51 protein-coding genes (2 of these 51 only partly in view) are annotated in these 57,671 nt (G+C 42.2%); 21 read left to right on the plus strand and 30 right to left on the minus strand.

Annotated features, from left to right (window positions below; translation table 11 throughout):
• The 3 genes from N480_RS03695 to N480_RS03705 form a co-directional block, all read right to left on the minus strand.
• Nucleotides 1-85 carry the beginning of a DUF1570 domain-containing protein gene (locus tag N480_RS03695; RefSeq protein WP_063371168.1) on the minus strand. 1,064 nt of this gene lie to the left of the window's left edge, so the window shows 85 of its 1,149 coding nt (coding positions 1-85); its start codon is at nucleotides 83-85; the stop codon falls past the left edge of the window.
• Between the two features lie 134 nt (nucleotides 86-219).
• Nucleotides 220-585 (minus strand): hypothetical protein, encoded by a 366-nt coding sequence (locus N480_RS03700; RefSeq protein WP_063371169.1) that lies wholly within the window; start codon nucleotides 583-585, stop codon nucleotides 220-222.
• A 73-nt stretch (nucleotides 586-658) separates the two neighbouring features.
• Nucleotides 659-1,438 (minus strand): hypothetical protein, encoded by a 780-nt coding sequence (locus N480_RS03705; protein ID WP_063371170.1) that lies wholly within the window; start codon nucleotides 1,436-1,438, stop codon nucleotides 659-661.
• A 228-nt stretch (nucleotides 1,439-1,666) separates the two neighbouring features.
• Between N480_RS03705 and N480_RS03710 the strand changes: the two genes are divergently transcribed.
• Nucleotides 1,667-4,831, plus strand: coding sequence for a DUF3427 domain-containing protein (locus N480_RS03710; RefSeq protein WP_063371171.1), 3,165 nt, complete (start codon nucleotides 1,667-1,669; stop codon nucleotides 4,829-4,831).
• 195 nt (nucleotides 4,832-5,026) lie between these two features.
• Here the strand turns inward: N480_RS03710 and N480_RS03715 are convergent, their stop codons facing one another.
• Nucleotides 5,027-6,529 carry a calcium-binding protein gene (locus N480_RS03715; RefSeq protein WP_063371172.1) on the minus strand — a complete coding sequence of 501 codons (1,503 nt, stop codon included), beginning with the start codon at nucleotides 6,527-6,529 and terminating at the stop codon, nucleotides 5,027-5,029.
• Between the two features lie 413 nt (nucleotides 6,530-6,942).
• On the opposite strand from N480_RS03715, the gene N480_RS03720 reads away from it, so the two are divergent.
• Together N480_RS03720 and N480_RS03725 are read left to right on the plus strand one after the other, a co-directional pair.
• Nucleotides 6,943-7,881 (plus strand): sensor histidine kinase, encoded by a 939-nt coding sequence (locus N480_RS03720; protein WP_081231726.1) that lies wholly within the window; start codon nucleotides 6,943-6,945, stop codon nucleotides 7,879-7,881.
• 5 nt (nucleotides 7,882-7,886) lie between these two features.
• Entirely contained in the window at nucleotides 7,887-8,444 is a 558-nt protein-coding gene (locus N480_RS03725) for a heme NO-binding domain-containing protein (protein WP_063371173.1), read from the plus strand.
• Between the two features lie 23 nt (nucleotides 8,445-8,467).
• Here the strand turns inward: N480_RS03725 and N480_RS03730 are convergent, their stop codons facing one another.
• Both N480_RS03730 and tmpT read right to left on the minus strand, forming a co-directional pair.
• A complete protein-coding gene (locus tag N480_RS03730; RefSeq protein ID WP_063371174.1) occupies nucleotides 8,468-9,031 on the minus strand; it encodes a hypothetical protein in 564 nt (187 codons plus the stop codon).
• A gap of 175 nt (nucleotides 9,032-9,206) precedes the next feature.
• Entirely contained in the window at nucleotides 9,207-9,851 is a 645-nt protein-coding gene (gene tmpT, locus N480_RS03735) for a thiopurine S-methyltransferase (RefSeq protein ID WP_063371175.1), read from the minus strand.
• A 152-nt stretch (nucleotides 9,852-10,003) separates the two neighbouring features.
• Between tmpT and N480_RS03740 the strand changes: the two genes are divergently transcribed.
• Nucleotides 10,004-10,393 carry a helix-turn-helix domain-containing protein gene (locus N480_RS03740; protein ID WP_063371176.1) on the plus strand — a complete coding sequence of 130 codons (390 nt, stop codon included), beginning with the start codon at nucleotides 10,004-10,006 and terminating at the stop codon, nucleotides 10,391-10,393.
• A gap of 71 nt (nucleotides 10,394-10,464) precedes the next feature.
• Nucleotides 10,465-10,644 carry a hypothetical protein gene (locus N480_RS03745; protein WP_063371177.1) on the plus strand — a complete coding sequence of 60 codons (180 nt, stop codon included), beginning with the start codon at nucleotides 10,465-10,467 and terminating at the stop codon, nucleotides 10,642-10,644.
• Nucleotides 10,645-10,962: 318 nt separating this feature from the next.
• Here the strand turns inward: N480_RS03745 and N480_RS03750 are convergent, their stop codons facing one another.
• From N480_RS03750 to N480_RS03780, 7 genes are all read right to left on the minus strand, one after another.
• Nucleotides 10,963-14,055, minus strand: a complete 3,093-nt coding sequence (locus tag N480_RS03750; RefSeq protein WP_063371178.1) for an efflux RND transporter permease subunit — start codon at nucleotides 14,053-14,055, stop codon at nucleotides 10,963-10,965.
• Complete coding sequence (locus N480_RS03755; protein ID WP_063371179.1) at nucleotides 14,052-15,125, minus strand: efflux RND transporter periplasmic adaptor subunit; 1,074 nt, start codon at nucleotides 15,123-15,125, stop codon at nucleotides 14,052-14,054. Before N480_RS03755 ends, N480_RS03750 begins: the two co-directional genes overlap by 4 nt.
• A gap of 243 nt (nucleotides 15,126-15,368) precedes the next feature.
• On the minus strand, nucleotides 15,369-16,220 hold the full coding sequence (locus N480_RS03760; protein WP_063371180.1) for a formyltransferase family protein: 852 nt from the start codon (nucleotides 16,218-16,220) through the stop codon (nucleotides 15,369-15,371).
• The gene (locus N480_RS03765; RefSeq protein WP_063371181.1) at nucleotides 16,220-17,335 is read right to left on the minus strand and encodes an acyl-CoA dehydrogenase family protein; all 1,116 of its coding nucleotides are present in this window, start codon (nucleotides 17,333-17,335) and stop codon (nucleotides 16,220-16,222) included. The genes N480_RS03760 and N480_RS03765 overlap by 1 nt, the downstream gene beginning before the upstream one ends.
• Nucleotides 17,332-17,778, minus strand: coding sequence for a type II toxin-antitoxin system RatA family toxin (locus N480_RS03770; RefSeq protein WP_063371182.1), 447 nt, complete (start codon nucleotides 17,776-17,778; stop codon nucleotides 17,332-17,334). Before N480_RS03770 ends, N480_RS03765 begins: the two co-directional genes overlap by 4 nt.
• 9 nt (nucleotides 17,779-17,787) lie before the next feature.
• Entirely contained in the window at nucleotides 17,788-19,011 is a 1,224-nt protein-coding gene (locus tag N480_RS03775) for an aspartate aminotransferase family protein (RefSeq protein WP_196761442.1), read from the minus strand.
• Between the two features lies 1 nt (nucleotide 19,012).
• The gene (locus N480_RS03780; protein ID WP_063371184.1) at nucleotides 19,013-20,026 is read right to left on the minus strand and encodes an SDR family oxidoreductase; all 1,014 of its coding nucleotides are present in this window, start codon (nucleotides 20,024-20,026) and stop codon (nucleotides 19,013-19,015) included.
• A gap of 225 nt (nucleotides 20,027-20,251) precedes the next feature.
• Here N480_RS03780 and N480_RS25880 point away from each other — a divergent pair, with 225 nt between their 5' ends.
• A complete protein-coding gene (locus N480_RS25880; protein ID WP_269200924.1) occupies nucleotides 20,252-20,380 on the plus strand; it encodes a hypothetical protein in 129 nt (42 codons plus the stop codon).
• On the opposite strand, the gene N480_RS03785 is transcribed toward N480_RS25880, so the two are convergent.
• Together N480_RS03785 and N480_RS03790 are read right to left on the minus strand one after the other, a co-directional pair.
• A complete protein-coding gene (locus tag N480_RS03785) occupies nucleotides 20,363-22,249 on the minus strand; it encodes a M6 family metalloprotease domain-containing protein (RefSeq protein WP_063371185.1) in 1,887 nt (628 codons plus the stop codon). The two genes, N480_RS25880 and N480_RS03785, sit on opposite strands and share 18 nt — an antisense overlap.
• 74 nt (nucleotides 22,250-22,323) lie before the next feature.
• Nucleotides 22,324-23,370 carry a tetratricopeptide repeat protein gene (locus N480_RS03790; RefSeq protein WP_063371186.1) on the minus strand — a complete coding sequence of 349 codons (1,047 nt, stop codon included), beginning with the start codon at nucleotides 23,368-23,370 and terminating at the stop codon, nucleotides 22,324-22,326.
• 716 nt (nucleotides 23,371-24,086) lie between these two features.
• Here N480_RS03790 and nudB point away from each other — a divergent pair.
• Nucleotides 24,087-24,515, plus strand: a complete 429-nt coding sequence (gene nudB, locus N480_RS03795; RefSeq protein WP_063371187.1) for a dihydroneopterin triphosphate diphosphatase — start codon at nucleotides 24,087-24,089, stop codon at nucleotides 24,513-24,515.
• Nucleotides 24,516-24,549: 34 nt separating this feature from the next.
• On the opposite strand, the gene N480_RS03800 is transcribed toward nudB, so the two are convergent.
• Nucleotides 24,550-25,170, minus strand: coding sequence for a class I SAM-dependent methyltransferase (locus N480_RS03800; RefSeq protein ID WP_063371188.1), 621 nt, complete (start codon nucleotides 25,168-25,170; stop codon nucleotides 24,550-24,552).
• A gap of 231 nt (nucleotides 25,171-25,401) precedes the next feature.
• Here N480_RS03800 and N480_RS03805 point away from each other — a divergent pair, with 231 nt between their 5' ends.
• The 4 genes from N480_RS03805 to N480_RS03820 all read left to right on the plus strand — a co-directional run bounded on the left by N480_RS03805 (nucleotide 25,402) and on the right by N480_RS03820 (nucleotide 28,174).
• Nucleotides 25,402-26,355 carry a slipin family protein gene (locus tag N480_RS03805; protein ID WP_063371189.1) on the plus strand — a complete coding sequence of 318 codons (954 nt, stop codon included), beginning with the start codon at nucleotides 25,402-25,404 and terminating at the stop codon, nucleotides 26,353-26,355.
• Between the two features lie 2 nt (nucleotides 26,356-26,357).
• Nucleotides 26,358-26,813 (plus strand): NfeD family protein, encoded by a 456-nt coding sequence (locus N480_RS03810; RefSeq protein ID WP_063371190.1) that lies wholly within the window; start codon nucleotides 26,358-26,360, stop codon nucleotides 26,811-26,813.
• Nucleotides 26,814-27,246: 433 nt separating this feature from the next.
• On the plus strand, nucleotides 27,247-27,621 hold the full coding sequence (locus tag N480_RS03815) for a hypothetical protein (RefSeq protein ID WP_063371191.1): 375 nt from the start codon (nucleotides 27,247-27,249) through the stop codon (nucleotides 27,619-27,621).
• A 7-nt stretch (nucleotides 27,622-27,628) separates the two neighbouring features.
• Nucleotides 27,629-28,174 carry a hypothetical protein gene (locus N480_RS03820; RefSeq protein WP_155732752.1) on the plus strand — a complete coding sequence of 182 codons (546 nt, stop codon included), beginning with the start codon at nucleotides 27,629-27,631 and terminating at the stop codon, nucleotides 28,172-28,174.
• Between the two features lie 111 nt (nucleotides 28,175-28,285).
• On the opposite strand, the gene N480_RS03825 is transcribed toward N480_RS03820, so the two are convergent.
• Nucleotides 28,286-29,392, minus strand: coding sequence for an SGNH/GDSL hydrolase family protein (locus N480_RS03825; protein WP_081231728.1), 1,107 nt, complete (start codon nucleotides 29,390-29,392; stop codon nucleotides 28,286-28,288).
• A gap of 186 nt (nucleotides 29,393-29,578) precedes the next feature.
• On the opposite strand from N480_RS03825, the gene N480_RS03830 reads away from it, so the two are divergent.
• The 6 genes from N480_RS03830 to N480_RS03855 all read left to right on the plus strand — a co-directional run bounded on the left by N480_RS03830 (nucleotide 29,579) and on the right by N480_RS03855 (nucleotide 36,243).
• Complete coding sequence (locus N480_RS03830; protein WP_231102219.1) at nucleotides 29,579-30,319, plus strand: response regulator transcription factor; 741 nt, start codon at nucleotides 29,579-29,581, stop codon at nucleotides 30,317-30,319.
• Nucleotides 30,285-31,643, plus strand: coding sequence for a sensor histidine kinase (locus tag N480_RS03835; RefSeq protein WP_081231729.1), 1,359 nt, complete (start codon nucleotides 30,285-30,287; stop codon nucleotides 31,641-31,643). The genes N480_RS03830 and N480_RS03835 overlap by 35 nt, the downstream gene beginning before the upstream one ends.
• A 156-nt stretch (nucleotides 31,644-31,799) precedes the next feature.
• Complete coding sequence (locus N480_RS03840) at nucleotides 31,800-33,815, plus strand: TonB-dependent receptor domain-containing protein (protein WP_063371195.1); 2,016 nt, start codon at nucleotides 31,800-31,802, stop codon at nucleotides 33,813-33,815.
• A gap of 180 nt (nucleotides 33,816-33,995) precedes the next feature.
• Nucleotides 33,996-34,631, plus strand: a complete 636-nt coding sequence (locus N480_RS03845; protein ID WP_081231730.1) for a hypothetical protein — start codon at nucleotides 33,996-33,998, stop codon at nucleotides 34,629-34,631.
• Between the two features lie 270 nt (nucleotides 34,632-34,901).
• On the plus strand, nucleotides 34,902-35,909 hold the full coding sequence (locus N480_RS03850; RefSeq protein ID WP_196761443.1) for a GGDEF domain-containing protein: 1,008 nt from the start codon (nucleotides 34,902-34,904) through the stop codon (nucleotides 35,907-35,909).
• 151 nt (nucleotides 35,910-36,060) lie between these two features.
• Nucleotides 36,061-36,243, plus strand: coding sequence for a hypothetical protein (locus N480_RS03855; protein ID WP_063371197.1), 183 nt, complete (start codon nucleotides 36,061-36,063; stop codon nucleotides 36,241-36,243).
• A gap of 59 nt (nucleotides 36,244-36,302) precedes the next feature.
• Here N480_RS03855 and N480_RS03860 read toward each other — a convergent pair whose 3' ends face one another.
• Nucleotides 36,303-36,941, minus strand: coding sequence for an ABC transporter substrate-binding protein (locus N480_RS03860; protein ID WP_063371198.1), 639 nt, complete (start codon nucleotides 36,939-36,941; stop codon nucleotides 36,303-36,305).
• 234 nt (nucleotides 36,942-37,175) lie between these two features.
• Between N480_RS03860 and N480_RS03865 the strand changes: the two genes are divergently transcribed.
• Together N480_RS03865 and N480_RS03870 are read left to right on the plus strand one after the other, a co-directional pair.
• Nucleotides 37,176-37,697 (plus strand): acyloxyacyl hydrolase, encoded by a 522-nt coding sequence (locus N480_RS03865; protein WP_063371199.1) that lies wholly within the window; start codon nucleotides 37,176-37,178, stop codon nucleotides 37,695-37,697.
• 227 nt (nucleotides 37,698-37,924) lie between these two features.
• A complete protein-coding gene (locus N480_RS03870) occupies nucleotides 37,925-38,416 on the plus strand; it encodes a hypothetical protein (protein WP_063371200.1) in 492 nt (163 codons plus the stop codon).
• A 571-nt stretch (nucleotides 38,417-38,987) separates the two neighbouring features.
• Here N480_RS03870 and N480_RS03875 read toward each other — a convergent pair.
• Genes N480_RS03875 through N480_RS03890 form a run of 4 tightly spaced genes read right to left on the minus strand, consistent with a single transcriptional unit; the run spans nucleotide 38,988 to nucleotide 45,765 of the window.
• Nucleotides 38,988-39,995 carry a zinc-binding dehydrogenase gene (locus N480_RS03875; RefSeq protein WP_063371201.1) on the minus strand — a complete coding sequence of 336 codons (1,008 nt, stop codon included), beginning with the start codon at nucleotides 39,993-39,995 and terminating at the stop codon, nucleotides 38,988-38,990.
• A 39-nt stretch (nucleotides 39,996-40,034) separates the two neighbouring features.
• Nucleotides 40,035-41,453 (minus strand): TolC family protein, encoded by a 1,419-nt coding sequence (locus N480_RS03880; protein ID WP_063371202.1) that lies wholly within the window; start codon nucleotides 41,451-41,453, stop codon nucleotides 40,035-40,037.
• Nucleotide 41,454: 1 nt separating this feature from the next.
• Nucleotides 41,455-44,583 carry an efflux RND transporter permease subunit gene (locus N480_RS03885; protein WP_063371203.1) on the minus strand — a complete coding sequence of 1,043 codons (3,129 nt, stop codon included), beginning with the start codon at nucleotides 44,581-44,583 and terminating at the stop codon, nucleotides 41,455-41,457.
• A gap of 9 nt (nucleotides 44,584-44,592) precedes the next feature.
• Complete coding sequence (locus N480_RS03890; protein ID WP_063371245.1) at nucleotides 44,593-45,765, minus strand: efflux RND transporter periplasmic adaptor subunit; 1,173 nt, start codon at nucleotides 45,763-45,765, stop codon at nucleotides 44,593-44,595.
• Between the two features lie 125 nt (nucleotides 45,766-45,890).
• Here N480_RS03890 and N480_RS03895 point away from each other — a divergent pair, with 125 nt between their 5' ends.
• Nucleotides 45,891-46,841 (plus strand): LysR family transcriptional regulator, encoded by a 951-nt coding sequence (locus N480_RS03895; protein WP_063371204.1) that lies wholly within the window; start codon nucleotides 45,891-45,893, stop codon nucleotides 46,839-46,841.
• A gap of 32 nt (nucleotides 46,842-46,873) precedes the next feature.
• Here N480_RS03895 and N480_RS03900 read toward each other — a convergent pair whose 3' ends face one another.
• Nucleotides 46,874-47,407 (minus strand): dihydrofolate reductase family protein, encoded by a 534-nt coding sequence (locus N480_RS03900; protein WP_063371205.1) that lies wholly within the window; start codon nucleotides 47,405-47,407, stop codon nucleotides 46,874-46,876.
• A gap of 80 nt (nucleotides 47,408-47,487) precedes the next feature.
• On the opposite strand from N480_RS03900, the gene N480_RS03905 reads away from it, so the two are divergent.
• The gene (locus N480_RS03905) at nucleotides 47,488-48,051 is read left to right on the plus strand and encodes a TetR/AcrR family transcriptional regulator (protein WP_063371206.1); all 564 of its coding nucleotides are present in this window, start codon (nucleotides 47,488-47,490) and stop codon (nucleotides 48,049-48,051) included.
• A gap of 122 nt (nucleotides 48,052-48,173) precedes the next feature.
• Here the strand turns inward: N480_RS03905 and N480_RS03910 are convergent, their stop codons facing one another.
• The 7 genes from N480_RS03910 to N480_RS03935 all read right to left on the minus strand — a co-directional run.
• A complete protein-coding gene (locus tag N480_RS03910; RefSeq protein ID WP_063371207.1) occupies nucleotides 48,174-48,461 on the minus strand; it encodes a hypothetical protein in 288 nt (95 codons plus the stop codon).
• The gene (locus N480_RS03915; RefSeq protein ID WP_063371208.1) at nucleotides 48,461-48,856 is read right to left on the minus strand and encodes a hypothetical protein; all 396 of its coding nucleotides are present in this window, start codon (nucleotides 48,854-48,856) and stop codon (nucleotides 48,461-48,463) included. The genes N480_RS03910 and N480_RS03915 overlap by 1 nt, the downstream gene beginning before the upstream one ends.
• A 227-nt stretch (nucleotides 48,857-49,083) precedes the next feature.
• Complete coding sequence (locus N480_RS25215) at nucleotides 49,084-49,254, minus strand: hypothetical protein (RefSeq protein WP_155732753.1); 171 nt, start codon at nucleotides 49,252-49,254, stop codon at nucleotides 49,084-49,086.
• Between the two features lie 339 nt (nucleotides 49,255-49,593).
• On the minus strand, nucleotides 49,594-52,362 hold the full coding sequence (locus tag N480_RS03920) for an Ig-like domain-containing protein (RefSeq protein ID WP_063371209.1): 2,769 nt from the start codon (nucleotides 52,360-52,362) through the stop codon (nucleotides 49,594-49,596).
• An 84-nt stretch (nucleotides 52,363-52,446) separates the two neighbouring features.
• Complete coding sequence (locus N480_RS03925; RefSeq protein ID WP_063371210.1) at nucleotides 52,447-55,089, minus strand: glycosyl hydrolase family 18 protein; 2,643 nt, start codon at nucleotides 55,087-55,089, stop codon at nucleotides 52,447-52,449.
• 24 nt (nucleotides 55,090-55,113) lie between these two features.
• A complete protein-coding gene (locus tag N480_RS03930; RefSeq protein WP_063371211.1) occupies nucleotides 55,114-56,715 on the minus strand; it encodes a lytic polysaccharide monooxygenase in 1,602 nt (533 codons plus the stop codon).
• Nucleotides 56,716-56,781: 66 nt separating this feature from the next.
• Nucleotides 56,782-57,671, minus strand: partial view of a glycosyl hydrolase family 18 protein gene (locus N480_RS03935; RefSeq protein ID WP_063371212.1) — the 3' end only. 2,281 nt of this gene lie beyond the right edge of the window; 890 of the gene's 3,171 nt are visible here — the last part of the coding sequence; the start codon falls outside the window, past its right edge; it ends in the stop codon at nucleotides 56,782-56,784.

The raw sequence follows: 57,671 nt of genomic DNA on the forward strand, positions 1-57,671 counted from the left end.
CAAAAAAGAGATATAACAACGCCGAAAATACAACCAAACACGCCTTAAAGATAGGCCCTGTCCATGTGTTCCCACTGTTTTTCATTCCTTTACTTTTATTCCTTTATTTATTTTTGTGTAGTCCCTAACACCCAATTAAGTCTTGTTAAAAGTTATTTCTGCATGCAGCGACACTTTAAGCTGCGAACTCTATCACCGTTAGCACGATTAAAACACGACCTAGCGCAATATTTCTCCAATATGCTTTTTATGCCAAATGGTGCAAGCCATTAAGGTAAGCAGCCCGCTTGTATAGGTAATATACAACGGCAGTGAAGTTGCAGCATCCTCTGCATACATAAATACACTCGACAATACCCACGCCGTAATCGCCCCAACAATCAGCCAAATAGCAGCTGATAACAGCTTAAACCTAGGCGCACTCACATACGCAGTGAATACCACACATGCCGCAGCCACAGCACCAATTATGGGCTTTTTCCAAAGGCCAAGTGTCTCGGCAAATAGCCCCGCAGCGGTCGCAGACACCACAAACACAAATACCACAATCAAAATTGAAATTAAAAAGCCAAGTGCCTGATTCATATAAAGTCCCACGATAAAATACTGATTTTAATCATTTAAATTCGACACTCGCCCAATCAAAAGCGGATATCCATTAGTTAATATAGTCAACAACCGATACTGATCTGAAATTAAGATGTTTTTCTTGATGCTGCCTAGACTCCATTACTACTGACAAATACGGCGCTAACAGCATTTTTTCATCAGAGGACAACACGAATTCCAGCTTAAACTTGCGTTTACTGCCAACAGGTACAGTGAAAAAATCATAGTTTCTGAAGTTATTGATTCGATATCGCTTTTCACCTATATAAAACGCAACGGCCACCGCATGACTGTCTTTGTGATCAATTGCATAGCTGTCTGAGTCAATTCTAAATTCATTGTCTTTGGGCAGTAGGTTAATCGCATAAAATGAGCAGGTGAGACTCTTACCGCGCTTTTCACACGTCTCCTGCTTTACTTCAAACCCCGCATAATTTTGAAATGTGCGCACCGGGCCACTGTATTCATCACTTAACATCGAAAGCGAAAACCAAGGATCTTTTAGAAACATACCAGCGGTAAAAAACGCAATGCACACACTTACTGTGAAGATTGATTTAAACACCCGCTTGAAAGTGCTTTCTGCTGATTTTTCATAACGGTAATATAAATAACCCACCAGAGTTGTGCTAAGTAAAACGATCGGTAAAAACCTGATCACACTACTACCAGAATAAAGCACATACGCTTTGAGTGTTTCGACAATATCTGTCGCATACGCGCCAATAATGATACTGATTGTAAAAACGCTCAGTGCCATGAGCTTTTTAAATGAAAATAAGGCCGCTTTTTTAATTTGACTATGTTGTTGCGGTGCTGACTCTTCCATAGGTTTCCTTCCTAAGTGTAACGCCCTATTTAGACCTGCTAAGTTGAATTGGGACAGTAAATTTACATTTCAATTACATTTAGTGCAAGTAGGTTGATGGATTTATACCATAGCCATTCTTTAAAGAATGGTAAAAATCAGTGGACAAGAACCTGGTTCACAATAGCCAAAAGCGCTAAGATACAATAGCTTTCATAGACATAAGAATAAAAACAACAGGACTTGGCCATGCAGCAAATTGGCATTTATGAACAACTTATAACGCAAGTTGTTGAGCAAAATTTAAATCGAGAACAGTTTTATATTGGTGAGCGCCCGCTTGAGGCGGCTGAGGCTTCAATTTGGCTTTCTCGATTTTTGTCCAAACTCATTTCTCATGCTATTGATGCCGTACCAAGCTCAGACGACAATCGCATTGCCAAGCAAATTGAGCTGGCTAACAAACTTGTTTTTTGGTTAAAAGATCACATCAAAGACGATCAACTTATTGATGAAAACCTTATCGATTCCCAAGGTCGTATTCTGACTGCGCTCTTTGATAAGCAAAATCCTATTTCTAGCGATCTGCCAACATATAGCAAAGACATCTTTCCTCAAACTGGTCTGAGTCAAAGTGAGCTGTTCTCCGGAGCTAATGCAGGCATTTCGCTCGAAAGCGAATTGAAACGAGAGATTCTCTCTAGCGATACAATATATTGGCTGGTGTCTTTTGTACGTTGGACTGGCTTACGTATATTCAAAGACGAGCTCAAAAAATTTGTGCAGAGTGGAAAAAAGCTTAAAGTCATAACGACGTCATACATGGGAGCGACTGAGCAACGAGCCGTCGACTTCTTAGCCAGCTTGCCAAACACCCAAGTAAAAGTAAGTTACAACAATGATAGTCAACGCCTACATGCCAAATCCTATTTGTTTTTGCGAGATAACGGTTTTCACACCGGCTATATTGGCTCGTCCAACCTGTCAAAAGCCGCATTATCTAACGGCTTAGAATGGAACTTAAAGGTCACTAATCAAGAAATCCCACACATTATTCAAAAAGCACTAAGCACCTTTGAAACCTACTGGGAGTCTGACGACTTTGAGTTATATACAGGTGATCTGGAGTGTCAAAATAGATTGGGGCAAGCGCTTGATACGGCAAAAGATAAGTCGACGGATAGCAATCACTTTTATCTCGATATTCAACCAAAATCACATCAAAAAGCCATGCTTGAAAAGCTCAATGCAGAGCGAAGCGTGCACGGTCGATATAAAAATTTAGTCGTTGCAGCCACTGGCACTGGTAAAACCTTGATCTCCGCGTTCGACTTTACGCAATTTTCAAAACAAAACCCACAAGCCAAATTACTCTTTGTAGCCCATCGACAAGAGATACTAAAACAAGCGCGCTCTGCATATCGCGCTGTACTCAAAAACAACCAATTTGGTGAGCTATGGGTTGGACAGCATAAGCCAAGTAACTTCAATCATCTGTTTGCATCCATTCAAACGCTTAATAATCAATTAGAAACGCTTAACCTCACTGCCGACTTTTATGATTACATTGTCATTGATGAAGTACATCATATCGCAGCCAACAGCTACCGAGGCGTGATTAATCATTTTGCCCCCAGCATCTTACTCGGTTTAACTGCAACACCCGAAAGGCAAGACGGCGGAAATATTCTAAGTGATTTTGATAATGTCATCGCCGCAGAACTACGATTACCTGAAGCAATCAATAATCGCTATTTGATCCCATTTCAATACTTTGCCATTGATGATGATACAGATCTCAGCCGTGTTTCTTGGCAACGTGGCCGCTACGATATTGGTGCGCTTACACACGTATTCACACAAAACGATCATCGCGCCTTAAAAATCATGCAAGCATTGGCAGAAATCGTCGCGAACGTACACACCATCAAGGCGTTGGCATTTTGTGTTAGTAAGCAACATGCCATATTTATGGCCGAGCAATTTAACTTAAAAGGTATTAGCAGTGATGTACTAACCAGTGACAATGCCAATGACAGACACAATAAACAGCAAGCCCTCAGACAAGGCGATATTCAAATATTGTGTGTAGTAGATATTTTTAACGAAGGTGTCGATATTCCAGAAGTCGACACCCTACTATTTTTACGCCCAACAGAAAGCTTAACTTTGTTTTTGCAACAGCTTGGTCGTGGCTTGCGCCTAACTCAAGACAAAGAATGCTGCACCGTCTTAGACTTTGTGGGCAATGCACGACCAGAATATGACTTTGCCAGTAAGTTTCGAGCCCTTGTCGGTAAAACAAATACTTCAATCAACCAAGAGATTGAAAGCGGGTTTGCACATCTGCCTTTAGGGTGTCGCATTGAGTTACAAAAACAAAGTAAAGAGGTTATTCTTAAAAATATTAAATGTGCTATTAACAACAAACGTCGACTACAAGCGCTGCTCAACCGCTATCATCAAGACACCAACCTACCGCTCACTCTTACAAACTTCTTACAGGTTAACCCAAGCGTGACCTTGGAGGATGTTTATAAGCTCTCTCAGGGTAAATTAGGGGGGTGGCATTGGCTAACCAATCAAAACACCGCAATAACAGAGTTTGACCAAGTTCAAATACAAGCTTATTATCGCGCCATCAATACCCAGTTAATAACATGCAACTCGCTCAGTTACTTGCAGTTTTTACAGTCTTTATGTAACCATGATTTTGATTTAACTGAGCTTAAAAACATCCCAAACAGCGCCGTATTTGCTTTAATGACGCACTACAACTTTTGGGAAAAATCCGCAAAACAAACAGGACATAAAGACATTACCACCAGCTTAAAAGCGCTTGCCAATAAGCAACTACAAACTGAGCTCAGCGACGTGCTCAACATCTTAATTAATCGTATTCATCACCAAGAGCAATCACTGTCGGGCTTACCAAATACAGCCTTACAGCTACATAGCCGCTATTCTCGTGAGCAAATACTCGCAGCAATTGGCGCAAGCACCTTTGAGAAAAAATCACCAGCACGTGAAGGCGTGTTAGAGCTTAAAAGCCACAATATCGAGCTGTTGTTTGTAACCCTCACTAAATGCGAGAAAACCTATTCCCCAACCACACTATACAAAGACTTTGCCATCAGCCCCACCCGCTTTCATTGGCAGTCACAAAACAGCGCAAGACCAGAACGAGGAAAAGGACTAAGCTACCTCACTCATCACAAAACAGGCAAACGTATATTCTTATTTGTACGAGAACAAAACAAAGACGAAAACGGCCGTACTATGGGCTTCGTTAATTTTGGCGAGGTGCAATATGTAACGCATATAGGCAGTCAGCCAATGGATATTACGTGGGACTTGCTTCACCCCATGCCAAGTGAGTTATGGCATGAGGCTGGGAAGTTAGCGGTTGGTTAAGTTAACATAGAAAAGTTACCTAAGGTTCTAGTTGTCTGTTTCATCGCGTGCAAACGCAAAGCAGTACCGTAGAATTCAGTGAAGTAAATTCAAAGTAGCGCTTATAGGCAGACCGAAAGGAGCTATAAGTAGGCAACTGGCAAAAAAGCCCACATACGTGGGCTTTGCGACATAACATCTAATTGCCAGATTAGATTAGTTACATGAAATGGTGTTACCGTCTTTGTTGTAACATTGCTGGCTTTGGCCGATTTGCCAAACGCAATTATAGGCCACGTTGTCTTCCATACAGTGGGTGTATGTACCGTACATGCCGTTGCCTGGATTAAACGACACTTTCCACTCGTAATATGACCAAGGCGTGGTTGAGCGGTTGTCCAACCAGCGGTAAAACACCGATGATGAAACTATATCGTACAAGGCATGGGGCTTTTGATTTTCTTTATAACTACGCCAGCCATTTTTAAAGCCGGTGTGCGAACCGTCCATTTCTACTACGGCATCAGCGGCATCAAAATATGGATTATCAAAGTTACTGCGCTTATCCACTTTTGACAGCAAGCCTTGGTAGTCATCTACCCAAGTTGTGCCTTCGCATTTATCTAGTAAGAACATGCCCTTGTCATTGCCTTGACCGCACGAACCTTGTGGTGCACTGTCGCCAGTCCAAATGTAGTCGCCGTTTTTGCCGCCTTCAATTTTGGCATCATACCCCGTTGAAAGCGCGATGATCACATCGTTTCCTTTACCCCCTTCTTGATCGGAGAACTCGCCGTTGGTCACGAGAATGTCGTCACCGTCATTACCCCATGCTTTGTGCCAACGCTTGTTGTTTGAATTGCCGTCGCCATCTTCAAACAACGCATCATCGCCGTCGCCACCATGCAAGCGGTCTTCACGGCCTTCGTTACCCGCTAGGTAGTCGTCGCCGTCATCGCCATATAAAGTATCACTCCCTCTACCACCGCTTAGCACGTCATGACCATGGCCGCCGTAGAGTTTATCTGCGCCATCTTTGCTGTGGTCACAGTGCGGTGCATCGTAAATGTCGCCGCCATTGGCATTCTCAAGTACACACCCGCCGCCAATGTAGTCGTTGTCATTGCCACCATAGAGTCTGTCTTCACCTTGACCACCCATGATGAGGTCACCGCCGTTGTCACCTAAAATCGTGTCATTGTTATACGAACCCAGTAATTTGTCATGACCACTGCCACCACGAATGGAGTCGTTGCCGTAGCCGCCATCGACTTCGTCATTACCATTATCACCTAAAATGGTGTCGTTGCCGCTGTTACCAAAAATCGTATCGTTATTATTTCCACCGCGAATATAATCGTTTTGACGACCTGTGGTAATGTGATCGTTACCATCGCCGCCATAAACTTTTTGAATGACGTTCACATCTTTGCCGTTGTAAGTATCGTTACCACTGTTAAGTACGGCATAAATATCATCAATTTGGCTCAAATAAAAACTATCGCAGCTGCTGCTGTTGCCAACTCTTCTGGTTACTTTTAGGTTGTCACCAGACACGCTCAACGTAAATTTCTCGCTGCTGTTTGTACCATTGATTTTAAGGGTGTCGCCATCAATGTAAGCCGATGCACCATCGCTTAGGCCACCGCACCCCGCCATTGCATAATTAGACAGCCCAAGAGCTAAAGCCGCGCAGAGTGCACTTTTATTAAATATCATTTTTATATCCTCAAAGTGATTGATAAAAAGGCACTTTTACTCCTTCATATGCCCGTCTTTGAGGAGACTAGAAAGCAAATAAGTAAGAAAAGTGGAGAGGCTTTGCGCGCAAGAGAGGTTGGCACCATCGGTATGCATTTTGGCGTCATAGGCCTATTTCCAACCCTAAAATACGCAATTTAATAATTCTGATTTTGCGAAAACAGCTTTGCATTTTGCAAATTGCGAACTAAATCTTCATTTCTAGACCTTTGCAAAATGCAAATGTCGTGACAAAAAGATTATCAAACTATCTAAAATGTGATTGTTAGCGTCTGTTTTTATTAGCGAATAAATATCAAGCTGCCAAAAAGAGATGATTTGGAGTCAATCTTGCACTAACTAGTAAAATCAATTCAAACGCGTGGTTATCTATGACGGAACAAGTTACAGACAAAACAGTTTCTCTACTTGAAAAAAAGCTCAAGCGAGCATTGGCAGGTAAAGCGCTCGCAGAGAACTTACTCGAATCAAAATCACGTAGCTTGTACAAGTCTAACGACGAGCTGTCTAGTGCAATCGAGTCGTTAAAAAGCCAGGAGGCACAGTTGATACAACAGGAAAAGATGGCGTCGCTTGGTCAGCTATCTGCAGGCATTGCCCATGAGCTCAATACCCCCGCAGGATACGCACGGTCCAACATTGAAACGTTAAAAATGTACCTAGTCACGCTACTGGCTTATCAAAAAGATTTGGAAAGTATGGTGTCTGATGAACAGGCAATGCTTGATTTAAAATCCAGCTATGACGTAGCGATAATACAAGAAGACATTCCAGCTTTGATGGATGAGTCTATCTGTGGTTTAAACAAAATTGCATCTATAGTCTCAGAACTCAGAAATTACACCCATGTCGATAACGAAGAAATGGAGCTTGAAGATTTAAACCTAGTATTAGACCAAGCTATCAATCTGGCACACAGTAGCTTTAAACATCATGCCATTTTAGACACAAACCTGAGCCAGCTACCAAAGCTCATGTGCAACCCTAATAGGCTCTGCCAAGTTTTTGTGAACTTACTGGTCAATGCAGGTCAGGCAACCGACAAAAACGGAAAAATCGTCATAACAAGCACATACGATGACAGTTATATTTACTGCACTGTTGAAGACAATGGTAGCGGTATTTCTACAGCCAATATGCGTAATATTTTTGATCCCTTCTTTACAACGAAACCCGTCGGTAAAGGAACGGGGCTCGGGCTCTCTATCTCGTATAAAATCATAGAACAACACAACGGCCATATTACAGTAGAAAGCGAGGAAGGGTGCGGTACGACCTTCACTATTACATTACCTAGAACACAGGAGTAATTGAGATGAAGGGACATATCTTTATGCTGTTAGAAGAATTCGTCTCTGAAGTAGCTGGAGATGAGCTTTTATATGATGCTTTAGAGCAATGTTCGTTTGACTCTAGTCAGGGTTTTGTTCGAACAGAAAACTACCCAGACGAGCAGCTAGTTGAACTCGTGGGCATTGTTGTAGGTAAAATGGGCATACCGCTTTCACAGGCACATTTTGGTTTTGGTAGGTGGCTTTACCCCAAACTTTCTACTTTATTGCCAGCGCAGTTTACCCAATATCCACACCCAGCATATGTACTAAAACAACTGGACACGTTGCATAATGTCGAGTTAAAAAAGCTCTATCCTGATGCACAGCCACCCGCCTTTGAGTATTGTTCGACATCCGCCTATACCGCGCAGCTGATTTATACCTCACCAAGAAAGCTATTTGATCTAGTAAAAGGTGTGCTTGCAGGCATGAGTCATTTTTACCAAGTAGGTATTGAAGTCAATATGCAGACTGGCTGGCGAGGTAACGACAATTGCGCTTGCTTTACCCTAATATACACTCAAAGCTGTGAAGTATAGTTAGGTAGGTATGCACTAAATAATTAATTCTCTTTTTGATATCTCTGATACAACGATTTTACAGGGTAAGATATAAATAAAACACAGCTAATCGTTGCATAGAGGCTTATCAAAAACCTAAAGTTCACAGAGGTTATGACGTTGACATCATAATAACCTCGTGAAATCAATTGAACCATGTACAACGTAATAGGGATTAACCCAAGGTAATAGGCACCTCGTGTTACGGCTGAAAACGAACACCCTCTCATCATATGTAATGCATACAGCGACATATACAACAGAATGAAAAAGAAAATCTTACTCAAGTAAAACAACTTTCTGCGAAGCAGATAGTCTGTCTCAAGTGATATAACGAGCCCCGTAATTATCGTATCGATATAGTTAAACAGTGTGTATACAAGCAGTGTGAAACACCAAGATATAAAATCATGCTCGCGTTTACCCTTTAGTTTATATCCGCGATTAAAAAACACACGAACACCGGTTTCTTTGACTCTGAATACGATATAAACAGCGGACAAGATTAAAACAACATCAACGGCTATGTAGGCAACATTTGCATAAAACTCAACTACGGACTGCACTAAATACCTACCAAGAAGCAATACTTACCTTAAGATGTATCTCTTAGGGTTCATTTTTAATTATTGCCCAATTTTAACTAAAAAAGGTAATTAACACACCATCAACTAAAAATAATTTTAATTTCAAATTACAATAAACTCACGCCTGCATGAATTCCATTTCATGCGCAGTCGTCTATTTTTTATTAGGACGCAGCAACCAGCAGCCCTCTAACGCCGGGGCAACACCTTTAATTTTTTCTCCTGAATCAATAGAATCAAGGTGCTCGATACTGTAAGTCGACTTGTAGTACTCAGCGATTGTATCGTTGTCTATCGAAAATGGGGGGCCTGATATCAATTTCTGATCGTAGCTATACCCCACAAGTAACTGCGGTGCACTTTGAGAAAGCGCTATCAATTTGCTGCTGTATTGACCTAGCATAGATGCTGGCATCGCAATAAATGCAGCTCTGTCATATACCGCATCAATATTGTGAATGTGCGCGTCGGTTAAGTTAAAATAGTCGCCAACGTAAACTGTTAAATTGGTACTTTTATAAACATCATATCCATCAAGGCTTTCCACCAAAGGCTCTATTTGTAACTCTTCAAAAAGCTCAATGACTGCTTCTGGGCTCAGTTCCGCTCCAGTCACTTTATACCCTTTATGCAGTAGCCAAGCGATGTCTTTCGTTTTGCCACACAGCGGAACAAAAACATGAGAACCCACCTCTAAATTCAGTGCATCAATATGTTTTTCAAGTAATTTATTAACTTTCCCTTCATGAAACGCTATTTCACGAGTTTGCCACTTTTCGAACCAAAAAGACGCTTTCATAATTTCACCTTTGACTAAAAATACACGGGCAGCTTACTACTTAAAGCTGACTTTAAGTCAAGCTTAAATCACATTATTTATACGCTTAACAATGCTGAGTTTATGTGCCAAGGTAAATAGCATATGACACACATTTAGAGCAGGTATGCAATATGCTAGACATTGGGCAAGTTACAAAAATGACTGGAATTAACGCTTCAGCTTTGCGCTACTATGAATCTAAAGGGTTAATTCAACCAGCAGGCAGAAATGGCATTCGCCGTTACTACTCAAACGATATTATCGAACAATTATCAATTATAGCGCTCGGACAACTAGCGGGGTTTTCACTGGATGAAATAGCCTCAATCTTCACCGACGAAGGCGTAAACATTAGTAGAGAACGGTTATTAACAAAGTCTCAAGAAATAGAAACTAAAATCAAGCAACTTCAAGCAGTACAGAGTGGCTTGCAAAAGGCGGCGAATTGCCCGCACTCAAATCATTTAGATTGTAAAAACTTTAGAAGATTAATGAAATTAGCGATTAGTAGTAACAGTTAATAAAAAGATTTCATTGATAAAATTAAAATTTGTGTTAAGTTTATTACGTAAGTTTAAATAAGGATATGAATATGAAATTAAAGATAAATAAAAAGTCAATTAAGTCTCTTTCTGTTCAGAGTAAACAACTGCCTATTTTTCAGACTCCAAACGTCGGCGGCGGTGTTCCAGCATTTCCAGCTACACGCATCGATCAAGGTTGCCCTTGGTTTACACATGTTCAAGCGCGAACTTGCCCAAATCCTTATTAACTTCAAATATATATGATTTAACTCCCTGGAATGAGTGCCCCAAATCGCTGGTGGTATGGGGCACTTGTTTTCACTCTAATTTATCACAATCAAAGTCTATAACTATTCTCTAGGATATTTTATAAATCACTAGTTAATTTTGCTTAGTTAAATAAGCCACATCCTTGTGGCTCAGCTTGCTTGGAAGAATATAAAAGCTTTAGTCGCTTTATTTTTGAGCAAGCTTAGTTTTTAAATATGCAAAGAAAATGAATTTATCAATTATTTTATTAACTCTAATATAAAATAAGTCTGTGTTTATTATCGTATTTATTCTGGTTAATTTGTACTCGTCAATTTATTAAAAGCTGCACAACTTTTGTGCTTTTTCATCATCCAATAGCAACTCGGTACAAAGAAAAAAGACAGCACAGTTGTCAATACCGTTCCTCCTGCAATTGCAATTGCAAAGGGTGGCCAAAAGCTTCCACCAGCCAAGATTAAAGGTAAGAATCCGCCAACGGTCGTAATGGTTGTTGAAGTAATATGTCTTGCACAAGTCATTACAGCTGTCACAATCTCATCAGTCGTGGTGGCGTTATTAGCGCGTAATTCAGATAAAATCACGATAGCAGCGTTTATCGCAAGCCCCATAAGTCCAAGCAAACCAATGATTACGGTAAAACCAAAAGGGTGCCCTGCAATATAAACGCTTAATATACCAAGCATTGCTGATTGAAAAGCGGTAATCAAAATCAAGCCAGTCGTTGTAAATGAATTGAATGTTAGAACTAATACAGTAATAAGCAGCACAAAAATGACCCCAACCTTGCCGAGCAAACTCCCTACCGCTTGATCTCGTTGTTGTGACTCCCCTCCTATTTCCAAACGATAACCTACTGGTAATGAGAGTTTTGACTGTTCGAGTTGCTGTTGGATGTCTTTGAGTACTTTAGCTGGCAAAACATCTGTACGTAGAAAAGCCTCAACAACGTTCAGGCGTTCGCCGTTTCGACGGTGTATCGTGCTCTGTTCTGGTACTATCCTGCTGGTTGCAAAAGCAGACAGTAACAACGGCTGACTTCCCATCACCTCTACATCTGCTAAGCCATCTAAATCAGCACGATAATGATCACCAAATCTGACTCTAACAGGAACCGTCTCTGTCCCTTCTAGGATACTTGCTACGCCAACGCCCTGAGATTGCGCTTGTAGTTGGGCAGCTACTCTTTGCGCCTGAGCCCCTGCATGAGTTAACTGGGATTCTAATGCAAGCACTTCTACTTTCGCAGCGCCTGATTGCAACGTCGTTCGGGTGTGTGTTACATCTTGATGCGCGATCACAGTTTGTTTTACCTGCTGCCCTATCTCCGCCAATTTATCAAGTTCAGGGCCAAAAATTCGAATTTCAATAGGTGCATTGAATGGCGGCCCCTGTTCCAATTTCCTGACTAATGTTTGTGCCTCAGGAAACGCTCTGTCCAGCTCGTATTGCAAGGTTTTAATCAGCTCATTGGCGCGCTCAAAGTTCGTTACCTTAACCATTGCTTGCGCGTAGTTTCGAGCACCTTTGTCGCGTTGTAATAAGTTGTAGTAAAAAATAGGAATGTTGCGCCCCACCATCCAATCAAGCCTTTCAATACCCTCGTGCTTGAGAATGTGTTTGTCCATTTTCTCAACTAAAGTTTTGGTCGCTTGAATACTAACGTTATCTGACAGACGAACCTCAATATGGAACATATCTCTGTCAGCCGGTGGGAAAAACTGTTCGGTTAGCTGACCTGCTGAAATAAAGCCTAATACAGGTAAAATCATCACCAAAGTTATCGTCATTAGCGGCTTTTTTAAAGAGCGCTTTAAAACTCTTTCAAACCATAAACTCAATTTTGCAATAGAAAGCCCTTGGGCTACTAATCCGTTGTCTTTTCTTCCCTCGACCAAAACATACTTTCCCGCAAACACCGCTATCAAAGTATGTGAAATCAAATAAGAGCCTATTAATGCAAAAATAACACTCAGGGCAATTCCTCCCACAAACTCACCAGACGGGCCGGGCATTAATACTATTGGCATGAATGCTAAAATAGTGGTTAAGGTCGAGCTAAGTAACGGCATCCAAAAGTGATTAACGGCTTTTGTGACTGCCTGTAACGCACTCATACCTTGCTGACGAAACCTTTGCACCGCATCGGTAATCACAATGGCGTTATCGACCATAATTCCCAGCGCAACCACAAGCCCTGTAACAGATATTTGATGGATTGGTAATCCATAAATATTCATACACGCCAACGTAAACATGACGGTAAGCGGCAGCGCCAAGCCGACAATCAGTGCCGCACGCAGCCCCAAGGTCAAAAATAAAACGGCCAGTATGAGTCCAAAACCAACTAGTATATTGTTGAGTAGCCCACCCAACCGCTCCTCTGTATATCCTTTTTGGTCAAACAAGCTATGCAGTTGAATGTTATTAGGCAAGGTTTGTTTAAACTGCGTGAGCACCTTGTCAATGTCATTCGAAAACTTATCTATACGCACATCTGGCAGCATTCTGATACCTAAATATGCGCCAGGCATACCATCTATCCATGCTATCTCAGGTTGAGGGTCCGCTAAAGTGCGCTCTATCGTCGCAATATCGTGTAGCAGGACTTGACCAAAGTTCGCGTCACTTTGAATTGGAATCGCTGAAATCCGCTGAATTGATGTAAACTCACCACTCAGTTCAACTTGCATTTGAATTTGTTGGTTGCTCAACATGCCAGCTGCGACTTTCGCATCAGCATTTTTTACGGCTTGTGCGACTTGCTCAAAAGAAAGCCCCGCCAGTTTTAGCTTTGCGGGGTCAAGTGTTATTCTGATTTCCTCGTCCGCGACACCAAATAAATGGACGACTTCAACGCCACTGTGGTTTCGCAGGCGGTTACGTAGCTCTTTAGTATAGCGATTCACAGCCACTTGTTTGGCCTGCTGCAGTGAAAGCGCGCTGCTATTGTCTGGCTCGATAGTTAAGGCCACTATTTTGGTGTACGCATAACCTCTGTCATCTTCTAAAAGTGGTGCAGAAGCTTCCTGCGGTAACTCAATCTGCACATCATCTAATAAATCTCGTAGCCTTGACCACACAGGCAAGCTATTGGTGACATCATCACCTAGCTCAATACTGAGTACTGAAATTCCAGAGCGGGACATTGCTACAAGGGTTTTAATTTCTGACTGTTGCTTTAATTTTTGCTCTATCTTTTCTGTAACTTGTGCCTCAACACGCGCAGCAGATGCGCCGGGTAAATATGTGGTCACAAAAGCAAAGCGATTATTAATGCGTGGATCTTCAGTTCTCGGCAGGCTGTTCAATGCAGCAAACCCAGATACCAACAACAACGCCACAAGCAGCGCTTGAAATCTAGCATTGTTAAGCAAATATGAGATCATCTTTGCTCACCTCGGGTTGCCACCGATTGTACAATATCGACTTTTATATTTGCTGCTACTTTATGGGTACCATTTGCTAAAATAGACACGCCACTTTGCAAATCACCATCAATATACGCATATTGGCCATCACTATGTAACAGCTCGACTGCGGTTGGCTTGAGATGCCCAGATACAATTTGATAAACCTGCCAAGTTCCGCGAGTACCATTGGTTAACGCACTCATTGGGATCCAATAACCCGCTTTGTCTTGCCTTTTAGAAATGGTCATTAATGCCATTTGACCTGAGTAAACTTGTGCTTCATGTGGTAGTGAAAATCGCAATTGCAGTGTTCTCGAAACAGGATCTAAATTAGTCCCGCCGGAACGTTTAATGGCGTTATAAACACGGCCTCCTATGTTTACTGGCATAATTTCTTGAATATTGGCTAGTAAGCCCTGTGGTACGCCGATTCTGACTTCGGAGTTTCCTTGCTCCAAAACTCGAATAGCGATTTGACTCGGCCCCACTATTTCTCCTACCGAGATCTCCCTTGAAGCCACCACGCCGTCAAATGGCGCCTTTAATTGGGCTTTATCCAAACGTACATCCATCCCTTTAAGTTTGACCTTTAAAACTTGCTGCTCAGCCTTTAAAACCGCGATTTGAGATCTATTTTGATCTAGCTGCTGCTGTGCCGAATAGTTAGATTTACTCAATTTAAGTAACCTTTCACTATCTTGCTCCGCCAAGGTCAGCTGTGCTCTAACTTTGTCTAAATTAGCCAGCAACTCCAGCTTTTCTATTTCAAGTAACTGAGTGTCTTGTTTTGCCAACACTTGACCACGTTTGATAGTGTCGCCCTGATCAACATAAAACGAAGCAATAACCCCATTAAATTCAAAGCCAATTTCCGCCTCTTGGCGTTTAACTACTTGCCCGGTTACCTGTCTTGTTTGAAAAAAGCCTTTGGCCTGTTGTAGGCTGTATGCAGCCACAGGCAATCCCTTACTTTGGGTATCACCGCTCCCATCTGCCAGCACCCACATTGAGTTAACTAGTAGTATCAAACTCAAAAACACTTTCATACAATTTCCTTGCGATCTTCTTTACCCTTTATACTTCTGTAACCAGCCAAAAGTTTGTATTTGGCCCTATCTCACCTTTTGCAACTTTCCAAATAGGGTATTTACATGAATAAAGTGGACTAATTTTCTCAGCCCACTCCTTATCTAGACGTAACTTAAGCCTAGAATAAATACCCTAGTTTTTATTGTAACTCCGTGTAATTTATATACTACAAATATCTATAAATAAGACTTAAAATTATTTCACTTTTCAATCTGACTACTCGAATGTTCCGTGCATGAACGATTTGATGTCGCTTCAAGTGCCCACCTCCAGTTGACCATTTTTAGTGATTTACTCAGCATTTTTAAGTGTAATTTGTTTGGATAGGAATAGTAGCTCCCGTCATGCTTTTGTGCCGCAGCAACACCTTCGCCACATGCGATTTTACTTATCACACGTGCGTACAAGGTCGGCAAAAAGTTACTTACTTGCCTATCTATATCTAACAAGCAACTAGCATGTGATACTTCAATTTGCTGCTGCTCAATGATTGGCCCCGCATCGATCTCCGTGTTTTCTATCCAGTGCGCTGATATTCCGTATTTTTGTTCGTTATACAAATAACTAAACATGATAGGAAATAAGCCCCGGCAACTCGGTAAATATGCGGGGTGAAAGTTCACAATCCCTTTACTCGGTGCCGCGATCACTTCCGAATGTAGTATCTGGTCAAAGTAGTAAATCGTCAGTAAGTCGATTTCTTTACTTTTAAGCAGTTCTACAACCTCATTTGCATTGATATCTTTTACATGAATATGGCTAATTCCAAGCTCGTTACAGCGCTGTTTAATACTCGGCAATACTTGCACACCAAATAACTTAAGTAGCGGTCTAAGCACATTTAAGAACACCATTTTCACAAATAGGTATTCAGTAAATCTATAACCACGACGAAGCATGTTTTGGTACGCTTGCCTTAAAAAGCCACCATTTCTCGGCGAATAAGGATCACTTGTGATCACCAGAGAAATCGTGTCTTTATGGTTTTCAATCACCTGTAAAACAGCCGGCTGAGTTGCCATATTTTCGATATTGCACAGCGCTAGACGCATTACACCATCTCCAACTTTTCACCACTAAAATACTGGTTTAAAGGGGCATACATCGCCTGCTTTGCCGGTGGATGAAAATTAAATGCATGCACAATCTGAGCAATAGTGCCAAAGTAACCTTCATTAATGTAATTTATGCCTCCGACTAAACTTAATGTGCTCTGCGTGACTTGTGCGAGTACATCCTGTAGCTGATAACGTACCGCCAAAATCTGCGCTAACGTATCCTGAGTTTGATTATCCATCTCCCCAGCAACCGCCTTAAGCGATAGTGCACTCGCTTCTAACTTGATGTACGCACGTGCTTTGTCATCCCCTTTCAAACGATCCTCCTCACAAGCACGAGCGACCAAGCCGTAAACCATACCAAGATATGATGCGCAGGTGATCAACTCAAACCACACAAAGCCTGCAATATGTGATTGGTAGGCTGACTTCTCATCTACGTTGACTATCATTGAATGCGGCACAAATACATTATCGAGTATGACAGCTTCACTTTGGCTCGCCTGTAGAAAGGGAGCTTGCCAAAACTTTTCAACAGAAATTCCTTCAGTGGCCTTATGGATCATAGCCACTGCGAAATAGGGTAATCCTTGCTTAGGTTCCACCTGAACACTGGCCGTTAACAAGTCCATGCAATATGCCAAGCTACACGGCTTTTTCACACCAGATATAAGGTAACCTTTGTCTACTTCTTTGGCCTTGATTTGGCTTTTCAAAATACTCTTAGAAATTTGACCTTCACTAAACGCAGAAGAAACCAACAAGCTAGAGCGAGAAATTCCCTCCAGCATCAATGATTCCAAACCATTGCCAATTTTGGCCATTTCTTGCAAAGTCGCGATTGAAAACTGATGCATCCCAGCTGCAATGGCAAGTGATGGCGACGCACCACCTATTGCCAGCTGCAATAGCACGCCCTCCCACGCTGTTAGTCCATTGCCGCCATACTTTTCTTTAACAAGCGTCGCAATGCCTCCAGATTTACGAAACACTTCAATGGCGTCACTTTGCTTCCCTTCCAAAACGTGAAAAGGCGTTTCTTGCAAGTAATCAGCTAACACGGGCAAAGTATCTTGTAACAACTGTTGCGCTTGCTTATAAATGCTCATGCCACCGCCCTGTCAGTTGCTGCAAAAAGCTCACTTAACATTTGCTCTACATTCTGTTTTATCGCTGACTCAGCAATGGGCTCTAAAATATCTGCGAGTGTCGGGATCCCCATGCAAAAGCGCGCATCAAAAGACACCTTAGATTCAGATTCATTAATCGCCTCAATCGTCCAACGCCCCTCAAACACATCTGCATCGCCTTCTGTTTGGGTAAAATCTATGGTCAGTTTTTTTACATCAAAAATATCTCGCTCAGTCCAAGACATCTTGCCATCATGAAAATGTACAAGCCAAGCTGACTCAGATTCATTTGGTGAAATTTCTTTTACATCAACAGAAATAACCGCTTGGCAATGGCTTTCAAACGATTTGAAGTCCGCGATTTTATCAAAAGCGACTTGCGCAGAAGCTGCAACGATTTGTGTGTAAGTAACTTGTCTCATGGTATTTCCTTAAATTTTTTCTAGTGCGTTTGCAAATGCATCATATAAATGGGCCAACTGTTGTTCAGATAAGAATGCACATGGCGTTAGCCTAACTGTTGATGCATTGCTAAGAGAATGGCTAGTTAGAACGTGCTGGCTCAGCAGAGATAATGTCAACTGACCAGCTCTAGATGGTGTTTGAACATCGATCCCGATAAGTAGCCCTTCTGCGCGAATGCAGATCTGCTCTTGGTGAGATTGGTTGTACGTGGTGGCAATTTGATTTAACCGAGCTGCAATTCGCTCTCCCAGCACTTTAGCACGTGCCGAGACTTGATCATTTAAAAGTACATCAATGGTGGCTTCAGCCGCAGCGAGGGCAATGGGCGACCCACCAAATGTGCTAGAGTGAAGCATAAAGTCTTGATTTAGAGGCGCAAAGGCAGCTTCGGTAGCAACAACAGCTGCACATGGTACTACACCACCACTTAGGCCTTTCCCCACCAACATGACATCTGGTGTTATGCCGAACTTGTCAATCGCCCACATCGAGCCTGTTCGGGCTAATCCTGATTGGATCTCATCGCAAATAAATATCCCTTTCGATTGCGTGCAAAGAGACTTGGCTTTATGCAAAAATTCATAATCGAGTGTGTAAACACCCCCTTCGCCTTGCACGGGCTCCGCGATGAAAGCCACTTTGCCACCACATTTTTTAAAAGCGGCCTCAAGTGCACTTAAATTATCTCTTTCAACAAATTCAACATTGCTAAAGAGCGGCATAAATGGGGCTCTAAACTCATCTCGATGCGTTACAGACAGAGCACCTAAAGACTTACCATGGTAACTGCCGGTCACCGCAATGATATGTTCGCAGCCGTTTGCTCTAGCCAACTTCAATGCAAGCTCCGTTGACTCAGCCCCTGAATTGGTAAAAAAGGCATACTCTAGCGTTTTTGGGCAAATATCCACGAGCTTTTTGCTTGCACTGGCAAGTACAGGATTAACCAAAGTGCGCGAGCTCATAGGCATTCGATCAACTTGTGCCTTCACAGCCGCCACAACTTTGGGGTGGCAGTGGCCTAATATGAAGACCCCAAAACCACCAAAATCTAAGTAGGCTTGACCGTTTTCGTCAATAATCTCAGCACCTTTTGCACTTTGCTCAATTGGCAAGTTCATTAAGCTAGAAAGCCTAGCCTTAGACCGGTTGCTATGTGCTTTAAGTAATTCTAACGTTTCTGCTCTCACGTTAACTCTCTCCATCAAGCGCCGCAATTAATGGGTGTTGATGGTCATATGCGACCAGGTTTTTCGCTAAAGTATGACGAATATCATAATGGTAACTTTCACCTGCGACTTCAGCCAAAGTGGTAATATCTGATTGGAAGCCTTCTGACATATCTAGGTATTTAAGATAAATAGAAGTTTCCTCAAACATGCGTTTGAAACGTTTGGGTAACGCCGGCATAAAAACGGGCTTTACAAGTCGTTCAAAGGTCGTTGGACTCATTAATTTGGGGGCTTTAAAACCTATTTGATAAAGCGATTTCAATTCTTCGTCTTCGCCTAATGTTAATAAGTCACCAAGCGTTTTTGCCAGCCCTCCTGCTGTTAACCAAAACTCGCCTTTTAGGTTCTTATCTACGACAGTTAAGATACATTTTGCGACAATATCACGCGGAATTACATCCACAAGCGTATTGGCGTCTCCTGGTACAATTGGTATTACTTCTTTCGTTGCCAGTTTTAGCATATTGTGGATCCCTTGCTTTTTAGGCATCAATCCAGCGACACTATCACCGATTATCACCGAAGGGCGGATCACCGTTACGTTGTCACTCAGACACGCTTCGGCTTCGCGTTTACTTTGCTCATAATTGTTAAAATCATGGCCGTTACGCCCCTTCACAAATGCGGTACTGATATGAATTAAAGGCACATTGAGTTGCTCAGATAAATTAATGGCATGCTTTAAACCTGCTACATTAATCTCCGCAAGTACTTGAGGGTCAGCGGTAAAATCTGTCAGTGCAGCACTGTGAACAATACACTGAATATTCTTTAACTCTTCAATTTGACCTGTGCTTAATCCAAACTTTTCTTTACGAATATCGCCTTGAATTTGACGACTTACTCCAACTGGTAACTCTTTGAAAGATCGTTGATTAACTAGAATAACAATCTCATCATTGGGTGATAAAAGCTCTATCATTGAGAGCCCCACGACTCCAGTCGCGCCAGTCAATAAAAATTTACGAGACATAATTACTCCTTAATCATTAGACGTATAAGTGTCACTTAAAATACCAAAAGTACCTTATACAGGTAATAATGATAATGATTTTCAATTTGATATCAAACAAATAATTTACTAAATTTTAACCTTCGTAATTCGTTTAAGATCAATGCGGAAAATTGTGTATAAGCTTTTGCTTTAACGTTGTAATAACAAAAAGTGCAAATTTTATGTATGAGGGAGAAAAATAAGATGGGAAATTTCAACAATGCAAATTGGTTACTGAGTGTCAATGCAACACTAAAAGTGGACCACATACTGCGTTATCAAGGTCCACTATTTGATTGTGAGCTTTCTGTCTGGTTACTTGTTCACAACTAACGTGTAGTCGCCAGCTCCAGAATATGAATAAACGACGATTCGGTAATATCCACTTGTTGCGCTGTATGAAATCGACTCTACAGATGTTGGAGTCTCAGAAATAGCAACTTGCTGCCAAGACCCCCCCTGCCAGCGCTCAAGTTTTAGATCAAAATCAGCAGAACTTGGGCCTGTGAGGTCCAATTTAAGCTGACCACCACCATATTGAAACCAGCTACCGTTAGGTTGGATCTGCTGCGCTCTGTTTGATAGTGTCCCTTTATATACATCACCTTTTGGTGGTTCAACTACAGAGGAATCAAGGTCGAAGTATATCGTTTTGGCAGGGTCTGAAATACCAGAAACAGATAAACCCGAATCGCTGCCATTCCACCAAAGAGCGTTAGTACCTCGAGAAGATAGAGCATTTGGCAGCACACTGCTAAACTCGCCGTTAACACCATATAGATCAGAGCTATCTCCGCGGTTACGATCGTTTTCTGGATCGCGATTGCCATCAGCATGTTCCATTTGAATATACGGGTACCATTCGTTTGAGTTATTGCCTCTGCTATCAACATGCCAAATCGCTAAGCCTTGGCCTGGTTGCTCTGAGTTCTGCCCAGATTTATGGATAGCCTCAATGTAAAACGCTTCGTTGCTATTGCTTGGGTTTGACCATTTGTATGATGTATGGTCACCAGATGTGTGACTTAATCGGCCAGTAGGCGCATTGGCATTCACTGCGGGGTTGAGTTCAGTAACCGTATCCCAACCAGCAATGGCCCTAAAATGTGCAACAGGGGGTGTAGGTCGATATTTATTGGTTGCGCCAATCGCACCAAATCCCATGACGCCATAACTCGCAACAGACCCTTCTGAGCTGCCATCATAGTCATATAGATCCGGCCAGTTTGTTATTAAGTGCCCCGATTCATGAACAAAGGTACCGATAGACAAACTCGCGCGCATGTCCGTGATCTGATATCGGTCAGTACAGACGCCATCGGCACAAAACCTAGGGCTCAATCTAGCCATGTGTGGCCACAACCCCTTAGACCAAGAACTGTCTGAGTTACCTGCGTAGAATATATTAAGACCACGAATTTGACCGCTGCTATTCGTAGTGAGTGTAGAGAAGTTAAAGCCCTGTTGATACTCAAGCCAATCCAGTGCTTCTTTTATAAGTTCTTGAGAGCGTACTGTAGAACTTAAACTCGAATCCGCATAGTACGCTTTGTTTTTCTTAGCCGTGTAATATGCAGTCACCGTATTCGTATAATCTAGCTTCTCACCCGAGACCTCTAAAAAGTAGCCTCTAACCGACTGTGCATTACCAAACTCGGTATAAGTTCTATCATTTAAAAAACGCTCTACTTGAGACTTGGTAATTGTGCCTCGTTCATCTGGGAAGTCGATAATTATCGTCAGTCCCTTCACTTCGCCGCTAATTTGCGTATTCACTGAACTTGTCTGCATACGTGTCATTAGTGGACTTTCAATGGCGGGCATCAATTCTTGTTGTTTTTGTAAAACAAGGGATTGTATCGCTTGCTTTGACAAGCCTTGCTGCTTGATCGCAACAGAATTGACGGTATTTGCATGTATGGCGTTTAGCGCCGAAGCAAGCTCACCTGTTGACACTAAGTGAGTACCATCATCACTGACTTTCGCATAAGCCATCCCTTTCAGCTTTGTATCAAACACCAATAACGCGCCTGACTTTGTGCGTTGTTCAGCGTAATAGGTGTTACCGTTCAAATACACCGTGAGCACTTCACCGTTAGGCTGAGTGAACTGATATTCTTCATTTTGATAGGGAATTGCAGCTTGTGAAAGCATAGGAATGGTCAGCGAAGAAATCGCCAAAATTGATTTCATTAACTTCATTATAGTTTCCTTTACAAGTTTTCCTGATACGGAAACTGAAGTATTGACTTTTTTTTAACCAAATACAAATAAATTTAATAATCTGAAAAATACTTCTTCGCGACTGAATTATAAGAGCACCATCTATCCAACTCCACTCTCGCTCCTGTTGGACTTTCTATCTCTCTGATATTCGGCGTTTTCTTAAGCTGCTTTTGCAACGCTTGTTGTAGCGACTGGCTTTTGTACAGCTTTGTATATAATTCCAAAGATGGCCCCAATTCACTCTTCAGCAATAATGGGATCGAATCAATTAATTGATTTATTGTTTCGCTAGTGGGTTGAGTCCCGTTTTTCACAAAATCGAATAGTCTTTGCTGCCACATGAAAAACGCGTTAAACACAGGTTGGTTACTCGCCTTAATTTCCAGTGCTACGGAGCTTTTATATCTTGAAAAACTTTGCCAATCTCCCAAAAATATTTGTGTATTGAGCAAGTTTAGTCCAGTGCCTGCGGCATAGACCGACTGACCAACCTCTGAATGATATCGAAACGCGCGTCTATACATTAATTGTGCATTACGATACTTCTTTTGATCAAAGAAAATATTACCAAGGTTGTTTTTTATATTTGCAATGATTTCTCTGTCATCGGCTAGTAACAAAGATTCCTTTAAGATTTTGCTCGCTTTTGGAAGTTGACCACTATATCGATAAACAACAGCCATGTTGTTTGCGACCCTAGCGAATTCTTTGGGATCAGTTGCGTAAGAAATTGCGCACTCATTTAGCCGTTCAGCGTGTTTATAATCATGAATACGACGGTGATAAATCGCGAGTGAGCTGACGATATCAAGCTCACCGCCCTCAACTATATTCTGCCAAGGCCTCGACGTCAGCACAGTTAGAATCCCGTTAACAATTTCAGCATCTTGCACTCGCACACCCGACTCGAGTCCAATACGATAAAGTTCGTATAGGCCACGGCTCGGCTTTCTTGGCAACCGTTCATCGACTGATCGAAACAAAACAGCTGCTTCAGACGGATTTTTCCTGTTGAGCTCTTTAAGCTGGTTTAATGTTTTAAACATTTCACTTGGCGACAAAGCCACTGTGACTGATAACCAAATCGCGACTAGCATATCATTAAAATCTTTCTAACTCCCGATTAAGCATGGTATACAAAGCCACTTATTCCAAGCTAATCCAAGGGGATTTTTATATTCGAAGCATTATCGCTAACCACTAAGCCATACGCTTGAACGTCAATACCCACCAATACAAGCAGATACATTTATTTAACATTTAACGAGGTTCACCTCATCCTAAAGTTTCGAGATCAAATCAACATGCTTTTTAAATACTCTAATTTTCAAGCAATTAAGAAATGCAATGTAAAACCCCTTTTTCGAAAACTAACTAAGGAGTGGATCTCAAAATTCCATATATGTCTGTATATATTACAGTTTAAATATGAGATATGAATAAATACATAAAACAAACAAACCTGTACACATACTATACATTTAGATTACATGTGAATTTTTTTACCCTAAATATGTTTACAAATAAAAAACATAAGTGTACGATGATGTCGTTCCTTTGGAGACTACACTTAGTTTTAAGTGCCTCCTAGAACTCCCGAGAAGTAGAGCTTACTAATAAGGATGTTGGTTTATTGGGTATTTCCTTGGCACAGATTGTTGCTTTTGGAGATTGGGCAGGCGTTTTGCCTGCCTTTTTTTTGCCTGACGTTCCGCGTTTAATTTATTTCTTTTCGAACTAATCAAAATACCCCACGCTTTCGTACCAATTTGGTACACTATATTTGTATTCAAGAAATCATCAGGATTGGACTATGCTACGCCAACCAGCTTCAGTGCTTGTTGTTATTTATAATGAAGAAAAGCAATTCTTGTTGTTGCAAAGAAAAGACGACAGTGAATTTTGGCAATCGGTAACGGGTGGAATAGATAGCGGTGAATTATCCATAGACACAGCTTACAGAGAGCTCAAAGAAGAAACAGGGATTGACGCTAAAGCACTGAAACTAGAAATCAAACAACATAACACTGAAAACCATTATGAAATTCGACCACAATGGCGGCACCGGTATGTTGAAGGCGCAACGATAAATACCGAGCACGTTTTCAGTATATGTGTACCCAATCACACTGTAGTCCGGCTCTGCGCAGACGAGCACACCGACTTTGTATGGCTAACTCAAAGTGACGCAGCTAAGAAAGTGTGGTCAGAGAGTAACCGTAAAGAAATATTAGCGATCTAACTAGGCGTGCTAAGCCACGCCTAGCGAGTACAGCTTAAATTGGCCTAAATAGTATCGTTTGCCAAGTTGTATGATGGCGGCCTTGGGCATCAGCCTCGCTTACCGTTATTTCTTCACAAACTAAATCAGCATTTTTTGCCATTTCAGTTAGTTTAACCGCCTCAATATTGACTAGTCCTCGCTTCTTTAACTCTGCATTGTCATTACAGTGGCGCAATTTAACGATGAATAGGCCCTTTGGCTTGAGCAAATTACGTATCGTCAACAGAGCCTGAATACTGGCATGTTCATCTAAGTAGTTAAACACAGAGCTTACTAAGATCACGTCAAACTGTTCGTAGTGTTTTTTTACCGTGTACAAGCATGGTAATTGGTCTCTATACCAATCAATTGATAAATCTCTTGTATATGCCTGCCCGAGTCGATTTAAGGAGCTTACTGGTTCAACTGCTACGACCTTGGGTTGCTGACCATTTTCTACAATAAACTTTGCATCTCGGCCTGCGCCGGCACCGATATCAAGGAAGGTCATTCCTTTAATAGATAGGAAAGGCTCTAGATGTGTTAGCCAATTCGCGTGTAAAGATTCAAAACAGTGAGACTGGTATATTTTTGCCAGCTCCAACGCATTGATTTCATAATATTGCGTTGCCATAGTGCCAATGATTCCTTTTTTAGGTTTGCCCACTGTACGCATGATAGGTAATTAGGATAACAATAATATGACAGATAAATACCCTAGTTTCATGATGAACAACTTCACTGATTATTAGCTATATTAGTACAAATTACTCCATCAATTGGTGTTCTTCGCCCTACTTCGTTCTACTTTTATACACAACGTGTTATGTTATGCATTCGGAAGAACTAAATGGAAATTATTAACATGGACCCAGTATCCACTATTTTAGAGCTACTCCTTTCAGTAGAAGCCATACTATTAATCTTTGTGATTGTTATTTTAAGAGGTTCAATTAAATTTGTACCCCAAAATAGAGCTTGGATAATTGAGCGATTTGGAAAATACCAGTCGACCAAAGAAGCAGGTCTTAACTTCATCATCCCTTTTATCGATCGTGTAGCAGCCGACCGAAGTTTAAAAGAACAAGCCACAGATGTCCCTTCTCAATCAGCTATTACTAGAGACAATATTTCTCTTGTCGTTGATGGTGTTTTATATTTCAGAGTGCTAGACCCGTATAAAGCCACATATGGAGTCGATGACTATGTATTTGCCGTGACACAGCTTGCGCAAACGACCATGAGAAGCGAGCTAGGTAAAATGGAGCTGGATAAGACTTTTGAAGAAAGAGATCTTCTTAATACCAATATCGTAGCAGCCATCAATGCAGCGTCAGATCCTTGGGGCATTCAGGTATTGCGTTATGAAATTAAAGACATTGTGCCGCCAAACTCTGTGATGGAGGCCATGGAAGCACAAATGAAAGCAGAGCGTGTGAAACGTGCACAAATCCTTGAATCTGAAGGTGATAGACAAGCAGCAATTAATGTCGCAGAAGGTAAAAAGCAGGCACAAGTATTAGCAGCAGAAGCAGAAAAAGCCGAACAAATCCTTAAAGCAGAGGGTGAAGCAAAAGCCATCATCGCGGTTGCCGAAGCACAGGCTGATGCACTGAGAAAAGTTGGTGAAGCTGCCAACACAGACGAAGGTCAAAAAGCCATTCAACTAGACCTCGCCACGAAGGCTATTTTAGCGAAAGAAGCAATTGCAAAAGAATCATCCGTTGTTTTGCTGCCAGATAATGCCACAGATGCCAGCTCGCTGGTTGCACAGGGTATGTCTATCATTAACACTTTAAATAGTAAAAAAAGTAGCTAAATATGGAGCTTTTATCTAGCAATTTACCTCAAACGCTTATAGTCGTAGGGCTCATAGCGCTATGTGTTGAAGTTATAGTGTTGGGCTTTGCCACTTTTGTACTATTTTTCTTGGGTTTATCTTTAATTATCAGTGGTACATTCATGCACTTTGAGGTTTTCGAACCGACGTTACTCAATGCGCTTTGGATCAATGCCTTGATAACCACTTTACTGGCAATATTTTTGTGGAAGCCTTTAAAAAGTATGCAAGAGCAGCAAGAGTCAAAGTCAGTCAATAGCGATTTTGCCGATCTCCAGTTTACATTAGAGCAAGACCTAAATGCCGATAGCCAAGTTTACTACCAATACTCGGGTATTGAATGGCAAGTAAAAAGTAAATCGGACATGCCGAAAGGCACACACGTCAAGGTGATTGAAAAGTCTGTTGGCGTGCTGTGGGTTGAAAAATCAGAGTAACAACTAACTAAGCTTTATAATCACGTTATATTGAAATGGATCGAGCGATAAATCGCTCGATCCTTACACACCGCCTCCCTATCAGAATTCGTATAAATGATAAGATGTAATTTGGTTTATTGAATGCCTCTAGTAAATTTGTACCGCACTCCCTTACCCGGCTTTGTTCAATGACTTTTAACACCAACAAGTACATCACTCATTAAAATTATCGCGGTCAATAATCAGAATAATTTATAAACTTTGACGTTTAGGTGTCATAAAGCAAAGAGAAGATATGGATTTACTCAGTAACCTCTCGACGTTGCTGCCAATCAAAAAGTTACATATTTTAAATTTAAATTAATTCATTGATAATTATTTGTAACACTGATTGAGTTTGGTTACATTAACAGTCGTCAAATCGACATTATATTTTAAGGAAAAAGTAATTATGAAATTGACATCTATAGCTACAAAACTATTCGCGAGCGCTGTAATTTGCGCAGCTTCTTTATCTGCACAAGCAGGATACAAACAAACTGGTAATGTAGAAGTTTCAAACACCACGATTAAAGGTTCATTTGGTTCAGCTAGAAATTCAAGTGACACTCGTCAAATCTTATCAATATCTGACTACGGTAATCTTGTGCTGGTATTTGCTAAGAATTCTTCAGGTGCAATTAAAACCTGTACAACAAGTGATCAAACCAAAAAAGAGCAGCTACGCGGAGCCACCTCTGATTCATATTTGATCATTGGTTTATCCGGCGGTACTTGTTCTAGTGTTTATGTGGACAATTCATCAAAGCATGAAGCAAAGCGGTAATTACCTGATGCAACGTTCATTAATCGGTTTATATCTGGGCGTTGGCTTTGTCGCTGGACTACAGGTGTTTCACCTGTGGTCTGGCTGCCATAACACGAATTCAAAACAAATATCTGGCTCGCAATACCCAGAGCAAAACGGTATTGCAAGTGTGACAGCACAAGCACATATACCCAATGACGACACGTCAGCCAAGCCAGAATTGCATGAATACATTCAGACAGAAATTGCCAATCAACTCACAGTCCAAACAGAAGAGCTTAAGCAACTTATTAATCAACTTAGAGAGCAACAACCCATAATCACGACAGAAGCTTATGAGCAAGATAATGAGACATTAATAATGCAAAGTGAGGTGTATACAAACTCGCTGAGTACTTTAGACGCCAGTATTGCGGTCGGGCATTTTGACGACACCACAGCTTCTGAGGTTATGTCCAAATTTAATGATCTTTCAGACGAGCAAAAGCTAAAGTTGATAACCAGATATTCTGAAGCAATTAATAGTGGCAAAATACATTTCGAAAAACCATTAATAGAATTTATAAACTAAACACAGTTTATATTTGAATCGTATGGTTGAGATTAATTGCAATAAAACTACACAAATTGGCCAACATCACTATACAAAAGTAAAAAGTGACATTGGCCAAGATAACAACGCTTATTCTAATAACTCATGCTGACGAATAAATTTACTGAGCTTAGTTGCAATATCTAAATGCTCAGCACGTGTTGGATGCCAAATACACCCTTCTAGGGGTGAGATAAACGTATGGGAATATAACTGCTCAACTCCCTCTTCTTCTAATCTTGACTTGGCTTCTAATGTTGCAGGAATAATAAAATCATAAGGGTAAGCTGGCCTTGGCATAAAAATAATTGGCGCATTGGGGTAACGATAGCGAAGCGTGTTTGTAAACTCCACCATTGTATTTATCCAGTCAGCTTTCACATCTTGAATAGTTTCCCATGGTTCATGGGGTTGTGGATCTGTGCTAAAGTCATTCGTCCCTACTTCTAAGACTATTAGATCAGGGTGGGTATCTTCATAACCTTGGTCGTCACCAAAAACTGCAGACACTTTATCATAATATGTCCGTAAATCATGGTGACTGTCATTGCCACTCCAGTTTCGTATTAGCCCAAGACCTGAATAAGAAACCTGAGTAAAGCTGGTTTCTAACTGAGCAGCCGTGACAAATGGAAATGCCACGCGAGCGTTGCTGCTATCAACGATTTCACTCCAAGTGCACTGTCGTTTATCCGACTCACTGCCAAAACCAGCACTGATAGAATCACCAATAAATAGAATATGAGGCTGTTGCTGCCAAATACCTTCTATTCGACCATCAGCACTGAAACTCAGTACTTTCGTGTTGTTGCTGTAGTTTTCCCAGCGTTTAACAACCTCAATTGTTACTGCTTTCGACTCGCTTTGTTGGTAAACAATATGCTCCTCAAAATTGCCGTTTAGGTTAGTGAGTAAGCGTTTGTGAAACTTGCCATCCACCAGCACATCAAACTGATCGCCATGACCTGCCATTGTCATTTTTAAAGACTTACCGATAAGCTTGGTTCTGAGTTGCGTGCCAGGCCAATTGAACTCAACCTGTCCTTTACCGTAATGCTTACTAACTCTGCCCTCATAGACGATTGCATGGTGTGTTGCTTGATAATTTTTACCAATCACGGTGAGTGGAAAAAATGCGCCGATAATACTCGTAATGAATACCACCGTAGATAGCTTGATTGAAAGTAACCTTAACATGTGTCATTCCTTAATGTTGTTGTATCCAAGACCGTACCTTTACTAGCCACTTTGGTGACGAGACTTAAAACTCACCGCTTCGATACATTTCATTACAACTACATTAGCTATTAGGGTTTGAAATAAATTCATACAACACACATCTGTTCATTCCTCGACCATGTCACTATTGTAAAGACAAGAACGATGGCTATAAAATACAATCATTCTCATTTTAGAAGACCCATGCCAGTGAACAACCGTATATTAGTCGTAGAAGATGACATCACGCTCAATCAACAAGTTTGCGCATTGTTGAGCAATAAAGGCTACCAAGTGGACTGTATCCACGATGGAGAACAAGGACTTAGCCAAGCCTTGGCTATCGACTACGATTTGATAATACTAGATATACGATTGCCAACGATGGAAGGGTATGAAATTCTAGCGCAGCTTAGAAAGGTGAAGCACACACCAGTACTTATTCTTTCGGCATGTGGCGCAGAACAAGAACGTATTAAAGGGCTAAGTTTAGGGGCAGATGACTATCTCTCTAAGCCTTTCAATCTTGATGAGTTAGTTCTGCGTATTGAAGCTATTTTGAGACGCGTACATGCATTGCACTCACAAGCTAAAACACCATTTAATATAACCCTCTTAGACCTTCATCTAGATAGAAAACAGCAACAGGCCTATTTTAAATCCGAACCCGTCGACATTACCGCGATTCAATTTAAGCTATTGTGGCAATTGGCACAAAATCATAATGAAACATTGAGCAAAGCCTTTCTATACCAAAGCGTGTTAGAACGTCAATTTAGCCGCTATGACAGAAGCTTAGATATGCACCTCAGTCGGCTGCGTAAAAAGCTGGTTGCAGTTGGTTTAAGTGCAGAGTCAATCAGCACGGTTCATGGAAAAGGTTACAAACTGCATGTTGCACTTTAACGCATCCTATTTTATTCGCCTTTGTGCGCTTGTAATTGTAGGCTCGATTATCCTATTTGGTGTTATTGACTACCTCGTAAACCATGCCGAATTTAGAATGAGTCAGATCAAAACAGAAGATCAACAAGCACTACTTAATATAGGCGCTCGAGCTGAACAACTGTACTTAAATGGTGAGATGGACGCTCTTAGTAAATACGTCAAGCAAGTAGAGCAAGAGCATAATACTTGGGTAGCCATTGTAAAAAGCGACTTAAAACCGCTGGCTGGCACGCACTTAAAACAATACTATCTGGATGAATTTGTACTTGGCCGTGATGTCAGCTGGAAGATTCACCTTTACTTTGCACGTAACCCAGTGATGGATATTCCATTTGCTGAAGATGGTACACACTTTATTATTCAACTTCCGAACAGTATGCGCCCTGGTAATTACTGGCGTGCAACCTATCTCTTATTGCAGTTTGGGATCCCTTTGGTTGTACTTGCTGGGATCTGTTTAGTGTTATACCGCGCAATCATGAAACCACTCAAGCAACTCGAGCAAACAACGCGCGCGTTTGCTGAGGGAAACTTAGATAGCCGAATTGGCAATAGCATCTCAAGCAGAGACGCTGAATTTAAACACATCGCCGCAACTTTTGATAAAATGGCGGACTGTACAGCAAATACAATCCGTGCTCAAAGGCAGTTCATTGCTGATTTTTCGCATGAAATACGCACACCAATCGCACGAATAGAAACCGCTATAGATTGTCATAAATCAGGGCTCTCAGAGACAGAAATGCTAGGACGTGTTGCAAAAAACACCGCAACAATGCGCGAACTAGCCGAAAACACACTCACCCTTACATGGCTAGAAAACGAGCGCTTTTGCCCAAGCACTGATACTGATGACGCCAACTTTGATTTAGTCGATTTAGTCGAATGCATCGTTGAAGAAGTTAAGTTCGAAGCCCCTCACCTCGCGTTTAACTTATTCCTGCCAGAATCTAAACAAGTCACCTCTGATGCAAGAGTATTAGGCCAAGTTATTGAAAATGTTTTAAGAAATGCTAGCCGCTACGCAGCACAGCACATCAACATTCAATATCAAAATAACCAACTTGCAATTTGGGATGATGGACCAGGCGTGCCAAACGAAGAGCTCGAAAGCATTTTTCAACCTTTTTATCGCAGTCATGGGTATTCGCACACACAGCCAGACAGCCACTCTTTTGGACTGGGGTTGGCACTGTGCAAAAGGCAAATGGAGCGAATTAACGGCAAGATATACGCAAAAAATATGCCTAATGAAGGCTTGTGTATATTGATTTTACTGTGATCACTCGTCACTCGATAAATTTGAGTGGCCCTAGAATCGAAGCTGAAGTGTCACTGTAAATGTAACAGTTGTAAAAGTACTTTGGTTTCCACCGATTTCGTGAATAATACGCATCGTATTGATAACTATTTTCATTTAAGATAAAGGAACACACCAATGCAGTTTGGTTTTTCTCGTTCAGCACTTGCACTTGCCGTAGCTTGCGCGACGGTCAGCTCACCTATCGTTTTTGCAGACGATCAACAACAAAAAATCGAAGTCATCGAAGTACACGGTAAAGTGTCTGATGCAGACATGATCATCGACCAAACTGACCTTACACAGCTTCAAGCCAATGACCTGTCAGATATTTTTAGATCTCTACCACAAGTTTCTGTCGGGGGCTCAAATCCCATTGCACAAAAAATATATGTCCGAGGCCTAGAAGATACCATGCTAAACGTCAGTATTGACGGTGCATTGCAAGCAGGCTATTTGTTCCATCACCAAGGTCGTTTATCAATTGAACCTGAGCTCTTAAAACAAGTGGATGTTGTTGCGGGTGCTGGTGACGCGACTTCAGGTTCAGGGGCCTTAGGCGGTGCTTTGAGGTTCAAAACCAAAAGTGCAGACGACCTACTTGCGCCTGATGAACGATTTGGCGCATTGTTTAAACTTGGCTACTACGGTAACAGTGATGGGCTTAAAGCTAGCTCTACGCTATACGGCAGAGCAACCGACGACATTGATGTGCTTTTATCTCTAATCAAACGAGATACTAAGGATATGGAAGATGGCCAAGGCCAAGAAATTCCTTACTCAGCATCTGAACAAGAGGTTGGTTTTGCGAAGATTAGTGGCGACTTGACTAGCTCACAATCGTTCAGCTTCAGTCACGATGTTCGCCATGACGATGGCACTCGCTTATTACGAGCACATTGGCACCCAAGCAAAAAGAACTTCCCTCTGGCTCAAGAAAGCGAACGAAACACCAGCACACTCAACTACTATTATACGCCAAAAGGCCACTTAATCGACCTAGCGGTGAGTGCTTACAGAACGCAGAACTCCATTACACACACGCACCCAAAAGGACAAGACAGAGCGGGAAATGTAGCTCAAAACACATATTTTGCAGAGTATGACTCTACAGGGTTTGATGCTCGAAACACCTCAATTTTTGACGCTCACAAAATAGTTGCGGGGCTTGATTATAGAAGTGATGAAGCAACGCTTGAAGACCAAGGGCTAGTTTACGAGCTTTCAGGCGTGGAAGAAGGTAAGGTATACGGACTTTATCTACAAGATTACTACCAAGTAACAGATCAGTTTCAGGTTAGCGCCGGTGTTCGCTACGATAAATATGAATTAACTGACGACGACAAACAAGACTTCGACTCAAGCGGCTTTAGCCCAAACCTCAATTTAACCTATGAAATTACCAGAGAGTTTTCTGTAAATACGGGCTATGCAAAAGCCATTCGAGGTCAAAAAGTAAAAGAGTTATTTGTACTTGGTTACTATGACAACGATAAAAATATGCGCAAAGAAGTCGCAGAAAACGTCGAACTTGGCTTTAAATACTTAGGCGATAACTTAGTTGTCCAAGCAGACGTTTTTCAGTCTACTATCGACGATGCTGTCTCTACCGCTAAAAACTTAGAGTCACAATCACCGTATTTATTCAGCAATGTCGGTGATTTAGAAAATAAAGGCTTTAACATTAATGGTCGCTATAGCTTTGACCAAGCAGCTGTTTCTTTCGCTTACAATAGCAGCAGACCAAAATGGAAGTCTCACATTAACCCAGCACTGGTTGGAACCGCAATTTCAGACCAAGATTGGTCAATTGGCACCTCAGTTGGTGATACTTTAACGTTAGGTGTTGATTACACGCTGACTGATGCACTAGAAGTTGCATGGCAAGCGCGTTTTGTAAAAAGGCTTGATGACGCAGGGACATACGTCTGGGACAATACACAGCTTCCAGAAAAAGCAGGCTATAGTGTGCACGACCTAAAGGCGACTTGGTATATAACAAGCGATGAAAAAGTAAAACTGGACGTTGCAGTTAAAAACATCTTTGACAAATTTTACTATGATCATGCAACTTACGCCGCGCTCGGGCCTATTGATACTGGGGTAGCGGAACCAGGTAGAGATATCCGAGCCACAATTACCTGGCAATTATAAGTTAAGAATAAGTGGGGCTATGCGTGCCCCACTAACCTCTTCCGATGAATTCTCCAGTCACCATACTGTGTAAATCTTGATACCTTTTATTGGTGGCTTTTTGCTGTAATACGTTGAAAGATACATTTGCAATCAGGCATACTAAAATTCCTTTTAGTTTTTTATATAAAGGAACAATACATGCAGCACAAACTCCATATCACTGGTAACAAACGTCTCTCAGTCAGAGCTTCTATTATTGCTATCGGGGCGATTTTGCTATCTGCATGTGCATCAAGCGATTTAGCTACTCAAAAAGTTAACAATCAGCAAGTAACCGCACATTGTGTAGGCCAAGTAGACCAACATAGCAACTTAAAGCTGCTTCCCAATGCCCACATACCAGAAGGAGTCGTTCAGCCAGTTGGTCAGGGAGGTCTGTGTACTGCTCAGGTGTTTGTCGCCACAGAGGATGTTACGATATGGCGAGCTTGGAACAGTGAGTATAATGGCTCAAAGCTCGGCAAATGGTGGACGTTTAATAAACCGTTGGGCTCGATATCAAAGTATCGAAGAGAGAATGTTATATGCCCGAGTTATTCTCCTTTAGACATGTTGGTTAGCTGTAAATTAAAGGCTGGCACCGAAGTAGTTATCGGACCTGGACAAAGTGCGCAATGTAGTGAGTACTTCACTTACCCCGCTTCAAAAACCAATCAAATTTATGTCGCAGATGCAAAAAACAATGTAACAGAGTGCCAAACGTATGATGGGCGATTTTCTTGGCAAACCGAACCCACACATAAAGTACAAGCAACGGATTCACAACTACAATAAACCAATCTGGCGCTGCGCGATTGTTTCGACCCCCAATACAGCGAGTAACCAATTAAAGTTACTCGCTATTCGGCAGCTTGGTGGCGCATTTATGCAAAAGCATTGTCCAAAAATTCACATGCTAAGCGCGCCGTCTTCATATCTACTTGGTAATAATGACTTCTATGAAATATTTAATTTGTTCATTTCCCACTTATGGTTGATGAATTATTTTTGTGTTTTACAATTAAAGAAAGCTACAAATTCATAACTATACGGCCAATCTCGACTTTGAAATTAAAAGAACGTTTTGGTGCTTTGACTAAAGCACAACCCATACTTATAAATCGCTACCCCATGTACGCAGCTTACCTACTGCTGCTCACATCCGCATTTTTATGCTATTACCCAATCCATTATGTGATGCAACAAAAATATGCATTAGGTATGGCTGTGGTGGTTGTCATTGCCGTTCTGGTTTTAACGGCCGCACGATTAATTCAAGGTAAGTTAAGTGTCTGGAAGTGTTTTTTGATTTGTGCCGTTGAAGGCGCAATGTTGATATACTTATCCATACAATCACCACTCATCTCCGTCATTTGGCTACCCGCCTTTTTGGTCGGCATGTTTATGATGTTTCCTTTTAAAATGGCTTGTGTTATCACTTCTGGGTTTTGGCTAGTACTGACCTATCTGGGTTTCTTACAACTAGATGTTGAACTCGCGCTGCGATCTGCGATGTCATCTTGCCTTGTCATGATGTTATGCGCAGTGATAGTAAAAACCTACAATGATGCCATAACGATAGCAGAAAGCGTAGCTGTGAAAGATCCGCTCACGGGTGCACTTAATCGAAGAACCTTGGTTGAACAAGTTGAATTAGAATCTGAGCGTGTCAGCCGATATTCTCAGGTTTGCTCCATTATAATGATAGACCTCGATAATTTTAAGACGCTAAATGATAAATTAGGTCACGGTGTAGGCGACGAAATGCTCGTTGGTTTTGTAGAGCTTATTAATGAATATACACGCCGCAATGACAAACTATTTCGCTTAGGTGGCGACGAGTTTATGCTTTTATTACCCGGTATGAATGAAGAAAATGCCTACGCATTTATTGGCAGAATACAAAATTTAGTGCCCACTAAATTAACCATGGACTCTGTTTCTTTGGGCATGAGTTTTGGTGTTTGTGAAATTACTGCCAACACTTCAGTTGAAACACTACTAGAGCAAGCAGATAAGGCACTTTATCAAAACAAACATCAACGAAAGCAAGAAAATAAATTTTCTGAGTAGTGTGCGGATACCCATGAAAGTAATGCTTTTATTTACTAAAGGTGAAACTTAAATTACGAATTATTTAATTAAAAGAAATATTTTAGTTTACTTTTAAAATACGCAACACTAATCTGTAAGAGCAGTTTATCTCGCATAAGGAAATAAAAAAATGAAAGTACAATTAAAAAAGAAAAACCTAAAAAAGCTTAATGAGAGCAACCAACTAGCTAATCAAGCAACACCTCAAGTTGCAGGCGGTGGTACAGAGTACTCTGTATTCCCACAGTGCAGACCATCAAACCCTGTTATTTGCTACACCGAAGGTGGGTGGCATGGCTGTGTTCCAAAGTAATACACCAACGCTTATACAGGCTTAAACCTTTATAAGTGTAACGCCTGCGCTTTTAGTTGCTAAAATTGATTTTGCTTCTTTAGGCGCAGTTCTTGGTTTAGCTGCTCGAATCCAACTTCACTTATTTTAAGTACCAAACTTTCTCGTTTTACACTCAACTGTGACACTTGCCTAGAAACTACGTCATATATACGCCACTGACCCGATTCACTTTGTCTAAACTTTAGGATCAATTGTGCATCGCTTTGACTGACTCTATTGATTTGAATTGCAGCTTCTGCAAATTTGCGTCCTTGATTAGTTTGTAAAGTGTGGAGCGCTATCTCTGAGTTTTGATACTCAATCAGTACTTTTGCGTACATTTTGATAAGCTGATTTTCTATTAACCTCGTAAATTCTGCCATTTGTTGCTGATAAAGGTGCCGTACGTGTTTACCCAACATCTTTAAGGATGAAAACCGTAGATCTAGATGGGGGCTTAGCTCACTGCTCACAATATGCTGAGCCAGCTCTTCGCGCTCAACTTCAGGTGCAGAATTTAAACTTTCAATGCCATTTACTAGTTGCGTACTCAACTTTTGAGCTAGTACAGAAAACTGTGCTTGCGCGCTGGCATCGTAGCCTGATTGGGCGAGCACCTTCGTATTGGTAACTAAGCTCAACAGTAGCAAAATAATGATAGTGAACTGGTTTTTCATACCCGCATTCCAAATCAATAAACTTTATAGCTTACAGTTTACATCTTATTTTAACGCCAAAAAGACATCAATTTGAAATTTATTGATTCCCAAATGGCACCAATTAATTTTATCTTTAAAATCAGTTGATTATCTTATATGTGCAAAATCAACATCAATGAATTGAGTTTTTTCATACATTAATCAACAAGAAGACGAGGGAAAATACACAAAAAGCATCAGGTATCATCCATTATGAACATTTTCACTGTATTTATTCTCTCAATCTTACTGTCTGCTTCTGCGATGGCATCAAACAATCATGGATACGGTATACACTATATTCATGGTGAAGGAGATGTGCGTGGCGTTAAGCTCGCCTATGAATATCACGCCCCAGAGTTATTGCCAGAAAGCTGGCGCAATATCAGTGTTTACTTTGAATCGAGCATAAATTTTTGGCGGTTTGGTGACAGTGGCGACTATGACCAAAACTTTGTCCTGGCCATGTCACCCGTGTTTAGATATCCAATCGCAACTTATAAAAACAAGCCTCTGCAAGTGGAATTTGGAATTGGTGTTGCATTGCTTGAAGACACTCAGTTTGCAGGAAAGAATGTCAGCACCCATTATCAGTTTGAGGATAGATTAGGGTTGGTTTATGACCTCGGTCAAGCCAATGTGGCGCTTAGGTATATCCACTACTCTAATGCAGGGTTTAAAAGCCCAAATCCGGGACTAGATTTTTTATCCCTTTCATACTCATCAAAATTTTGATATCACTGTTGGAATAAAAGTGAACGTAAAAAATGTCAGCTTCCTCAATTTTCTTGTTCTATCAAGTCTAAATACCTAAAGGCACTACCTTCCTTAGCCCACATAAATGTGGGTTTAGGCTCAATTTTGCGATACCATTTGCACCTTATGCACCAAACAATCGTGCACTGTAAGTACACTTTGCTCACGTTAAGACCTTTTAAAATCATAAGTTGTCGTTATAAAAGATGCTCAATTTCATTCAAAATAAATTCGCTCCCGTGTTTTATATTCAAATCTGGGAAAATAAATTAAAGATTACTAATATCGAAACAAAAGAGAGTTTTGAAGATAAACCGCTCATCGCGGTAAAAACCATGGGTTCGGGCGAAAAGAGAATTGTCGCCATAGGGGCAAAAGCAAGCACTTTAGAATCTCATGACACGATTGTCGCAAATCCATTTTCTCATCCAAGAACTTTGCTTAAGGATTTTTATGTAGGTGAAAAAGTCCTACAGCACGCATTCTCTACATTGTATAAAAACCGGTTTCCTCGCTTTAAAGCAAAATCAATTGTTCACCCAATGGAAAAACTCGAAGGCGGCCTAACGATGATTGAAGCCAGAGCTTTTCGTGAACTCGCGGTGGGTGCAGGCTCTTTCTCCGCTAAAATCTATGTGGGAGATCCTCTCTCTATTAATCAGCTAGACTTTGATAAAGTCAAAAGCTTAGATGATTGACCTTCACCAATAAAGTAGCCAATACACCTGTTTTCGCCTTCGGGTGTGTACCTGATTGCACAGAGTAATTTAACCGCACACCATGACTGATGTGGTAACACTTAATAGCTTACTCTTACTTTTGGGAGCCTGAGTCTTGATAGCGTTTGTTAAAAATTTTTTGGCCATTAGACGAGCTAAAAAATCGCAAGAAAGTTGACACCTTGTCTCAGCATCTATGGCGATACAGTGTCGTATACGAAAGAAGAAATTTTATATGCACTTTCTCGCGCTAGAATGTCAGGAAAAACCTCGATGTCGCTATGACGATATTTAATTCCCTTCTTCACCACACTCAAAAGAATATGACAAAGTACAATACCAAAACCTTAAAAACGCTCTTTTAAAGCGACATACCACAGGTAATTTGACGCTTCAGCTGCAAAGTAATGAATACACAGCGAGCGAGGGTAGCTCAGATAACAAGAATGGTTAATTTCAGCGAAGTGCGAATTTGTAGACGATTCCAAAAAGCTGAAACCGTTAGCTCCTGATTAAAAAAGCCACATTAATATGTGGCTTTAACTATGGGCTATTTATGCTCTATTTTGATGACAGGTCGCTTCTGCCTTGCACTTGATAACAGTGAAGCTAAAGCCTCTTTGACACACTCAGCATCAAACTCAATCAGCTCTATATCTGGTACTTTAATTTGCCCAGATGTAACATCCGCCAGTAACTTTTGTCCCATAAAACTTAAGTGCTGTTGTGCACATAAACTGTTTGCAAGCCAAGCACCACCAATTGAAACAACACCAATGTTGGGTGCTTTTTCAAATAACAGATCCTCAGGAATATGACCAAATCCATTAAGGCAAGCCATACGGCCGCAAAATCTTAGATGCTTCAAATCTTCTATAAATGACTCGCCGCCAGGCGTATTGAGCATGCAATCAAAGCCACCTGCACCGATTTCGCGCTTAACCTGATCACATACATTGTCTGACTCGCAATCAAATGCGAAGTCTGCTCCGAGCTTACGCAGCCTTTTGTGATGTTGCTTTTGAGCAAAAGCAAACACTTGAGCTCCCTTCTGCTTTGCATATTGAATCGCAAAGTGGGCAACAGCGCCTTGTGCACTGTTGATCGCCAGTGAATCACCTTCTTCCAGCTTTAACTTTTCTATTGCTAAAAGCGCCGCCATACCAGCATTGGGTAAAATAACTGCGACTTCTGGCGCGATATCATCAGGCAATTCACACACCGCATGGTTTGGCACTACAGCAAACTCTTTCAACATGCCTTTTTGCGCCAAATTAGCATTAAAAAGCACCCGACTACCTGCTTTTGGAAATACACCTTTGCCCGCTTTCATTACGGTGCCAACTGCATCGAGACCAAGAATATGTGGATATTCCCACTGACTAAAACCATCTCTAGCCATACGTGCATCTAAGTGATTCAAAGCTACGTATTCAATCGCTACAAGCAATTCATTATTGCTTGGCTCTGGCATAGTGTGCTGGGTCATGACTAAGTTAAACTCAGCACCCGGTTCTAGTAACTCTATTGCGTTCATACTCGCTTTTTCAATAGACATAATTACACGTTTCTCCGCAATTGGCGCAATGTGCGAGTATTAAATACTCGCAATAAGTGCCTGTGACCATTGACCGTTGAGCTCACCATACACGTCAACCGATGCATTTAGTAGCTTATTTCGAATGGCCATTTGTGATTGTTGCGCTATTAAAACATCTTGACGTGCATCCAACAACTCAAGATACCCTAACTGCCCTTCTTGATAGCCCGCACTCGCCTGTAAATATGCCTTATTTGCTGCATTCACTTGAGCGTCAACATACCTAAGTTGTAACTTTGTTTGTGCCAGCGCTCGAAGGGAGTATTCGGTCTGAGCGAGCACCTTTGTCAATGTCTGACGGTACTCATAGTAGCTCGCCTCTGTTATCGCTTCTTGTCTGTCCATTTGCGCTAACAGCTGAGGATAGCTAAACAATGACCAGTTTAAGCTAGGCGTAGCTTGCCAGCTAGACTGCGTATCATTGAAATTCGCGCCTGTTGGATTAAGTACGCCAGCAAATGCAGAAAAACTGATGTCTGGATATAAGGCACGTTCAGCACTTTGCGTTAAAAAGCTCTGCTGTTTTAAGCGTGCAACCGCACTTTTAACATCACCCCGTTGCATTAATGCATCTGAGGCAGAGCTTACGCTCACCGATATAGATAACTTTTCAAACTGCTGCTTAGTCAATACGACTAACTCGAGCGCGTCAACTTGCTTGTTAACTAACACCGCAATAGTTTGCTCCACAGCAGCAAGTTCAGTTGCAATTTCTGGTAGCCTCTGTTTATGTTCAAAGTACTGGGATTTAGTCCGATTGAGTTCAAGTTCAGTCGCGACACCTTCTGCCACACGCACCTCAATGATTTCTATCGACTCTTCTAGTGCATTTAACTGCTCGAGTGTAAGTTGGTGTGTTTGCTTTAATGCCTGCCAGTTTAAGTAACTTTGAATGCTGGCTGTAACCAGCTCTCCAACCAACGCTTGGTACTGCGCTTGACTAGACTCTGCGCTGGCTGCGGCGGCATCTGCAAGCTTGGCAATACGCCCTGATAAGTCGACTTGCCAAGTCAGCTCACCTCCCGCTGTGCTTGACTCCTGCACACTTCCTTGAGGTGCTATTAAGCTTGGGGCATTTGTACGCTGCGCACTTACATTCAAACCACCTTGGGGCAATCTTGCGCGCTGCGCTTCAGATAATCCAGCTGCGGCGGCGCGCAAACGCGCCGCTGAAGCTTTTAAGTTTTGATTCTCGGTCAGCACCCCTGTAACCAAATTGTTAAGCGCAACGTCTTCGAGCTGCTGCCACCACTGGGCTTCGTCCGCTTTCGCTACTGACGTTAAACGCGCCATATTGATTACTTGGTTGTTAAACGAATTTTGGCTTAGCGCTACTTGCTGTTCATAAGAAGTACTTGTACATCCAATTACACTCGCCATTGCCAGACCTAGCATCGAGATTTTAATCAGTTGCATTTTATTGCTCCTTTGGTGTGACTAGGCGATAAAAAACAGGTGTAAACAGCAGGCCGAATACAGTCACACCAATCATGCCAAAGAACACGGCATTACCCATTGCCTGACGCATTTCTGCACCCGCGCCCGATGCTAATACTAGCGGTACTACCCCTGCTGTAAATGCAATGGAAGTCATCAGGATAGGACGCAATCTCAAACGACATGCTTCTATAATGGCTTCTAGGTGTGTTGCGCCTTGTACATGTTTATCTCTTGCAAACTCCACCATTAAGATTGCGTTCTTCGACGCCAGTGCGACCAGTACAATCAAAGCAATTTGCGTAAATATGTTGTTGTCGCCACCTAACATGTAAACCCCTGCGAGTGCTGAGAAAATAGTCATAGGCACTATCAAAATAATCGCCAGTGGCAAACGCATACTTTCATACTGTGCCGCCAGCACCATAAATACGAGTACTACAACCAGAGGGAACACATAGACCATTGTATTACCAGCTAAGATCTGCTGATAGGTTACTTCTGTCCACTCAAATGCCATGCCGTCAGGTAGTGTTTTTGCCAGAACTTTCTCAATCGCTTGCTGCGCTTGATCTGAGCTGTAACCCGGAGCAGGGCTGCCATTCAATTCAGCCGTAACATAACCGTTGTAGTGCATAACTCGGTCAGGACCCGTTGTCGCTTCAACCGTCACCACCGAACCTAGCGGTACCATGTTGCCAGCAGCATTGCGAACTTTTAGGTTATTAATTTGCTCTTTCTTGGCTCTAAATTCTGCGTCAGCCTGCGCTTTGACCTGATAGGTTCTACCAAACAAGTTGAAATCATTTACGTAAACCGAACCGAGATATACTTGCAGTGCATCAAAAACTTCTTGAAGCGGTATGCCTTGTATCAGCGCCTGCTCACGGTCGATATTAATGTCCATTTGCGGTACTTGAACTCTAAAGCTTGAGTAAATACCCGTTAATGCCGGGTCCTGCTGCGCAGCACCTATAGTTGCCTGCAACGCTGCGAATAACGCCTCGAACCCTTGGTTTGCACGGTCTTGAATTTGCAGTTTAAATCCGCCCGTTGTACCCAAGCCTAGAATTGGTGGTGGTGGAAATACCGCAACAAACGCTTCATCAATGGCCGCAAAGCGCATGTTTAACTGCATGGCAATTGCCTGAGCCGACAAGCTTGGATCATTACGTAGCGCAAAGTCATCTAATGGCGTAAATACAATGCCGCTGTTAGTACTGTTTGTAAAACCGTTTACTGACAGGCCTGGGAATGCCACTGTATTTGCAACACCCGGCACCTCTAGTGCAATTTCTTGCATCTGACGTATGACTTCTTCAGTTCTGTCTAAACTTGCTGCATCAGGAAGCTGTGCAACAGCCACCAAATATTGCTTATCTTGCTGCGGAATAAACCCACCCGGAACCGAGTTAAACAAACCAATGGTTGAGCCTACAAGGCCTAGATACACCACACCCACAACGACGCTCATGCGGATTAGCTTTTTAACGAGCGCTTCATACCCTTTTGCACCTTTATCAAACATACGATTGAACGGTTTAAACAACCAAGCGCCAAATAGCTTGTCTAACACGCGTGTTAGTCGATCTTTTGGTGCATCGTGTGATTTAAGTAAAATGGCTGACAATGCAGGAGATAGCGTCAATGAGTTAAATGCTGAGATTAAAGTCGAAATGGTAATTGTCAACGCAAATTGCTTATAAAACTGACCTGATAAGCCGGTGATAAATGCTGTTGGGATGAATACCGCACATAATACAAACGCAATGGCAATGATTGGGCCCGTAACTTCAGTCATGGCAATTTTAGTGGCTTCATATGGGCTATGGCCATCGGCAATATTACGCTCAACGTTTTCAACGACAACGATGGCGTCATCAACGACGATACCGATCGCAAGTACTAAGCCAAATAGAGAGAGTGTATTAATGGACACTCCTAATAGTTGCATCACTGCAAAAGTACCAACTAAAGAAACAGGTACCGCAATTAATGGAATAATAGACGCACGCCATGTTTGTAAGAATACAACCACAACCACAACCACTAGCAGAATGGCTTCCAGCAGCGTTTTAATTACCGCATCAATTGAACCACGTACAAACACGGTTGGGTCGTAAGCAATCTCGTAAGTCATACCAGCAGGGAAGCTTTTTTCAAGACGCTGCATCGTGTCACGTACATCGTCTGAAAGCTCTATCGCATTAGTCCCCGGACGCTGAAATACCGGCATCGCAAGTGCAGGCTGATTATCTAACATTGCGCGCAGTGCGTAGTTTTCTTGGCCAAGTTCAACACGCGCAATGTCTTTTAAGCGAGTTAGAGCACCGTTCTCACCGACCTTAATGATGACTTTTTCAAACTCTTCGATGCTTTCTAAACGACCTTTTACATTTAGAAGGATCTGAAATTGGTTTTCTTCTGGTGTAGGCTGTGCACCTAATGAACCCGCCGCAACCTGTTGGTTTTGTGTACGTAGGGCGTTTACGACGTCTGATGCAGTTAAGTTACGCGCTGCCAGTGCATCTGGGTCAAGCCAAACACGCATGGAATACTTCGCGCCACCAAATAGTTGTAAGTCACCAACACCCGGTAAGCGTTTTAACTCATCTTTAATGTAAAGATCAGCATAGTTTGCCATATACGCAGTGTCTTGCTCACCATTAGGAGATACCAAGTGTACAACCAATGCTAAGTTTGGAGAGGATTTTTGGGCAGTGACACCTAATCGTTGTACTTCTTGTGGTAGACGAGGCAACGCATTGTTTACACGGTTTTGAACCTGTACCTGAGCTTGGTCAAGATCTGTACCTAACGCAAATGTAACAGTCAGTGTTAAACGGCCATCACTGGTTGCTTGCGAACCATGGTACAGCATGTTTTCTAGCCCATTGAGTTCTTGCTCAAGCGGGGTAGCCACAGTTTGCGCAATGACTTTCGGGTTTGCACCAGGGTATGTTGCATTCACAACAACCGTTGGCGGTACAACTTCTGGATATTCGCTGATCGGTAATTGAAACAGTGAAATCGCGCCGGTGATGATAAATATCATCGACAGCATGGCCGCGAATATTGGCCGATTTATAAAAAAGTGGGAAAATTTCATGACGTTCTCTTAGTTTACAGCGCTTAATAAAACAGGTGAAGAATCAGACTGCTTCAGTACAAATTGCGTATTTTCAAACGCTAGGCTCACAGAGTTTGGCGTGATAGGCATACCAGGTCCAACTCTTGCTGGGCCATTTACTGCAATACGATCGCCTTCTACTAAGCCAGATTTAATAGCGCGATATGCGCCGTATCGCTCGCCAAGCTCCACTAAGCGATATTGCAATACGTTATTTTCATCTATGGTCAATACAAAACGATTTTTAAGATCTGTCCCAATTGCGCGCTCTGGAACAATTGCCATGATTTGTGGGTCTTGTGCACCAATAGAAATACGCGCAAACGCACCCGGTTTTAAATTATGCTGCTGCGCATCGAAAACTGCTCGCACACGTAAAGTACCTGTTGTAGGGTTAATTTCGTTATCGATGAAGTCTAACTTACCAGCGATTTGCTTTGTTTCACCTAGGCGCTGCAACTGTACGGTCACTTCATCTTGTACAGTCACGCCAGCAAATTGGCGACTCCAAGTGCGCTCATCCACATCGAAATAGGCGTAGATCTCTTCATCCGAAACAATCGTCGTCAGCTCAGTCTCGCCACCTTTAACATAGTTACCTTTGGTGACAACTGCGCGCGAGATTTTACCTGTGATTGGTGCTGAGACTTGGCTGAACTCTAGATCAAGCAACGCGTTTTGCAGCTGTGCCTCAATGGCGTTTTTGTTGGCGATTGCACTGCGTAGTGTTGCGTTACGCTGCTCCGCTTCTTCTGTAGAAATCGCCTTTTTTGTAACTAGACGATTAGCACGCTGCGCTTCGCCTCGCGCCTGCTCTAACGTAGCTTCTGCGCTGCCAAGCTGGGCTTTAAGCGTGTCGATTTGCGCTTCAAAAGGCCTAGCATCTAGACTGAACAATAACTGGCCTTTGTTAACTCTTTCACCTTCGGTGAACGCCATTTTTTCAATTTGGCCAGATACGCGAGGTTTCAAAACAACGCGCTCAGGGGCTTCTAAACGTGTAGTAAACGTGTGCCAAGACTGAACTTGTTCCAATTGTACATTGGCAACATCAATGGTTAGCGGTGGCGGCTGCTGTCCTTGCTGTGCATTAGACTGACCACAACCACTTAACACAAGTGCGAGGGCCACTGCACTTAGAGTAAAACCTAACTTTTTCATTTTTTGCTCCGCTGGGAATTTGGTATATAACGATCCTACAGCGGTAATTAATGTCGAAAAATAGTAGTTTTTTAAAAACATTAATGCCAATATGGCACCAATAAAACACAACTTAATGTCAGTCCATGGATACAACTAGTCGCTTAATCATGCTTTTAGAAGTGGTTGAACAAGGCTCTTTTTCCAAAGCAGCAGAACTTAGAAATATAGATCGCTCTGTAATTTCAAAACAAATCAGTAAGTTAGAAGAGGAATTAGGTGTAAGGCTACTTAACCGAACCACACGCTCTTTTTCGCTGACAGCGGCTGGCGCTGAAATGGTTAAAAAAGCGGCAGAGCTAAGACTGTTACTTCAAGATACAGTGCAGATGGCAGAGAATTATCACCAAGAGCCAAGAGGCTTATTGAGGATCACTTCATCTAGCTACATTGGTAAATACTATTTGCTTCCCGTGATCAATGATTTTCAAAAACGATTTCCGCAAGTAAATATTGAGCTGAGATTAGATGATAGGGTCATAGATATGGTCTCGGAGGGGTTCGATCTGGCGTTTCGAGTTGGTGAACCACGGGACTCTTCGCTTATTGCACGCAAAATTGCACGCAACCGAATGCTAATCCTTGCAACACCACAGTTTATAGACACCTATGGTGAGCCCCAAACAATGTCCGATCTAGCTGAGCTTCCAGCAGCGGCTTATACCAGTAACCATATTCGCTTTGAATCCATTAGTTACATTGATGACAACGGCAAGCATCAAGAACAGCCGATTAACCCAGTATTTAGATCCAACGACGGAGAAGCTTTACTAGAGAAAGTGCTCTCGCATACTGCCTTTTGCACATCGCCTGCATTTTTCTTTGCAGATCATATAGATAACACACAATTGGTGCCGCTGCTCACGCATGTCAACTTACCTGACTATAGCGCCATGTATGCGGTCTATCCGCATAGGGATTTACCCGTTAGAACACGATTATTTTTGGATGCGGCGAGACATTACATTGGCGAATCTGTACCTAGGTGGGAGCACAATATCCCCGGAATTAATGACATTTATCAACCGTCAAAATAGATGCTGAGCTGTATTGATGTTTTAAATAAATTTTAACGTTTACGAACAAAGCGATTTTGGCAGATCCCATTGCCATATACCTCAGATGAGATACAAGCAAAACGCAACGACTGGCCCATTTCACCAAACAAACTTATCCCCCCACCTAGCACGATCGGGATGGTTGTAATGATCATCTCGTCGATTAAATCTTGCTTTAAGAAGTTTTGAATTGTGATACCACCATCTATATATAACTGCTTAAACCCTGCATTATTCAGTTGTAGTACAATCTCTTTTAAATCCCCTCTCATTAAATTCACTTTTCCTTCGTAGCCCATAGGTATTTCAGCCATTGTATTACTGAGCAAAAAAACAGGCTTGGAATAAGGCCAGTCGCAGTCAAAGCTGCAAACAAGTTCAAAAGTATTGCGCCCCATTACTAGTGCATCAGTTGACGCTATGTGTTTGTCGTACCCTAAGTCCAAGCTTTCCGTTTCTGGGATTGAGTGTAACCAATCAACACCATTGTTTTTGTCTGCGATATAACCATCTAAACTAGTTGCAATAAATACGATATTGGACATAGTAATCTCATAGTTGAATAAAATAATGAAAAGGAATATTCTACACCGTAGAATTAATTCATCAAATGATGAGTTTGTAAATGACTAACGAAGTGAAAAAGCGCGGCCGCCCACAAAAAGTGCAAGATGGCTTGAACAAGTCCCTAATAGTCTCAACCGCAAAAAAAATGATGGCGCAAAATGGGAGCATACCAAGTATCCGAAAGTTATCGGCACAATTAAATGTCGATGCTATGGCTATTTACTATTATTTTAAAAATAAAGACGCATTGCTCGAGGCAATCACGACTTCATTGATTGAGGATATCCACACACCAGCAGACTCAGGAGATTGGAGAAAAGAGCTATTGACTCTATCTAAAAGTTACTTGGCAACACTGAGCAAATACGATGGATTACTTCAAACGCTGTTAAGCATGAAATCCGACAGCCCAGCCGAGGTATTTATTGGTAGATTCGAGCAAATTATTACTCCATTAAAACTTGAAAAAAAGCAGCAGAAAGCTTTTTTAGACTTGCTAGTAGACTATTTGCATGGCTTCTCTTTAGCTATGAGTTGCGACAAGTCGAATACGCTCACCATCGATGATATCGATATATCTATTTCGTTTTTATTTAATGGATTGGATTTTCAGAATGACTGAAAACATAGGTGCTGGTTAGATATTGGAACCAACAAGCACCTATGCGAATATATTTTAATAGTTTATAACAAGGTGATTAAGCGTCTGCAAGCCAATGCCACTAACACGGTTTTTTAGCAGGTCTAACTGATAGATACTTTAACGATGCCTAGCTTTATAAGCAGAAAATAGACCACTTCACTCACCACAATTACGGGTAGTACAACCTTTAACCAATATCCTTCAATCCCATAAAAGCCATACAGTATCAAACCTATCAAAGCGAATATGGTTGCCACCGCTACCCCACCAGTCACACCATGAATTTTTATACCTTCTTTACAATTACTGCACTTAAGCCTCAACGGATTTGGGGAATTCAGCACAGACATAAAAGTGATATCTGCATCACATTTGCTACATTTACTCATTATTTACTCTCAACATCATTAAAGAAATCCTTTGCGTCACTCATATACAGCCCCCACGCAACGAGTAGCGGGAAAACAGCTTTATCAAACACAATTTTAGATGTAAGTAAGAGTTCTCCGCCCTCGAAATAAGTTACAAGTACATCACTCAACCATAGAAAGACATGTAATGCCATGATACTAAAAAAGATATTTAATCCTTTGAGCCTTCTTTTAAAAATGTGCCACATCGCATATATCTGTACAATCACAGCAATTCCCCACAAAGTTGTTGATATTGCCGCTGTTGATTTATCTTCTGACAACCAAAGTGAAATCGTGGACAATATAAAGGGCAAAGCCGTGTATAACCAAAAACACACTGGTACAATCATTAGTACAAAAAGTTTATTCATTTAGGTGCTCTACTACAGAGTTCAATACTCACGTAAACTTTCAGCCGAAAAGGTGATTTAAATAATCTTGACGAAATTTAAAGTCATAAATATCAGAGGTTTTTTAGATTTCTGATTGCTCTTATTCAGGTCTATGGAAAGCTGTACAAATTTCAGTCGTACAGTATATCGAAAATAGCAATGTAAAAACACACAAAGCGGGGCTTGCGCCCCTTTTTATTTAGTAACTAGCATGTATAACCATTCACTGAACGTGGACAAGAGTAGTCAGGATCTGAGATCGGGCCACAGCCATAAGCTGAATAACCACCCGCGATTTGGCGCGTTTTATCTTGGTTTAGCATGTTTGAGTTTTTAGATAAGCTTTTAACGCTTTTTTTGTTGAACTGAAGTTTCATGATTTCTCCTTTACAGTGTTGAACCAAAATCGGTTACACTGAGTTTGTCTCGATTTTAAGGATAAAAACACTAGACAAAAGTATAAAAAACATACAGATTCATAAATGTGTCATATTCCGTATTGCTAGATAATGAAAGGTTAGCATTTGTTCTAATGACACAACTTCCTTTGATAATTGCATGCACTAAATACGAACAATAAATACCTCAGACCTCGTAACAATCGTTTTCTTGTTCATTTAGGTGATAATGAATAGTGATTTAATTATCTGATTTATCGCTTATAAAGAGAAAAAAGAGCCAGAAAACTGGCTCTTTGGTTCTATTTCAAAGGGAGATTATTCACACTCACCAAGATGCTTCCACACAGCCCAGCGGCTTGAGTATTGCGCTGGGTTTTGATTGCGAGTCCACCATTTTGCTTGGTATAACTGACCGTCAAGGCTCACCTGCTTACCAGCTGTATACACACGACTTGCCTGCCACGCTTCTACTTCACAACTAGGCTTACTGCCGGTAACTTTGAAGCTGTGAGTTTGCGATTGTGTGCTCAGGCCTTCTGCATCAGTTGCAATTGCAAAGATACTATAGTTGCCGCTTTGAGCTGTATAAGAGGCGCTATAAGGAGCGGAACTCGAAACAGCAACTTGTTTACCATTGACGAAATACGCCACCTGTTTCAGATCATTGTCTTTATCACTGGCGATCACTGAAAGCGTAATTTTATCACCGCTACTAAAACTACTGCCATTCGCTGGGCTGGTTAAATTCACACTCGGCGCTTCAGGTGTAGGCTGTGGCTGCGGCTCATTCACTGTAATCGTACGACTCACTTTGGCTGATTGTGCACCGTCATTATCAGTTGCAACCGCGCTCAAGTGATACGTTCCAACTTCTAAAGGCTGATAATTGAATGCATACGGTGTGCGCGTTAATTCTGTGAGAGACTTACCATTAACACTCACATCAACTTTGGTAATCTCACCGTCACTATCATTTGCAACAAACCTCACAGATACTGGTTGTCCTAGTTCAATCGAAACATTGTTGGTTGGTGCAGTCATACTCAAAGTCGGTACTTGGTTTGGTTTATCACTAGCACCACCACACTCAAGCCCTTTTTTCCATACACCCCAAGAGCCTGAGTTGCTCGCTGGGCTTTGATCTCTGTTCCACCATTTGGCTTCATATTCAAACCCGTCAAATGCCACCTTGTTACCTTGGGTATAAACCTTACCACCCTGCCATGGTGCTGTTTGACACTGGCTCGGATCTATAAGGTTAAAAGATATCGCCGAAGCGTCTGTTGATACCCCTTCATTATCAGTAACACGTGCCGTCACTGTGTATTTGCCAGTATTTTTGCTATTAAATCTAGCTTCAAAAGGCGCTGCCAACACAGTGTCATGCAGCTTGCCATTGATGAAAAACTCGACCTTTTCGACAGCGCCATATTCATCTTGCGCATTCGCTTTAAGGGTGATGTCTGCGCCAATCATATAACGGCCGTTATTGTCTGGACTGGTAATTGATATCGTTGGCGCTTTATTCTCAGTGCACGCAAATACCCCTACAACTTTGAACGCCTCACCAACGGCTTTGGTATCATAGCCTAAATCCGCAGCCGCATCTGTTACACCACATGCCAATGATTCAAATTTTCCGTTATATACCCAAAAGTTTTTATTGGCGTGAAGCATCACTTCATAGGCTTTTTTTACACCCCAGCCTTCAGTATTAGCAAGTGTATAAAAAGCTCGGTTAAATACACCAGAACTGTGGTGTACACCCATACCAATTTCAAACTTGCTTGCATGACCAATCGAGCGTCCATCGCGCTCTGGGTTTTCCATGTAGCGAAGTGCTGTGCGATTTTTGAAAATGCTCGCGCCGATTAACCAGTCGACTTCACAAGTGCCGTCTGGCTTTTGATTCATGAAACATTCGAGCGCTTCTGAGGTCATATCTGAAAATGACTCGTTCACGCCACCTGACATGTTGCTGTACACTAACTTTGAATTTTGATGCGTCACACCGTGACCGATTTCGTGGGCGACAACGCCCAGTGAAGTAAACGGGTAAACACCGTATTTATCGAGATCACCATCGCCAAACGTGACTTCTTTACCATTCCAAAAGGCATTTAAGTAGTCTTTTCGGTAGTGAATTCGCATAACTAAGTCGCCTGACAACGCGCGGCTATCAAACCAATCATTGAACATATCTATCGTCGCTTGACCGTAGAACATAGCATCATTGAGCGGCGAGTAAGCGCCATTCACATGTTTATGTGTATTCTCGTGACATGGAAACTGATAAGTCTCAGTATTTGTTGTGCCATGTTCCATATCTATCACACGAATATCTGTATGTGACATTTCGCAGTTGCCATTGCCCAGCTCCTTTGCATGAAACTTTGGCATGTCCTCACCATAATAGTGCTTACCGATTTTCTCGTTGCCACCTGGGCCCATCCCTATTTTCGAGTGATTAAGTGCTTCTACGCGTGAAAGCACTTCACCCGTATGCGCATCGATAGCAAATTCCGGACGAAGTGGCGCTTGCTCGGTTTCAGCAAAAAGCGTGACCAAATAGGCCAACTTCGGGGTGTCATTATGTGGAAAAATCACAAGTTCAACGTGCTCATCTGACGATGAGCGCAGCTCGGCGATTTGCTCTTTTGCAAATTCGATGGCTTTTTTCTCAGAAAAACTTGGCTTTACCGTATCCAAAGATAAGTTGGGTACGACCGAGCCACTAATTGAGGTTATTTCTCCTTCTGGTTGGAACCAGACACTCAAAAAACTCTGCTCATCATGATGCGTGACGATTTCACCGCCATATACTCGTACACCTTTATAAAATTGGCTACGACGCATATGCCTACCATCTTCAGTTTTATGGTGTGTCCTAAACTCCAGCTCTGACTGCGCGTCAGTAGCAGTAGACCTGAAAACACTTTGATTTTGAGACAGCTGTGATTTAATCGTCGCCTTCAGTTGTGCGTTGTTATGCAAACTCACAGGCTCTTGTGCCAAAGCAGCAAGACTCGAAAACACGCCAACACTTGCTGCGACCAATACAGCGATTTTTTTTGCTTTTAACATGGATATTTACTCTGTACTTGTTGTTTTTGTCGTTGTTAGAAAGGTGCGTCCATGCACCTGATTTGAACTTTTTGATTCGGTTTGTTATAGCTTGCGCCACACAGAGCTGCTGCCCGGAGCTTGGCCACGTGTCCACCAGCGAGCTTGATACGTTTCGCCGTTATGCACGACTTTGTCACCACCGGTGTAAACTAAGTCACTGCGCCAAACACGTACCTTGCCATCATCTGGAATGATCTCAGCCCAAACTCCGCCATTACTTGGAATTGCACCACGAGTCCACCAACGCGCTTTGTATTGAACACCCTTGTACCAAACGGTATTGCCGCCGGTGTAAACCTTATTGGCATCCCATGTTGTTTTACCATCGCCAGGTGTTGGCTCAGGACTCGTCTCAACATTTTTCACCGTAACGTTGAACTGACGCGTCACGCTGTTCACGCCGTCAGAAACCACAACCGTACCAGTAATTGTTTGTGTTTTTGTCACCTCAGCCGCTTTTATAGTCACCGTACTGCCACTGCCAACCACTGTGTGTCCTGGCACTTTCCAAGCAAAACTCAGCGTTTTTCCTTCAGGGTCGGTCGCTGAAATACTGACTGATTGACTGGTGTTTTCGTCTAAAGAGATTGCAGAAATGCTGCCCACTACCGGCGCTTTATTTTCAACAACAGGTGCTTTTACAACCACTTTAACTGTGCGATTTACAGTGTTCACGCCATCGCTTACTGCTAGGTTTACAGTATAAACAGAATCGTTTGTCACACTCGGTGCAGTAACGATAACGCTGTCATTTTCACCTTGAAGATTTAGAGCCGCATCACCTTGCCATGAAAATGAAAGCGCTTTACCTTCAGGATCAGACGCTTGCGCCGTTAAAACATGAATATCACCAGCATTTAACGTAATCTCACTCGTGAGAGATACCACAGGTGCCTTGTTTACTGGTTTAGGAGGTGTCACTTTGCCAGCTAGACCTTCATGCATCGCATTGAGAATGTCACCGTTATCCGCGTCAATTTCCCATGCAAATAGGCCACCTAAATTATGCTCACGTACATAACGACCTTTTGCACGCACAGAGCGAGGGCTATCGTAGGTAACCAAGGTGCCTTTTTGGCGATTCCAAACATATGCAGCTTCAGCTTGTTCATCGTACCCTACTTCAAAACCGTTAATGCCTTGCTCATCATGACCTATCATATGAGCCTTAAGTCCCTTGTAGTCGATAACGCCTGCTTCCCAAACACCCTGAGACGTTGACCCACGCAGCTTACCATTGGCAGGTGCCGTCATTGGGTTGTCCGCAATTTGTGCATTTTGTGGGTAAACACCTTCCCAACCTCGACCGTACATCGCCGTACCAACCACAAGCTTTTCACTTGGTACTCCCTGTGCAAGGAGCAATTTGATTGCATTATCGAGCGTGTAGGCAGGCCCTTTTCTCGCCTCACCATTTTCGTCAACACCCGTTCCGTTGCATTCATCTGTAGACATATGCGTGCCACAATAAATTGCCGTTTGGTGCCCTGTCACATTGTTCCAGCCGCCAGCAAAGTCATAGGTCATGGCGAAAATGTAATCCATATATTGAGCAGCTTGCTGGTAATCAACGTCCTCTATTTTGTCGTAGCCTGTACCAATCGCGGATGTCAGCTCAAACTCACGACCCATTTCAATTTCAAGTTCGTCTAGCATTGCGCGGAGCTCTTTCATTAGAATGATATAAACTTCACCATCTTTGTCTGAGCCCAAGTTTGAATTCGCACCATCACCTCCTGGGAATTCCCAGTCAATATCAATGCCGTCGTAAAACTTCCACGTCTTTAAGAACTCACGCATTGAATTAACAAATGTGTCGCGGTTCTCTTTTACATCAAAGTCAAAGAACGGATCTGACAAAGTCCAACCTCCTACCGAAGGTAAGATCTTCAGATCAGGGTTACGCTGTTTAAGTGCCATTAACTGTGCGTAAGTCCCTCGAATTGGGTCTTTAGCGCTGATCCCTGGCAATGCTTTTTGCACGGCTGCCCATGGGTCATGTATCACAACTTCATAATCTTTTGAGCTACCACACGCCAATTTAAGCGCGCGCAAGCTATTGCCGTTTTCTATCTCTGCAAGAGAATCATTAGGACCACATACTGGGATAAAACCGTATAGTAAATGCGTTAGATTATCCGCAGGGATCTGGGTTACATCGAACTTACGACCATAAATGCCCCACTCAACAAAATAAGCACCAACCACTGTATTTGGATCTGTTTCAAACTTTTTGTTGTTTGGATTCACGTTCAGTTTGAGTGGCTCTAAATGACCGCCATCCGTATCTGCAATTACAATTGGTTTAGAAGCTGACATTGCGCAGCCTGACGCATCACACAAGGCTATTTTTAACTCATGACGTCCTGACTTGTGATAAGGAAAGCGGATTGTGCCACCTGTGGTGCCTTCTGCCAGTGTGCCTTCATTGACTACTTCATTGTCAAAATACACTTTATAGCTGTTACCGCCTTTTCCTGACCATGCGTTCCACTCAATTTGAATGTCTACAACGTCTTTCGCCTGAATTAACTGTTTGTATGAACCTCGACCATAAATATTCACGTCTACAAACGAATAATTTTGCGGTTTCCAGTTAATACTCGGTGTTGAAGGCGCAGCGACAGCAGCTACACTTGCAAGCGCAGCACCGACCGCTGCAGCAGTTGTTAAATACTTAAACATGATTAGATTACCTCTTAGATTTATTTATAGTTTTTTCCAAACCGAGTGTTGGTCTGGTTGTTGATTGCGCGTCCACCAGCGAGCTTGATATCGCGCGCCATTAAACGTGACGATTTCACCGCCTCGATAAGCTTTGTTCGCCTGCCATGATGTGTTGCCTGCATCTGAGTCATCACCCGTTTTTACAAGTTCCCAAGCATGACTTGATGTTGGTAATTGACCACGCACCCACCACTTGGCGCGATACGTTTTACCTTGGTACACAACGGTGTCGCCTGCTGTGTATACTTTGCTAGGCTCCCAAGTGTCATCGTTTGGTGTACCTGGATCTGTTTCGATGTTTTTCACATTGATAACCAACGGTACCGTCTTGCTTAGGCTACCGTCAGACACGGTCACTTTGCCGTCAAAGCGCGTGTCAGTATCCACCTGAGGGGCGGTTATTGTGATAGTGGAACCCACTCCAGAGAAACTCAGGGCACTGGGTAATTGCCAGTCAAATTCTAGCGTTGCTTGCTCATCGTCAAAGGCATGTACATGTAAATGTTTGTTTTGGCCTTCATCAATTGTGAGCGGTGCAGGCGTGTGTACTGTTGGCGCTGTGTTTTTAGGTTTAGGAATGACCGTTAAGTTGTAACTGTTGGTTTTATCAGCTAAAAACACCTGATTACTGCTAATCGTATCTGGGTCAAAAACAATATTGCCTTGAGTATCTTTAACACCGATGCGAATCGTTTCTGTAAATTGTTGGTTTAGTCTAGATGCAAATAGAGATTGCCAATGTGATACATTACTATCAGTAATATCCAGTTTCTCTTGAACAATTTCGTTGCCATTGCCGTTAAAGACACGTACCCAAACGGTATCACCCGCTTTGGCGTCTTGCCCTTGATTGACAAAGTACCCAGCTGAGTACCATGTATCAGGCGTAGGAGCAGGGTCCGTGCTGCGTAAAATGGTCACGTCGCTACAGTTATAAAACCCTTCGCCGACCACATCATCACGCTGCCAACGGCTATATAAAATAGCGTCGCCACTGAACTTTTCAGGAATTGCGACTTCCATTTCATAGTAGCGCTTGCCATCTGGTGCCATAAAAAATGGAATGTTGCCATGCTCTTGCACTAGCTCTAGATCATGCCAAGCAAGTGGCTTTTGTTCGAAATCCACGCCCGGCTTAGTTAAATAAAACTGCCAAAAACTTGGGTTATGCGGGGTTGTTGCACGATAACGGATTTTCACTTTGCCATCGGCATTTGGTGTGATTTCCGTTTTTTGCCAATCTTTGGAAGGTATGTTCATACCTGCCTTTTGGGCGTCGCCTGCACCACATAATGTGCCATTTGGAATATTTGCTTCTACCGCAGCTTGATTGCGAAAGTCCGCGGTATTTGTTGCAAACTCATGTTTTTGAATAAACTGTACATGTTCAGATTGCACATACGCTGCGCGGCACGCAGCATTTGGGATTTTAGAGCCATCTTTTGGCCACCAAAATCCACCCTGCTCCTGACAAATTGCCTGCCTTGCCTTTGGAAAATCCATATATCCATGTGCATTCACTTTGCCAATGACGCCCACGCCTATGGCTACGCCCAGCGCGCATAAGGTTACTTGTTGTCTCATAGTTTTCTCATTTATTGATTGTATGAGTGATCCGCAGATCACTCTGGTTGGGAATGTTGAATCTGGTTACAGGCTACATACCTTTTGCCAAGCACCACCATCACTCGGAATGCCATTAGTCCACCATTTGGCCTTGTACACCGCACCATTGTGGATCAGCATATCGCCACCTACAGCATGGCTAGGGTCGCCAGCCCAGTTAGTGCGCGGCCAATTCGGATAGGTGTTGATGTTTTCAATATTTACACCTTCACACTGCGTCCCGCTTGGCGGGGTTTTGTCCCCATCACCGGGGGCCGGAACGTGCTTTTTAGCCACGGGTAGTTCAGGATATTCAGACGTAAACGCATACTCTTTACCATCTTTTTCAACGACAAAGTTAACAGGGCCCGTGATCGGCATGTAGTACATCACTTGCGCATTGACGGTCTCACCAGGTTTAAATGACTCAAGCTGGCCGCCCCACTCATTTTTGAAGGTGATAGAGAAACGGTGAAATTCATTCTCGAAGCCGCCAATATTGTTGCCAGCACTGTTAGAAGCATCATGTGTCACTTTCATACCGAGCTTCTTGCGCGCATTCCAATTTGACTTAAAGATAGCAGACGTTGAAGTTGGCACATTGAACGTGATCGTGGCACCAGTTAGGTCAATTTCTGAATTGTTGGTAAAGGCAAATGTCGGACGAATTGGGTAGTTTTGATCACCCACTGGAAAGTCTTTTGCTTCGAATGCAATGTCCACCGCTTCGCTTGGTACAGCAAACTCATCGTCACCAATATGTGCATCATACACCACACCACTTTGGTTAAATGTGTCATATGCCAACGCTGTCATTGTCGAGCCCATGAAGTACTCACCTTTGTCAGCATGGTAGTCAAAATCACCCGCCAGCTCCCAGAACATTACGCCACCAAGTCCTTTATCAACTACGTAATTTAACTTGGTTTTCATAG

Origin of the sequence: Pseudoalteromonas luteoviolacea S2607, from assembly GCF_001625575.1 — a bacterium.
GTDB lineage: Bacteria > Pseudomonadota > Gammaproteobacteria > Enterobacterales > Alteromonadaceae > Pseudoalteromonas > Pseudoalteromonas luteoviolacea_E.

Bases quoted from the DNA above. Each gene is read 5' to 3' on its own strand.
- N480_RS03785 (WP_063371185.1), bottom strand. From the start codon at position 22,249: ATGAAGTTAATGAAATCAATTTTGGCGATTTCTTCGCTGACCATTCCT.
- N480_RS03870 (WP_063371200.1), top strand. From the start codon at position 37,925: ATGCTCAATTTCATTCAAAATAAATTCGCTCCCGTGTTTTATATTCAA.
- N480_RS25215 (WP_155732753.1), bottom strand. From the start codon at position 49,254: ATGAAACTTCAGTTCAACAAAAAAAGCGTTAAAAGCTTATCTAAAAAC.
- N480_RS25880 (WP_269200924.1), top strand. From the start codon at position 20,252: ATGGGAAATTTCAACAATGCAAATTGGTTACTGAGTGTCAATGCAACA.
- N480_RS03700 (WP_063371169.1), bottom strand. From the start codon at position 585: ATGAATCAGGCACTTGGCTTTTTAATTTCAATTTTGATTGTGGTATTT.
- N480_RS03920 (WP_063371209.1), bottom strand. From the start codon at position 52,362: ATGTTAAAAGCAAAAAAAATCGCTGTATTGGTCGCAGCAAGTGTTGGC.
- N480_RS03810 (WP_063371190.1), top strand. From the start codon at position 26,358: ATGGAGCTTTTATCTAGCAATTTACCTCAAACGCTTATAGTCGTAGGG.
- N480_RS03820 (WP_155732752.1), top strand. From the start codon at position 27,629: ATGCAACGTTCATTAATCGGTTTATATCTGGGCGTTGGCTTTGTCGCT.
- N480_RS03915 (WP_063371208.1), bottom strand. From the start codon at position 48,856: ATGAATAAACTTTTTGTACTAATGATTGTACCAGTGTGTTTTTGGTTA.
- N480_RS03840 (WP_063371195.1), top strand. From the start codon at position 31,800: ATGCAGTTTGGTTTTTCTCGTTCAGCACTTGCACTTGCCGTAGCTTGC.
- nudB (WP_063371187.1), top strand. From the start codon at position 24,087: ATGCTACGCCAACCAGCTTCAGTGCTTGTTGTTATTTATAATGAAGAA.
- N480_RS03930 (WP_063371211.1), bottom strand. From the start codon at position 56,715: ATGAGACAACAAGTAACCTTATGCGCGCTGGGCGTAGCCATAGGCGTG.
- N480_RS03725 (WP_063371173.1), top strand. From the start codon at position 7,887: ATGAAGGGACATATCTTTATGCTGTTAGAAGAATTCGTCTCTGAAGTA.
- N480_RS03825 (WP_081231728.1), bottom strand. From the start codon at position 29,392: ATGTTAAGGTTACTTTCAATCAAGCTATCTACGGTGGTATTCATTACG.
- N480_RS03780 (WP_063371184.1), bottom strand. From the start codon at position 20,026: ATGTCTCGTAAATTTTTATTGACTGGCGCGACTGGAGTCGTGGGGCTC.
- N480_RS03860 (WP_063371198.1), bottom strand. From the start codon at position 36,941: ATGAAAAACCAGTTCACTATCATTATTTTGCTACTGTTGAGCTTAGTT.
- N480_RS03835 (WP_081231729.1), top strand. From the start codon at position 30,285: ATGGAAAAGGTTACAAACTGCATGTTGCACTTTAACGCATCCTATTTT.
- N480_RS03905 (WP_063371206.1), top strand. From the start codon at position 47,488: ATGACTAACGAAGTGAAAAAGCGCGGCCGCCCACAAAAAGTGCAAGAT.
- tmpT (WP_063371175.1), bottom strand. From the start codon at position 9,851: ATGAAAGCGTCTTTTTGGTTCGAAAAGTGGCAAACTCGTGAAATAGCG.
- N480_RS03750 (WP_063371178.1), bottom strand. From the start codon at position 14,055: ATGATCTCATATTTGCTTAACAATGCTAGATTTCAAGCGCTGCTTGTG.
- N480_RS03715 (WP_063371172.1), bottom strand. From the start codon at position 6,529: ATGATATTTAATAAAAGTGCACTCTGCGCGGCTTTAGCTCTTGGGCTG.
- N480_RS03885 (WP_063371203.1), bottom strand. From the start codon at position 44,583: ATGAAATTTTCCCACTTTTTTATAAATCGGCCAATATTCGCGGCCATG.
- N480_RS03900 (WP_063371205.1), bottom strand. From the start codon at position 47,407: ATGTCCAATATCGTATTTATTGCAACTAGTTTAGATGGTTATATCGCA.
- N480_RS03875 (WP_063371201.1), bottom strand. From the start codon at position 39,995: ATGTCTATTGAAAAAGCGAGTATGAACGCAATAGAGTTACTAGAACCG.
- N480_RS03865 (WP_063371199.1), top strand. From the start codon at position 37,176: ATGAACATTTTCACTGTATTTATTCTCTCAATCTTACTGTCTGCTTCT.
- N480_RS03745 (WP_063371177.1), top strand. From the start codon at position 10,465: ATGAAATTAAAGATAAATAAAAAGTCAATTAAGTCTCTTTCTGTTCAG.
- N480_RS03740 (WP_063371176.1), top strand. From the start codon at position 10,004: ATGCTAGACATTGGGCAAGTTACAAAAATGACTGGAATTAACGCTTCA.
- N480_RS03880 (WP_063371202.1), bottom strand. From the start codon at position 41,453: ATGCAACTGATTAAAATCTCGATGCTAGGTCTGGCAATGGCGAGTGTA.
- N480_RS03845 (WP_081231730.1), top strand. From the start codon at position 33,996: ATGCAGCACAAACTCCATATCACTGGTAACAAACGTCTCTCAGTCAGA.
- N480_RS03790 (WP_063371186.1), bottom strand. From the start codon at position 23,370: ATGCTAGTCGCGATTTGGTTATCAGTCACAGTGGCTTTGTCGCCAAGT.
- N480_RS03705 (WP_063371170.1), bottom strand. From the start codon at position 1,438: ATGGAAGAGTCAGCACCGCAACAACATAGTCAAATTAAAAAAGCGGCC.
- N480_RS03895 (WP_063371204.1), top strand. From the start codon at position 45,891: ATGGATACAACTAGTCGCTTAATCATGCTTTTAGAAGTGGTTGAACAA.
- N480_RS03805 (WP_063371189.1), top strand. From the start codon at position 25,402: ATGGACCCAGTATCCACTATTTTAGAGCTACTCCTTTCAGTAGAAGCC.
- N480_RS03925 (WP_063371210.1), bottom strand. From the start codon at position 55,089: ATGTTTAAGTATTTAACAACTGCTGCAGCGGTCGGTGCTGCGCTTGCA.
- N480_RS03770 (WP_063371182.1), bottom strand. From the start codon at position 17,778: ATGAGACAAGTTACTTACACACAAATCGTTGCAGCTTCTGCGCAAGTC.
- N480_RS03815 (WP_063371191.1), top strand. From the start codon at position 27,247: ATGAAATTGACATCTATAGCTACAAAACTATTCGCGAGCGCTGTAATT.
- N480_RS03760 (WP_063371180.1), bottom strand. From the start codon at position 16,220: ATGCGTCTAGCGCTGTGCAATATCGAAAATATGGCAACTCAGCCGGCT.
- N480_RS03755 (WP_063371179.1), bottom strand. From the start codon at position 15,125: ATGAAAGTGTTTTTGAGTTTGATACTACTAGTTAACTCAATGTGGGTG.
- N480_RS03830 (WP_231102219.1), top strand. From the start codon at position 29,579: ATGGCTATAAAATACAATCATTCTCATTTTAGAAGACCCATGCCAGTG.
- N480_RS03765 (WP_063371181.1), bottom strand. From the start codon at position 17,335: ATGAGCATTTATAAGCAAGCGCAACAGTTGTTACAAGATACTTTGCCC.
- N480_RS03720 (WP_081231726.1), top strand. From the start codon at position 6,943: ATGACGGAACAAGTTACAGACAAAACAGTTTCTCTACTTGAAAAAAAG.
- N480_RS03910 (WP_063371207.1), bottom strand. From the start codon at position 48,461: ATGAGTAAATGTAGCAAATGTGATGCAGATATCACTTTTATGTCTGTG.
- N480_RS03710 (WP_063371171.1), top strand. From the start codon at position 1,667: ATGCAGCAAATTGGCATTTATGAACAACTTATAACGCAAGTTGTTGAG.
- N480_RS03855 (WP_063371197.1), top strand. From the start codon at position 36,061: ATGAAAGTACAATTAAAAAAGAAAAACCTAAAAAAGCTTAATGAGAGC.
- N480_RS03890 (WP_063371245.1), bottom strand. From the start codon at position 45,765: ATGAAAAAGTTAGGTTTTACTCTAAGTGCAGTGGCCCTCGCACTTGTG.
- N480_RS03800 (WP_063371188.1), bottom strand. From the start codon at position 25,170: ATGGCAACGCAATATTATGAAATCAATGCGTTGGAGCTGGCAAAAATA.